Source organism: Variovorax sp. GW821-FHT09B01 (assembly GCF_059418345.1).
Genome location: NZ_JBWKPQ010000002.1, coordinates 492,939 through 548,363, shown reverse-complemented (window position 1 = coordinate 548,363; position 55,425 = coordinate 492,939). Strand labels below are relative to the sequence as shown.

The following is a 55,425-nucleotide window of genomic DNA, read 5'->3' as shown; positions in this document are numbered from 1 at the left end:
AGACGCTGCGCCATGGGAACAAGGTGGGGTCCTGGAACACCACGATGCGCGAGGGATCGGGCTGCTCGATGGTCTGGCCGTTCTGCGTGATGCGGCCGGTGGTCGCGGGCTCGAGGCCGGCCACCAGGCGCAGCAGCGTCGACTTGCCGCAGCCGCTCGGGCCGAGCAGCGCGACGAATTCGCCGGGCCGCACCTGCAGGTCGATGTTGTCGAGCACCTGCAGCACGCCCGTGGGCACCTCGAACCAATGGCTCACGCCGTGGATGTCGATCAGCGCGCCGGTGTGGGCGGCGGTGCCTGCCTCGACGGCGGGGGAGAGGACGGCTTCTACCATTTGACGGTTCCCTTCTGCCACGACAGCACGCGGTCGCGCACCTTGAACAGCAAGGTGATCAGGCCCGAGCACAGCGCGGCCATCACCAGCAGCGCCGCATACATGTTGGCGTACGAGGCCCAGCCCTGGGCCCACTGCAGGTACCAGCCGAGGCCGGCCTTCACGCCCATCATCTCGGCCGTGATCAGCACCGAGAACGAGGCGCCCAGGCCCATGAACAGGCCCACGAAGACCTGCGGCAGCGCGGCCGGGATGGCCACGCGCAGCACCAGGAAGCGCTCGGAGGCGCCCAGCGTGCGCGCCACGTCGTAGTAGCTCTTGCCGACCGAGGCCACGCCCGACCAGGTCAGCACCGCGACCGGGAAGAAGGTGGCGAGGCCGACCAGGAACACCGCGGCCACGTAGCTCGAGGGCGCGAAGAAGAAGGCCAGCGGCAGCAGCGCCGACGCGGGCACCGGGCCGAGGAAGCGCAGCAGCGGATGCACCCAGTAGCCCGCGATGCGCGACCAGCCGACCGCCACGCCGGTGACGAAGCCGACCAGCGCGCCGATCACGAAGCCGTTGGCCAGCAGGCGCAGCGAGTAGGCGGTCGACAGGCCCAGGCGCTGCCAGTCCTCGTGCAGCACATCGATCAGGCTCTGCGGCGGCGCGAAGAAGGGGGAGGGCAGCACGGCCAGCTTGGCGGTGGCGATCTCCCACAGCGCGAGCACCAGCGCCGAGGCCACCAGCCACTGGCCGGCGGGACGCAGCGTGCGCGCGACGCGGCCGGCGCGCGGGCCGAGCAGCGCGATGACGAGGAACACGGCGGCGATCACGAGCGTGGCGTAGCCGAATTCCTCGGTGAAGTTCCAATCGCTGAAGCCGATCGGCTTGTTGGGCCACAGCAGCGTGAGCAGGCCCAGCGCCAACCAGGCCGCGGCGGCCAGCACGCCGGTGCGCCAGAGGCCCGGCGGCAGCGCGTGGCGGCGCGCGAGCACGGTGGCGGCATCGGTGGCCACCGGCGCGGGCGGGCGCGGCGCGCGGGGCAGGGGGGCCGCGGTGGTGCCGCGGAACTCCGGCGCGTTCAGCACGCCGGACACGTCGAGTGCGTGATCGGCCGAGGTCATGCCTGGGCGCTCCCGGTGGCAGGTTGATCGTCGAAGAGGGTCATGGGAATTGCTCCGCCGGAGGATGAAGAAGGGAGGGGCGAGTGTTGGCGCTGCACCCGCCCCGGCCAACGAATGAATGCACGCATGGATATGCGGATTCGTCGGCTGCGGCAGGTCGCCGCCGGGGCCTTCAGGACGCGACGTTCGCGCCCACGGCCCAGTAGAAGGTGGGCCGGGCGCCGTTGAGCAGGTGGTCGCCGACCACGCGGCCCTTGTAGATGGTCGGGTTGTGCGAGGCCAGCGTGCGCGCGTTGCGCCAGTGGCGGTCGAGCCGGATGTCCTCCTGCAGCGCCGAGGCACCGCCGACGTCGAACAGCCGCGTGCCGGCCTGCAGCACCGCATCGACGATGCCGGCCTGGGCCTTGGCGGTCTCGAGTTCGACCTGGAACAGCAGCGGCTCGGGGATCGCTTCGCCGCGCTGGCGCAGGCGGTCGATCTCGCCCAGCGTGCGCGCCACCGCCTGCACCGTCGAACTCGCGACGAAGGCCGTGCTCGCGAGCTGGCCGACGACCTGCTGCACCAGGGGGTCCTCGCGCGGCATGCTGCCGCTGCCGTGGCTGTAGACACGCTTGCGCGGCTGCACGAAGTCGACCGCGTCGCGCACGATCGCGCGCGCGATGCCGGCCAGGGTGGCGAGGTGCGTGAGCTGGAACTGCGCGGTCAGCGGCGTGGGCTGGTCGCGCACGTAGAGCAGCACGTGCGCCGGATCGACGCGCACGTTGCGAAAGCGCGTGGTGCCCGAGGCGCTCAGTCGCTGGCCGAAACCGCGCCAGTCGTCGACGCGCTCCACGCCCGGCGCCCCGGAGGGCACCAGCGCGATCACGCGGTCGTTGCTGCCGTCGTCGTTGTGGCGCTGCGCCGAGACCGCGATCCATTCGGCATAGAGCGTGCCGGTGCTGTAGTACTTGTCGCCCTCGAGGCGCCAGCCGTCGCCGTCCCGGCGCAGCGTGGTCTGCATCTGGCCGAGCGGGCCTTCGCCGAGCTCGGTGGTGGCGTTGCCGAAGATCACGCCGTCGGCCGCGAGTCGCAGCCAGGGACCGTGCAGCGCGGGATCGATCTCGGCGAACAGGCGCTCGATGAAGCCGAAATGGGCGCGCAGGATCTGCGGCAGGTTGGAGTCGGCCTCGCCGAGCTCGATCAGCAGGTCGAAGAACTGCTCGACCGTGGCGCCGAGACCGCCTTGGGCGACCGGCACGCGCAGCGCGCCGAAGCCGGCCTGGGCCAGCCAGGCCACGGCGTCGTGGGCCAGCAGGCGTTCGTTCTCGCGCTGCACGGCGCCTTCGGCGATGCGCGCGAAGATCGGACGGAAGCGGTCGGCGAGCTGGTCGTAGGAGGGCGGTTGGGGTTGCGAGGCGCGCGGCGGCACGGCCACGGGCGATGGGTTGCCGGGCGCGGTGCGCGGCGGATGCGTGAGGGATTCCATGGGGCAGCGACTTTGCAGCCGCGCCCTTCGATTGGGAAATGCGCTTTTCGAGTTTTCTTATGCCGCGCGGCTCAGGCGCGCGGCCTCGGCATCGTCGGCCAGCGCTTGCCCGCCAGGCCCGGTATGCGGGCAGCGAGTTGCTGTGCCCCGAGTTCCAGCATCCACCAGGCAGCGCCGAGCAGGCCCGCCATGAGTGCGCCGAACATCAGTCCGACCGCGATGTCGAGCGGGAAATGCACGCCCACATGGATGCGCGCCCAGCCCGTGGCGGCCGCCACCGCGAACAGCGCGATGCCCGGTGCGCGCAGCGCCGGCCGCGCGAGGAAGGCGAAGGCCACCATGAACATCACCGAGGCATGCGTGCTCGGCAGCGCGGCGCTGGCGCCGTGCGGGATGTAGGCCGGCACCAGGCCCAGGATGAAGGGCCGCGGCATGTTGATGCGCGCCGCGATCTCCTGGCACAGCATGGCGGTGAGCCCGGCGCCCGCGAGCATGAAGAGCACATAGGCCCGATGGCCGGGCCGACGCCAGGCAGCGGTGCCGATCACGGCCGTGGAGAGCCAGGGGCCACCGAGCGCGAGCCCGACCGCGATCGCCAGCACCCAGGGCGTGGGATGGATGCCGGCGGCGAGCCATTGCAGCAGATCGAGATGGAATGCGTTCATGCAGCCTCCCGGAACGAACGGGAAGGGGCAAAGACAATGCGCGGGCAGGCACGAGCGGCGCGGCAAGGACGCGAACGGGCGAAGGACATGGAGGAAGCCTCGTGGGCGAAGTGAAGCGGCCCTGCCGCAGGGGCGTCAGGGAAGCGATGGATGCGGCGCGCTCGCGCCGCCGGAACGGATCAGGCGAAGGACGGTGGTGCCGTGGTCGGCGGCAGCCGCAGCCAGGGGCGGGGCAGGGGAGGCGCCCCACTCCGCGCGCCGATGCGCCGCGGCGGTTCGTGGCGCGCACCGGTCAGGCCGGTCGCCACGACGATGGTCAACGGCAGCAGCGCGAGCACGATGCCCATGAAGCCATCGAAGGCCGCGCTCAGGGCATTGACCATGACCGTGCAGCAGGACGCCTGCGCGAACATGGTGGTCTCGAGGCTTTTCGCATGGCCGGCGCGCTCGTCGGATTCGAAGCGCACGGTCTCGCCGGCATTGCGCACCTTGAGGCCGGGCTCATCCTCGAGGCCGTCGCTGTGGAAATGCGCCGAGATGAACGGGTGCAGCAGCACCAGCCAAAGACCGATCACGCACCCGATGCATCGGTGCGCGTCGATCCATCGGCGGAGCCTGGCCAGCAGCATGCGGCGGATGCTAGGTGGCAAATATGAACAGAATATGAGTACTCGCCGAATTCATGCGGATTCGAGGGCCTCCCGAAAGCCCCGAACTATCGGCGCCGTCCGACACGGACGTTCATCACGAAGACTCAGCATCCCGTTGTCCCGAGCGACTCCTCCTCCCTGGCTTGGGGCACCTACCGTGACAGCTGTAGGTTCTTGAGCGCCCGGCCTTGGTGCCGGGCGCCTTTTCTTTTGCGGGGTCGATCGGCTTTGTGGGGATGGGGCAGCGGTGGCCTCTTCAGGCCGCATTTCCGCAATCACGCGTCACAACGGTCTTGCCTCGCTTGGCCACCATTCGGCCAAACAACAAGATCATTGATTTTACATAATGCACATTGTGCTGATTATCTGGGGAGGCAGGCAGGCGGAGATTCGTGGCGCCCAGCCCAGGCCGCGCGCGAAACCTCAATCCCGCGTGTTCGCCCCGCCATCCGCAACCAGATCCGATTGCCGGCGCCGGCGCCGACGCAGCGCCTCGCTCATGCCATCGCGCACGCCCGCCTTGATGACCAGATACAGGAGCCAGCCCGCGAGCGTGCCGGCGATCAGAAGTGCTGCGAGCAACGACATCTGCCATGCCAGGGCGCCGCCGCCGAGCTGTTGGATGGTGACTTGCATGGATGTTTCGGGCGAAAAAAAGGGCTTCATCGAAGCCCTCATTCTGTTCGCGCCTGTTTCCAAAAAATACAAACCCCATCGGTTTCTCATCTGATGGAGCATGAAATAAGTCACGAATAACGATCGTCAACAGCAAAAACTAATACTTTATTAACCAATACCTACCATTTGCCGTCCTTCGGCACCGGCTTCGCCGCGGACGTCGCGGCGATCAGCGCCGCCGCTTCCGATCGATTGGCGCGGTTGGCGAAATCGACCGCGGTCATGCCCAGCTGGTTCTTCATCGTGACGTCCGCGCCCTCGGCCAGCAGCAGCTTGACCGCGTCGGTCGAACCGTACATCGCGGCCATCATCAGCGGCGTGGTGCCGTTCGGCGATTGCGCGTCGATGAAGGCGAAGTTGTCGAGCAGCTGCTTCATGATCGCCAGGTGCCCGCCGGTGGCCGCATAGTGCAGCGGCGTCCAGCCGGGCTTGTTGATGTCGGCATCGCGCTTGATGAGCTGGGTGACCAGGTCCTGCTGGCCTTTGATGGCGGCGAGCATCAACGGGCTCTCGTCCTTGGCGTTGCGCAGCTCGACGTTGGTCTGCGGCGACTCGAGCAGCACCTGGATCACCTTCGGCGAAGGCTCGCGCAGCGCGATCAGCAGGCCGGTCTGGCCGCGCTCATCGCGCGTGTTGGGATCGAAGCCGCGCTGCAGCAGGCTGCGGACACCGCTCGGATTGTCGGCGCGCACGGCCCGGAAGAAGTCCTCGAACGAACCTGCATGCGCGGAGAAAACTGCTGCAAAAGCAGACAGATAAACGAGTTTCTTGAAGTTTTTCTTCATCATTGTCGAACCCCCTTGAACAGTGTCTCGAAGTTGTCGCTGGTCGCCCGCGCCACGGCCTCGACCGGCAACTGCCGCAGCCCGGCGATCTGCCGTGCCACGTACGGCACGTAGGCCGGCGTGTTGGTCTTGCCCCGGTACGGCACCGGGGCCAGGTACGGGCTGTCGGTCTCGATCAGCATGCGCTCGAGCGGCACGAAGGCCGCCACGTCACGCAGATCCTGCGCCTTCTTGAAGGTCAGGATGCCCGAGAAGGATATGTAGAAGCCGAGGTCCAGCGCAGCGCGCGCCACCTCGGCGGTTTCGGTGAAGCAGTGGAACACGCCACCGGCCGCGCCCGCGGAGCCGTCCTCGCCCTCCTCCTTGAGGATCGCGATGGTGTCGGCCGAAGCCTCGCGCGTGTGGATCACGAGCGGCTTGCCGGTCTGCCGGGCGGCCCGGATATGCACGCGGAAGCGCTCGCGCTGCCATTCGAGGTCGGCGATGCTGCGGCCACCCTTGCGCTCTTCCATCTGGTAGTAGTCGAGGCCGGTCTCGCCGATCGCCACCACGCGCGGCCGCGCAGCCAGGCGCACGAGGTCGTCGACGCTGGGCTCGAGCGTGTGCTCGGTGTCCGGATGCACGCCCACGCTGGCCCAGAAGTTGTCGTAGCGCGCGGCCAGCGCCTGCACGTCGTCGAACTCCTCGAGCCGCGTGCAGATGCACAGGGCCCGGTCGACCTGGGCGGCGGCCATGGCGGCGCGCACCGTGTCCATCTGGTCGGCGAATTCGGGAAAGGTCAGGTGGCAGTGGGAGTCGGTGAACATCGCCAGGAATCTAAGGAAACGAAGGGAGCCGGAAAACTGGCGAGCGCAAGGGGCGGCCGGGCCGCACCGGATGTCAGATCGTCTGCGTCGGCCGGTCGGAAGCCATCGAGCCGCCCAGCGCGGCCTCGATGCGGGCCTTGAGCTGGCGCGATTTCTCGTCGGACGGAAAGCGGATGCCCACGCCGGGCGCCCGGCTGCCGGCCGCGCGCGCCGGCGTGATCCAGGCGACCTTGCCGGCCACCGGGTAGCGCTGCGGGTCTTCGGGCAGGGTCAGCAGCACGTAGACGTCGTCGCCGAGCCGGTATTCGCGCGAGGTCGGAATGAAGATGCCGCCCTCGGAGAACAGCGGAATGTAGGCCGCATAGAGCGCGCCCTTCTCCTTGATCGCGAGCTGGATGACGCTCGGCCGGTGCGGCGTGGCACCACCCGCAGCGGCGGCGGCGGCTGCAGCAGCGGTCGCTGCGGAATTGGCGGAGGGGGCTGCGGGTTGGTTCATGGTCGGCGAGCGGCTGAGTTGAGGGTGCTGCGCGCTTCGCTCACGAGCGCTTCCAGCATGAGTCCTGCATTGAACGGATGTTCCGCGGTCCGGGCCGACGCGGCCAACGATTTCGACCAGCGCGCCAGCGCGAGCCGCGATGGCGCGGCCGGCAGGTCGCCGGGTTCGAAGAAGCGCGGCGCGGCGCCATTGCCGATGGCCATCAGGTCGTGGCAGAGCTTCTGCAAGGCGCCGACCGCCTGGGCCGGCGCCTGATCGGACAGCGCGCCGACGTCGCCGCGCAGCACGGCCTTGGGCAGCAGCGCCCAGGCCTTGGGCGACTGGCCGGTGCGCGCGAGCCGCAAGGCGTCGCTCGGGCGTCCGCCGGCCGCGCGCAGCAGGGCGGCGGCATCCGCGGCGGGCACGTCCTGCGTTGCGAGCCAGGCCTCGGCCTGCTGCGTGTCGGGCCAGGGCAAGGTGAAGCCGAGGCAGCGGCTGCGGATGGTCGGCAGCAGTTGCCAGGCAGCCTCGCTCGCGAGCACGAAGCGCACGTCGCCCACCGGCTCCTCGAGCGTCTTGAGCAGCGCATTGGCGGCGATGGTGTTCATGCGCTCGGCCGGATAGACCAGCACCACCTTGCCGCGGCCGCGCGCGCTGGTGCGCTGCGCGAAACCGACCGCGTCGCGCATCGCCTCGACGCGGATCTCGCGGCTGGCCTTGCGCTTCTTGTCGTCGATGTCGGCCTGGGCCTTCTCGTCGAGCGGCCAGCCCAGGTCCAGCATCGCCACCTCGGGCATCAGCACGCAGAGGTCGGCATGGGTACGGACCTCGATGGCATGACAGCTCGGGCAATGGCCGCAGGCGGCGCCCTCCTCCGTCGGCTGCTCGCAAAGCCAGGCCGAGGCCAGCGCGAGCGCCAGGTCGTATTGCCCCAGGCCCGAGGGCCCCTGCAACAGCCAGGCATGGCCGCGCTGCCGCAGCAGCTCGACCAGCGGCTGGCGCAGCCAGGGCGACAGTTCCGCTGCGCTCATGCGCGCCCCTCCCCGGCCAGGCCGCGCGCCACCAGCGCCGCCTCGACCTGTTGCCAGACCTGGTCGCGGCTCTGGCTCGCATCGATGCGCACGAAGCGCGCTGCATCGGCGGCCGCGCGCTCGGCATAGCCCTGCGCGACCTTGCGGAAGAACTCGACCGGCTGGGCCTCGAACTTGTCGGGCACGCGCGCGCCGGCCAGGCGCTGGGCCGCGATCTCGGGTGCGAGGTCGAACCACAGCGTGATGTGCGGCTGCAGCAAGGTCGCCTCGGACTGCCCGCCGCGCCCGGCCTGCGCCCAGCGCTCGAGCGTGGACAGCACCTCGGCGTCGAAGCCGCGGCCGCCGCCCTGGTAGGCGAAGGTGGCGTCGGTGAAGCGGTCGCACAGCACCACGTCGCCGCGTGCCAGTGCCGGCTCGATCACCTGCACGATGTGGTCGCGCCGCGCGGCGAACACCAGCAGCGATTCGGTCAGCGGGTCCATCGGCTGTTCGAGGATCAGCGTGCGCAGCGTTTCGGCCAGCGGCGTGCCGCCCGGTTCCCGCGTGCGCGTGACCGTGCGGCCCCGGCCCTCGAAGAGCGCCTGCAAGGCATCGAGGTGGCTGGACTTGCCGGCCCCGTCGATGCCCTCGAGCGTGAGAAAGAGTCCGCCAGCGTTCATTGGGCCGCCTTCGTCGCAGGGGTGCCGCCGCCGCGCTGGTAGCGGTTGACGGCACGGTTGTGGTCGTCGAGCGAGCTGCTGAACTGGCTGGTGCCGTCGCCGCGCGAGACGAAATACAGCGATTTGCTCTGCGCCGGCTGCACGGCCGCCAGCAGCGCGGCCTTGCCGGGCATCGAGATCGGCGTGGGCGGCAGGCCGTTGCGCATGTAGGTGTTCCAGGGCGAGTCGGTCTGCAGGTCCTTCTTGCGCAGGTTGCCGTCGAAGGCAGTGCCCATGCCGTAGATCACGGTCGGGTCGGTCTGCAGCGGCATGCCGATGCGCAGTCGGTTGTTGAAGACAGCCGCGATCTCTGCCCGGTCGGCCGCCTTGCCGGTTTCCTTCTCGACGATGCTCGCGAGGATCAGCGCCTGCTCGGCCGATTGCAGCGGCAGGTTGCTGCCGCGCGCGGCCCAGGCGGCCTCTAGCTTCTTGTCCATGGCACGCATCGCGCGCTGCAGCAGCGCGATGTCGGTCGAGCCCTTCGAATAGGTGTAGGTGTCGGGGAAGAAGCGCCCTTCGGGGTGCTGGCCGGGCCGGCCGAGCTTTTCCATCAGTGCCTCGTCGCTCAGCCCCACGCTGTCGGGCTTGAGCTGCTCGGCCTTGGCGAGCGCGGCGCGCACCTGGCGGATGTTCCAGCCTTCCACCAGCACCAGGCTGCGCGTGGCTTCCTCGCCGCGCACCAGGATGTTGAGCAGCAGCTTGGGCGTCACGCCGCGGTCGAGCTCGTAGCTGCCGGCGCGCATCTGCCGGTCCTGGCCCGAGATGCGGAACCACAGGTAGAGCAGTTGCGGGTCTACCGCCACGCCGGCGTCGGCCACGGCTTGGGCGATGCCGCGCGGCGTGGTGCCGGGCTCGACCGACAGGTCGACATTGGGCGCCGGCAGCTTGAGCGGCTGGTGCACCCACCAGAGTCCGCCGGCACCGGCGGCCAGCGCGGCCAGGGCAGCGAGCAGGAAGATCGTGAGGAAGAAGCGGCGCACGGATCCGATGAAAGAGCGGAGGAGGATGAGGTGGCGGAACGGGCTGGACGGGGCTTTTCGCGGCAGCGTGGCAGCCGCTCGAGGCGGTGGCCCTGCAAGAAGAAAGGCTGCCGTCGCCGCGGTCCCGACGAATCAGGCCCGGCCATGATAATTCAGCGATGACCACAGTCGTTCTCAATGGCGTTGCGCCCCTCGCCCATCTGGGCGTGATCCGTGCCGAGGGCCCCGATGCCGCGGCCTTCCTGCATGGCCAGCTCACTCAGGATTTCTCCCTGCTCGGCGCCGCCGAGGCCCGCCTGGCGGCGCTGTGCACCGCCAAGGGCCGCGTGATCGCGAGCTTCATCGGCATCCGCCCGCAGCCCGAGCTGGTGCTGCTGGTCTGCAGCCGCGACATCCTGGCCGCCACGCTCAAGCGGCTGTCGATGTACGTGCTGCGCGCCAAGGCCAAGCTCAGCGACGCGACCGAGCAGTTCGCGCTGTTCGGCCTCGCGGGCACCGCGCTCGCGGCCAACGGCCTCGACGCCTCGGCCGCGCCCGGCCAGCGCCGCGCGATCGAAGGCATCGAGGGCGGCAGTGCCATCTCGCTCTACCCGGCCGACGGCGTGCCGCGCGCGCTCTGGCTCGCCCCGGCCGGCAGCGCCGCGCCGCAGGGCGCCGCGCTCGACGCGGCCCTGTGGTCGTGGAGCGAGGTGCGCAGCGGCATCGTCACGCTCACCACGCCGGTGGTCGAGGCCTTCGTGCCGCAGATGATCAATTACGAATCGGTGGGCGGCGTCAACTTCAAGAAGGGCTGCTACCCCGGCCAGGAAGTGGTGGCGCGCAGCCAGTTCCGCGGCACGCTCAAGCGCCGCACCTACCTCGTGAAGGCCGATGGCGAAGTCGCGGCCGGCCAGGAAGTCTTTGCCGCCAGCGATGCCGAACAGCCCGTGGGCACGGTCGCGCAGGCCGCGCCGGCGCCCGACGGCGGCTGGGCCGCGCTGATCTCGATGCAGATCGCCGCGCTCGAGGCCGGCGCCCTGCATGCGGCCTCGGCCAGTGGCCCGGCGCTCCAGGTGGAACCTTTGCCTTATCCGCTGCTCGAAGATATCTGAGTCTCCGAACAGCACCGGGCGCCGACCACCGGCACCGCGCTGCAGCTTGAAGCCCAATCAGTGAGGCGTTTTGGGCTTCCAACGCCCGTCGTTCGGGCGCAAGGCGCTATCTTTCAGATAGCGCCTTTTTTTGTGCGTCTTTCTTAACCCCGTTGCCGCCGGTGCGCCGTAGAAGCCTGCACCGATCACTTCCGGCAAGGAAAGAGAGACCTCCATGAACCGCAGATTCTTCTCCACCGCCCTCGCGCTGGCCGCGCTCTCGGCCTGCACCCAGACCCCGGCGCGCCCCTACCTGCCGCCCTCGCCCGTCGACCGCCTCGGCGGCTTGATGGAAGTCAGCGTGGTCGACCGCGCCACCGGCCGCGAGCTGCCGATCTACCGCGCCAACGGCGAGTACTGGGTGGCCGGGCGTCCCGGCGCGCGTTATGCGCTGCGGCTGCGCAACCGCATGGGCGAGCGGCTCATGACCGTGATGTCGGTCGACGGCGTCAACGTGCTGACCGGCGAAACCGCGGGCGTGCAGCAGAACGGCTACGTGCTCACAGGCGGCGAGCGCACCGACATCGCCGGCTGGCGCAAGAGCGATTCGCAGATCGCGGCCTTCGAGTTCACCGCCAACGGCAATTCCTATGCGAGCCGCACCGGCCGGCCCGACGAGGTGGGCGTGATCGGCGTCGCGGTGTTCCGCGAGCGCGCGGCACCGCCGCCGCCCGTGCCGATGCCCTTTCCGCGCCGCGACGGCTACAGCCGCGAGGAGTCGGCACCGCGCGGCGATTTCGAGGCCCGCAACAAGTCGATGGCGCCGGCGCCGGGAACCGCGCCCTCGGCCGACAGCGCGGCCCCCGCCGAATCCTCCGCCATGGCCCAGTCGCGCAGCCAGCCCGCGCCCAGCCTCGGCACCGGCCATGGCCGCCGCGAGACCTCGTACGTCGGCCACACCACCTTCGAGCGCCTGCGTTCCTCGCCCGACGAGGTGGTGCGCATCCGCTACGACAGCCGCGAGAACCTGGTCGCCGCGGGCGTGATCCCGGCCAGCCCGGCGCCGCGCTGGCCGCGTCCCGCGGGACCGTCGCCGTTCCCCGAATCCGAGGCGGGCTACGTGCCCGATCCGCCGCCGCGCTACTGAACGACGCTCAGCGCAGCGCGCGCCGCATCTCGATGTGCGGAATGTCGGCCTCGACGAAGGGCTCGCCGTGCACCGCATAGCCGAGCCGTTCGTAGAAGCGCTCGGCGCTGCGCTGCGCATGGAGCGCGATCTCCGCATCGCCGCGCGCCCGGGCCGCGGCCTCGAGCGCCTGCACCACCGCCACGCCGTGGCCGCCGCTGCGCAGCGCACGATGCACCGCGATGCGGCCGATCATCGAGCGGCCGTCCTGCGCCGGCAGCAGCCGGCCGGTGGCGATCGCCTGGCCCAGCCGGTTGCGCACCACCACGTGCGGCACGGCCGCGTCGTGGTCATCCCACTCCATCGCCTCGGGCACCTTCTGCTCCTCGATGAAGACCGCGCGCCGCAGCGCCGCCGCGCCCTCGCCGAGCGTGGCCCAGTCGCCGGTGTCGATCGCGCGCATCGTCTCGCCGGCCTCGAAGCCCTCGAGGATCGCGCGCAGCGAGGCCGGCACCGGCTTCGAGGTCTGGGTGGCCGGGTCGGCGAACACGTAGACCAGTTCGCAGCCGACCAGGAATTCGCCCTGGCGGAACAGCCCGCCCTCGAAGGTCATCGACGAGGTGCCGATGCGCGCGCAGCGCATGCCCACGTCGATCACGTCGTCCATGCGCGCCGAGCCGCGGAAATCGATGGTCGCCTTGCGCACGTAGAGATCGCCGCCCAGCGAATGCATCGCTTCCTCGTAGGGCAGCGCGAGCGCGCGCCAGTAGTCGGCGATGGCGGTGTCGAAGTACATCAGGTAGTGCGCGTTGAAGACGATCTTCTGCATGTCGACTTCGGCCCAGCGCACGCGCAGGCGGTGGAAGAAACGGAAATCACTGCGTTGCATTCTTCTTGTCTCCAGGGGAAATGAAATCGGGTCGTCAGGGCCGCAGCGCGTCGCGCAGCGCTTTCGCCGCATCGTCCTGCGCCTGCAGCGCCTCGGGCACCGCGCGGCCCATCTTGAGGAACTCGTGGATCACGCCGCGGTAGATCTCGAGGTCGACCGGCACGCCCGCGGCGCGCAGCTTGTCGGCATAGGCGATGCCCTCGTCGACCACCGGGTCGCACTCGGCCAGCGCGATCCAGGCCGGTGCCACGCCGTCCACGTCGTCGGCGATCAGCGGCGCGAAGCGCCAGTCGTCGCGGTCGGCCGGGCTGCGCACGTACTGGCCGAAGAAGTAGTCGATCAGCGCCTTGGTCAGCAGCGGGCCCTGGGCGTAGCGGCGGTGCGACTCGGTGTCCTGGTGGCCGGTGGTGCCGGGATAGATCAGCATCTGCAGCGACAGCGGCAGGCCCGCGTCGCGCGCGAGGATCGCGCAGACCGCGGCCAGCGTGCCGCCCGCGCTGTCGCCGCCGACCGCGAGCCGAGCGGGATCGAGGCCCAGGCTCGCGCCCTCGCGCGCTACGAACGAGAAGGCATCCCAGGCATCGTCGGAAGCGGTCGGGAACTTGTGCGCGGGCGCGAGCCGGTAGTCGACCGACACCACGGCGCAGCCGCTCTTCTTGCTGAGCACGCGGCACAGCGTGTCGTGGGTGCGGATGTTGCCGACCGTGAAGCCGCCGCCGTGGAAGTACACCAGCACCGGCAGCACCTCGGCCGAGGGCGCGTAGAGCCGCGCGGGAATCGCATGGCCGTCGCGCGCGGCGATCTCGAAGTCCTCGATGCGCGCGAGCTCGGGCTTGGGCACCTCGAGCACGCCCGCGCCGCGTTCGTACGAGGCCTTGGCCTCGTCGGGCGTGAGCTGGTCGAGCGAGGGGTGGCCGGCGCGCGCCATGCGCTCGACCACGCTGGCCATCTTGGCGGTCAGCGGATGGGGAAGTTGTGCGGTGGGATTCGTCGTCATGTCACTTGAAGGAAACGACCACGGGCTGGGCGCGCGCCAGGCCTTCGTAGGTCACGAGCACCGTCTGCCCCGCCTTGGGCGGCAGCAGCGGCGAGAAGGAACCGAGGCTGATGAGGTCGCCGGGCTTCATGGCGATGCCTTCCTTGGCGAGGGCGCCGGCCAGCCACACCACGGCATTGAGCGGATGCTCGAGGATGTCCGAGCCCTTGCCGCGCGCGAGTTCGTTGCCGGCGCCGTCCTTCATCACCACCGTCATGTCGCGCAGGCTCTGCAGCAGCACGGCCTGGCCCGCGCTGTCGGCGGGCACCTCGATCGCCACGCCCTTGACGCCCAGGCGCGCCGCCACGTTGATGGCCGCGAGGCCCGGGCCGCCGAGCTTGGGCGGGGTCTGCACCGCGAGATCGGGCAGCTCGATGAAGGGGATCACCTGGTCGATGGCGGCGAGCACTTCGGCCGGCGTCTTCGCGGCGTTGATGTCGACGCTCTTCACGCGCACCAGCATGTCGGCCTCGAACAGCGGACGCGCGCCGAAGGCAGCATCGACCACCGCGCCGGTGTCGAGCACCATGTCGCGGTAGAGCACGCCCCACACCGGCTGGTCATAGTTGAAGCGCTTCTGCACCGCGGGATTGGTGAGCCCGGCCTTGTAGCCGACCACCGGGCCGTGCTTGCGCGCATGCAGCGCATTGAGCTTCGCGCGCGTGCAGGAGGCATCGGTCTCGCCCATGTTCTCGATGTCGGCCGCGGGCCGGTGGGCCTCGAGCGCGGCCGCGAAATCAGCGACCTGTTCGTCGCTGAGGCAGGCGGCCAGCGCCGGGGCGGCGGACAGCGCGGCGATCGCTGTGCCGAGCGCGACAGCGGCAAGGGTTTTCTTCGTGTGCAAGGTGTCTCCCTCCTGATAGTTTCGGTAGATTCGATGGTCCGCCATCGTACTGCCCGCAAGCTCCGGAACCCCTCCCCCACCCCATGGCCCTCATCCAATACCTGACCCAGATCCAGTTCGAATTCGGCGCGGTGAAGCTGCTGTCGAGCGAGTGCGCGCGCATCGGCATCAACCGCCCGCTGATCGTGACCGACGCCGGCGTGCGCGCGGCCGGCATCCTGCAGAAGGCGATCGACGCCATCGCCGACCTCGAGGTGTCGATCTTCGACCAGACCCCGTCCAACCCGACCGAGGCCGCCGTGCGCGCGGCTGTCGAGCTCTACCGCAGCGGCCGCTGCGACGGCCTGATCGCCGTGGGCGGCGGCTCGGCCATCGACTGCGCCAAGGGCGTTGCGATCGCAGCCACGCACGAAGGTCCGCTCAAGACCTACGCCACCATCGAGGGCGGCTCGCCGAAGATCACAGACCGCGCGGTGCCGCTGATCGCGGTGCCCACCACCAGCGGCACCGGCAGCGAGGTCGCGCGCGGCGCGATCGTGATCGTCGACGACCACCGCAAGCTCGGCTTCCACAGCTGGTTCCTGATGCCCAAGGCCGCGATCTGCGACCCCGAGCTCACGCTCGGCCTGCCGCCGCGCCTGACCGCCGCCACCGGCATGGACGCGATCGCGCACTGCATGGAGACCTTCATGTCGGCCGCCTTCAACCCGCCGGCCGACGGCATCGGCCTCGATGGCCTCGAGCGCGCCTGGGGCCACATCGAGCGCGCCACCAAGGACGGCAGCGACCGCGAGGCGCGCCTCAACCTCATGAGCGCCTCGATGCAGGGCGCGATGGCGTTCCAGAAGGGCCTGGGCTGCGTGCACTCGCTGAGCCACAGCCTCGGCGGCGTCGATCCGCGCCTGCACCACGGCACGCTCAACGCGCTGTTCCTGCCCGCGGTGATCCACTTCAACGCCGGCGCCGAGTCGGTGCAGAAGGAACAGCGGCTGCAGCGCATGGCGCAGGCCATGCACCTCGATTCGGCCGGCGACCTCGGCGATGCGATCCGCGACATGAACGCGCGCCTGGGCCTGCCCAAGGGCCTGACCGAAGTGGGCGTGACGCCCGCGCTGTTCGAGCAGATCATCGACGGCGCGATGGCCGACCACTGCCACAAGACCAACCCGCGGCTGGCCACGCGCGACGACTACCGCGCGATGCTCGAAGCCTCGATGTGAGGCCGGGCCGGGGCGTCGACCCCGGCCTTATAAACAGTTCGTCTTAAGCGCGCGGTCTTAGCGCGCCGCATGCGCCATCGCGTCATGTCGATGACATGAGGGCTTCCTAGACTGGCCTCGACGACCCGCACCCGCCGGGTCCTTCGAGAACAGGGAACACCTTCGAATGACGCGAACCATCCGGGTCCACACCGCACTGAGCGCCGAGCAGTTGAAGTTTCGCGCGATGCGGGGACAGGAAGGCCTCTCCCGACTCTTCGAGTTCGAGGTCGACATGGTCAGCACCAGCTTCAACCTCGACCTGAAGACGCTGCTGGGCACCTCGCTGAGCATCGAGGTCTCGGACGATGCCGGCCCGCGCTTCCTCAACGGCACCGTGGTGCGCTTCGAACTGCTGGGCCGCGCCAACGAGACCGGCCGCCACTACGTCTACCGCGCGCTGGTGCAGCCCTGGCTCTGGTACCTCACGCGCACCACCGACAGCCGCATCTTCCAGAACCGCAGCGTGCCCGAGGTGCTCGACGAGGTGCTCGGCAAGTACGGCTTCGAGTACGAGAAGCGCCTGAGCGGCAGCTACCGCAGCTGGGAGAACTGCGTGCAGTACCAGGAGAGCGACTTCGCCTTCGCGAGCCGCCTCATGGAGCACGAAGGCATCTCCTACCACTTCGAGCACAGCAACGGCTCGCACCTGCTGGTGCTGGCCGACGATGCCGGCGCCTACCGGCCGCTGCCCGGCTACGCCAGCATCCCGTACCGGCCGCGCGACCGCGTGGTCGATGCGCTCGAGCCCTGCATCGACCGCTGGCGCGTGGCCGAGCAGATCACCTCGGGCCGTGTGATGCTCGACGATTTCGATTTCCGCAAGTCGCGCGCCTCGCTGCAGAGCGTGCAGCAGGACCCCAAGGGCCACGACCATGCCTCGTACGAGGTCTACGAATGGCTGGGCGGCTACAGCGAGCACCAGCAGGGCGACACCTATGCGCGCATCCGGCTGCAGGAGCTGCAGTGCGCGCACGAGCTGGCCGCGGGCCACACCAACGTGGCGGGCATGGCGCCCGGCTACCTGTTCTCGCTCACGCATTGCCCGCGCGAAGCCGACAACCGCGAGTACCTGGTCACCGAGACCCGCTACGACCTGCAGGAGCCCGAGTACTCGAGCGGCGGCAGCGCCGAATCGGTGTGCGAGTTCGACTTCAGCGTGCTGCCCTCCTCCGTGGTCTACCGGCCCGCGCGCAAGACGCCGCGCCCGCGCACCAACGGCCCGCAGACCGCCACCGTGGTCGGCCCGCAGGAGATCTGGACCGACCGCTTCGGCCGCGTGAAGCTGCAGTTCCGCTGGGACCGCTACGGCCAGGCCGACGAGAACAGCTCCTGCTGGGTGCGCGTGTCGAGCAGCTGGGCCGGCGCGAACTTCGGCACCATGCACATGCCGCGCGTGGGCCAGGAGGTCATCGTCGACTTCATCGGCGGCGAGCCTGATCGGCCGATCATCACCGGTCGCGTCTACAACAGCGACCAGATGCCGCCGTGGGAACTGCCGGCCAACGCCACGGCCAGCGGCATCCTCACGCGCTCGAGCGAAGGCGGCGCGGCCAACCAGGCGAACATGCTGCGCTTCGAGGACCGCACCGGCGCCGAGCAGATCCTGCTGCATGCCGAGCGCAACCTCGACGTGGAGGTCGAGGCCGACGAGACCCACACCACCGACGGCACCCGCACCACGCTGATCAAGGGCCACGAGTCGGCCACCTACCAGGACGGCGAGACGCGCGACATCACCGCGGGTGCCCAGGAAACCATCACCGGCGGCGACACCCGCGACGTGACCGGCGGCTTCAACGAGACCATCAGCGGCGGCGTGAACCAGCGCATCACCGGCGGCAAGAACCGCAACCTGGCCGGTGGCCTCAACGACACCATCACGGGCGGCGTGAACCTCGCGATCACCGGCGGCTTCCACGGCACCATCGATGGCCAGGAGATCCGCTTCGTGAGCGGCGGGCGCAACGACACCATCAACACCGTCAACAACGTGACGGTCAACGGTCCCTCGACCACCATCGTGACCGGCCCGACGGTGCACACCTCGCCCGACGTGACCTTCAACACCACCAACCACATCCACAACACGACGCAGCACGTCATCAACACCAACGTCTACAACACGACCTCGACCACCTACAACAACACGACCAACAACTACACCAACAACTCCACCGTCTACAACAACAACTACGCATCGAGCGGCGACTGGCGGCTCGCGCGCGTGGGCGGCGTGGGCTTCCGGCTGAGCCTGGTGGGGATGTCGCTGGACGTGTGGGGCGCGCGGCTGCAGTACTACGCGGCGCTCAATGCGCAGCTCGCGACGGTCAAGATCGACGTGGCCATCTTCTCGCTGAAGAACGCGCCGCTGAAGATCAGCACCACGGGCCTGAAGATCGCCCAGAAGGGCATGCTGATCGCGACCGGCGGCCTGGCGGCGAAGTTCAAGGTGCTGACCCTGGTGGTCTGACGAAGCGAACGAATGGAAATCCTGCTGTGGATCGTCTTCGCGGTGCTGATGGGCTCGATGCTGCTGGTGGCGGTGTCGGTCGTGGTCGTGGCCACGCGCGAGAACCGCGCCTATTCGGCCGAGGCCAAGACCTGGGAACGGCTGGCGCAGACCGGCATTCCCGCGCAGGCCGTTGTGGAGTCGCTCAAGCGTTCCGAGAATGAACTCTCGCGCGGTGGCTCGCAGGGCCAGACCGTGTATGCCGTGGAGCTCGCGCTGCGCGTGATCGGCACCGACGCCATCGTGGACGAGCGCCCCGCCATCGTGCGCACGCTGATCGACGAGGGGCTGCTGCCGCAGTTCGCGGTGCCCGGCAAGCCGGTGCACCTGCTGCGCGATCCGAACGACGCCTCCATCTTCGCCATCGACCGCGCGCGCACGCCGCTCGAGATTCCGCGCGCCTCGCACTGAGCGCGCGTCCCTCCGTGAAAACAGTCAAACCCCTGCGGCTGAGCGTCATCACGCGCCCGTTCCTGCGACAAGGCCACCAGCGCCTGGCGCTCACGGTGATGGGCATGGTGTCGATGGACGAGCAGCCGGTGCTGCTGCCCGAGACCGAATTCTGGAAGACGGTCTCCGAGGAGCTCGGCCCCACCGGCGCCATCGACCTCGGCATGCCCAAGGCCTGCGCCGAGTTCCTGGCCACCGGCCATGCCTACACCCATCACCAGCCCGAGAAGACAGCCTGCGCGGTCGAGCTGCGCGTGGGCGCGCTGGCGCGCCAGCTGGTGGTGTTCGGCGACCGCTACTGGGTCGACGGCGGCGCGAGCGCGCCGCAGCCCTTCGAATCGATGCGACTGGACTGGAGCCGTGCCTACGGCGGCCCGGCCTTCGCCGACAACCCGCTGGGCATCGGCCAGCAGCCCGAACTCGTGAACGGTTTGTGGGTGCAGCGGCTGCCCAACGTCGAGCATCCGCGGCGCCGCATCGATCATCCGGGCCGGGCGATGGAGCCGGCCTGCCTCGGCGCGATCGACGTGAGCTGGCCCGCGCGCATGCGGCTGATCGGCAGCGACTGCGGCGCGCACTGGCGCGAGCACCTGTTCCCCGGCTTCGCGCAGGACATGGACTGGCGGCTCTTCAATGCCGCCGCGCCCGAGCAGCGCTGGCCCCAGGCCGACCGCATCGCGGGCGGCACGCCCTACGAGATCTGGAACATGCACCCCGCGCAGCCCGTGCAGCGCGGTCGGCTGCCCGACTGGCGCGCGCGCGGCTTCGTGGCGCGCAAGACGCAGGCCGGCAGCGACGAGCCCGAACACTTCGACGAGCTCGAGCTGCGGCTCACCACGGCCTGGTTCTTCCCGCACCGCGAACAGATCGCGCTGATCTTCCATGGCGAGACCGCGATCGCCGAAGACGACGCCGCCGACATCACGCACCTCATGCCCGCGATCGAGCGCGCCGCCGATGCACCGCGCCCGCTGGCCCACTACCTCGAGATCCTGCAGCGCCGCAGCGACCCCGAGACCGGCGCGCTCCATACCTTCCGCGACGAGGAACTGCTGCCCGCCGAGACCATCGGTCCCTGGATCGACCAGCTCGAGGAAGAGGAATCGCCGCTGGTGCGCAACATGCGCGAACGCGCGCGCGTGCTGCGCGAGGACCTCGCCGACAAGGGCGTGGCCGCCGGCCACAAGCCGCGCCACTTCAAGGAACGCGCGGTGCCCGAGCCCTTCACCAGGCGGCCGAGCCTCAGCGAACTGCCCGCGTTCATGGAGCGCGCCAAGGCCTACGAGCGCGAACAGTTGCAGAAGCTCGAGGACGGCCGCCGCGACCTCGCGCGGCATGCGAAGGCCAACGCGCCCGAGTCGCGCAAGGTCGGCTTCGACACCGGCGAGATGGTCGACGGCGCACAGCGTACCGAGGTCAAGGGCCCGCCGGCCTTCGATGCGAAGACCGTGATGCAGGGCCTGCTGGGCATCGCGCCCGCCACGCGCAGCCCGCAGATGCCGCCCGAGCAGCAGCGCGCGCTCGAGCAGGCGGCCGAGAACGGCCGCCGCGGCCTGATCGACATGTACCGGCTCGGCGCCCAGCACCAGAGCGCGGCCGATGCGATGGACGATGTGCGCGCGGCCGAGGCGCGCGAACGCGTGCTGCAGCTCATGGCGACCACGCGCGATCTCTCGGGCCTGGACCTGACCGGCGCCGACCTTTCCGGCATCGACCTGCGCGGCGCGAGGCTGCACCGCACCCTGCTCGAGAGCGCCTCGCTCGCGGGCGCGCAGCTCGACGGCGCCGATGTCACCGAGGCGGTGCTGGTGCGCGCGAACCTCGCGCATGCCTCGCTGGCCCACTGCGTGCTCGACCGCGCCAACCTGAGCCTCGCGCGCTGCGAGCGCACCTCGTTCGCGCACGCCCGGCTGTCCGAAACCACGAGCGAGAAGAGTCGCTTCGAGCACTGCGATTTCGGCGGCGCGCGGCTCGCGCAGCTGAACCTGTTCGGCATGCACTTCGAGGGCTGCCGCTTCGACGATGCGCACTTCGACTACGTGACCGTGCTCGAAGGCAGCCGGCTCGTGGACTGCAGCTTTCGCGGCGCCACGCTGCACAAGTTCGGCCTCATTGCCTGCGAGGTCGAAGGCCTGGACTTCGCGGGCGCTTCGCTCGAAGCCTGCGCCTGGGCCCACACCGTGGCCGACCGGCGCGTGAGCTTTCGCGGCGCCACGCTGCGCACCACCTGCTTCGTCGGCACCAGCAGCCTGCGCACGGTCGATTTCGAAGGCGCCACGCTGGTCCATTGCAGCCTGCGCGAGATGCAGCTCGAGGGCGCGCGCTTCGTGCGCGCCACGCTCGACACCTGCGATCTCTCGGGCTGCGTGCTGACCGGCGCCGACCTGAGCGCCATCGATGCCCCCGACAGCCTGTTCATCCGCGCCGACTTCACGCAGGCCTCGCTGCGCGGCGCCAACCTCATGAATGCCCATCTGCAGAAATCCCGCCTGCTTTCCTGCGACCTGCGCGAAGCCAACCTGTTCCGTGCCGACGTCTCGCAGACCGTGATCGACACGGTGACCGACACCCACGGCGCCTACCTCGAACAGGCCAAGACGCTGCCGCGCCGCGCGGCGGACCCGGTGCAATGACGCCGGAAACCCTGGCCCTGAAACTGCGCGGCGGCGAATTCATCGAGCGGCAGGACTTCCAGGGGATGCGATTCGATGGCTTGGACCTCAGCGGCGGCGCCCTGCGCGACTGCGATTTCTCCAACGCCAGCCTGCGCGGCGCGAAGCTCGCCGAATCGGCCTTCGATGCCTGCCGCTTCGACGGCGCCGTGCTCGATGCGGCCGACCTGCAGCGCGCGGGCTTCCATCGCTGCAGCCTGGCACGCGCGAGCCTGCGCGGCGCCACGATGAGCCGCGCGGCCTTCAGCGACTGCGAGTTGCACGAGATGGATGCCGCCGAGGCCCGGGCCGATCTCGCGGCCTTTCACCAGAGCCGGCTCGATGGCGCGAGCTTCGCGGGGGCCGAACTCACGAAGGCCGTGTTCGGCGAATCGAGCCTGGCCGGCACCCGCTTCGACGCGGTGGCGCTGAACACCACCGTCTACTACCGGGCCGCGCTGCGCGGCGCGCGCTTCACGGGCGCCAGCTTCCACAACGTGATCTTCAGCGAGGCCGATCTCGCGGGCCAGGACTTCTCGGGCCAGCAGTTCCGGCTCTGCCAGTTCATCGATGCCGACCTCGGCGGCTGCAACTTCGACCGCGCGACGCTGGTCCAGTGCAACTTCAAGGGCGCGAAGCTCGCGCGCGCGGTGCTCACCGCGGTGCATGCGCCGCAGTGCCTGTTTCCCGAGGCCGACCTGCGCCACGCCGATGCGCGCGGCGGGCATTTCGACCAGAGCCTGTGGGTCGGTGCGCGGCTCGACGACGCCGACCTGTCCGATGCGCGGCTCGAGCAGTGCGTGTTCCACCGCGCGCAGTGCCGGCGCACCTCGTTCGCGCGCAGCCGGCTCGTGTATGCCGACTTCGCCTATGCCGACCTCGGCGAGGCCGACCTGCGCGGCGCCTTCTTCGAGCGCACGCAGATGCACCGCGCGTTGCAGTCCGGCACCCGATGGGGCGACCGCGGCGGCGTGCTCGACAGCGACCCGGCCCTGTTCGAGGCCGAACGCTTCTCGGCCGCGCGCCAGGACCGCCCGCAACGCGCGGGCCGCGACGGTTTCGGCCGGCCGCTGCCTTCCACTTCCGACGACCTCGAGGACCTCGCACCATGAGCCCCGCCGCCCTGCGCGAACGCGCCTCTTCCCCCGCATCTTTTCCCGCCGCGCACGACGCGCCCGACATGCAGACCTTGCTGCGCCGTCCGCTGCCCGCGCCCGCCGCCTGGACCGGCAACGCCCTCGGCACCGTGCTGCAGGCACTGCACGGCGATGCCTTCCTCGTCGAGGCACAGGCCGGCGGCGAACGCTGGCAGTGCCCGCGCGCCGCGAGCTGCCTGCTGCAGCCCTCGGTCGGCGACACGGTGCTGGTGGCCGGACCGCGGCGCGACCAGGCCTACCTGATCGCCGTGATCACGCAGGCCGATCCCGCACAGGCGCGGCTCGCGGTCGACGGCGTGCTCACGCTGCAGGCCGGCACCCGGCTCGAACTGGCCGCGCCCGAACTCGATCTGCAGGCACGCAAGGCGCAGCTCGAGGTCGGCGAGATGGACTACCGCGGCGGCGAAGTGCGCATCACCACGCTGATCGCGCGCTTCGTCGGCCGCACCTGCGAGACCGTGCTCGACCGGCTCAGCGTGCTCACGCGCTCGAGTTTCAGGCTCACCGAGGAGGTCGAGCAGGTGCGCGCGGGGCAGATCGACTACCAGGCGGAAGAGACCCTGCGGCTGCATGCGAAGAACACGCTCGTGAGCAGCAAGGGACTGGTCAAGGTGGATGCCGAGCAGATCCACATGGGCTGACCCGCGCCATCGACCATCGACGACAGCCAGAAAGGAACAGCCACCATGTTCGCCAACGCACAGATGATGGGCGTCGACCTCGCCTTCCCCGACGTCTGCAAGACGCCGCCGGCATTGCCCATCCCCTACCCCAACTTCGCGCTGGGCCCGACCGCGATTCCCAACGCCTGGAACATCCTCTACGGCGGCACGCCCGCCCACAACATGGCGACCGTCACGCCGATCACCAACGGCGACAACGCGGGCGTGCTGATGGGCGTGGTCTCGCAGACGGTGATGGGGCCTTCGCGCCACATCACGGGCGCCTTCACCGTGCTGCTCAAGGGCACGCCGTGCACGCGCATGACCAGCCTGTCGGTGCAGAACCGCTGCAACATCGTCGGCATGCGGATCGTGCCGAGCCAGTTCAAGGTGCTGGTGCTGGCGGCCTGAGCCGCTGACAAGGTGTGATGCCTCAATCCGCCGGGGCGGACGGCGCAGCGAACCAGTCCTCGGCCCAGGGCTGGCGCTTCACCGGCTGGAACTCGCTGAAGGCGAAGCGCGCGAGCTGTTCGCGGCTGAACGGGTCGTCGAGGAAGAAGGCCTGCAGCTGCTCGAGCGACTCCGCGCGCGCCAGCATGAAGCCGCCGGTGGCCGGCACTTTCGGGCCCGAGCACAACAGCAGGCCGACGTCGTAGCCCCGTTGAAGGTAGGCGCGGTGCGCGGGCACGGATTCCTGGATGCGTGCCAAGGGCACGAGGTAGTCGATCTCGACGATGAAGTGCTTCATGAACGGCGGGCAAGCACCCGCCGTGCCAGCGATGGCTACTCGGCCTTCACGCCCGCGGTGCGGATCACCGCGCCCCACTTCGCGGTCTCCGACGCGATGAAGGCATCGAACTCCTCGGGCGTGCCGCCGGCCGGAAAGGTGCCCATTGCATCGAGCTTCGCGCGCGTCTCGTCGCTCTTGATGATGCGCGCCACCTCGTCCGACATGCGCTTGACGATCTCGCGCGGCGTGCCGGCCGGCGCGAGCATGCCGGCCCAGGTGCTGCCGGTGAAGCCCGCGAAGCCCTGCTCGATGAAGGTCGGCACGTCCGGCACCGCGGGCAGCCGCTTGTCGCCGGCCACGCCGATCAGCCGGATCTTGCCGGCCTTGGCCTGGTTGATGAGCCCGGTGGGCGCATCGAAGAAGAGCTGGATCTGCCCGCCCATCAGATCGGTCAGCGCCGGCACCGCGCCCCGGTACGGGATGTGGATCATGTAGGTCTTGGTCAGCGACTTCCACAGCTCGGTCGTGAGGTGCGCGGCCGAGCCGTTGCCCGACGAGCCGAAGCTCACCTTGCCGGGATTGGCGCGCGCGTAGTCGATCAGTTCGCGCGCGGTCTTGAACGGCGCGTCGAGGTTGACCGCCGCGAGCAGCGGCGACACGCCCATCAGCGACACGCCCGCGAGGTCCTTGCGCGGGTCGTAGGGCAGCTTCGGATAAAGCGAGGTGTTGGCCGCGTAGGCCGCGATCACCACGCCGAAGGTGCTGCCATCGGGCGCGGCCTTGGCGACCGCATCGACGCCGATCAGGCTGTTGGCGCCGGGCTTGTTGTCGATCAGCACCGGCTGGCCCAGCCGCGTCTGCAGCCCGATCTGCACCAGCCGCGCCATCTGGTCGGTGAAGCCGCCGGGCGTGTAGGGCACGACGATGCGGATCGGCTTGCTGGGCCAGGCGCTCTGCGCGAGCACCGGCAGGCCGAGCGTGGCGGCCGCACCGGCGGCGGAGGTGGCGATGGCGAAGCGGCGGCGCGACATCAGGGCATGGGGCATCGGGAACGGTCTCCTGCTTGTTGTGGGCCGTCCGGGCCGGACGGCATGCGGGCCATTCTCGAAGCGCGGGCCGCGTGCCCGTTCAGGGTTTGCCCGGCGCCGCTCAGAGCGGAAGGATCTCGGCGGCGCTGCCGCGCGCCAGCCATTCCTGCAATTCGTCCGACAGCCGTTCGGCCTCGCGCGTGGCCCGCGTCCAGGCCGCGATGCGCGCCTGCGCGTCGTTCTGGAAATGGATGAAGTCCTTGCGATCGGGCAGCTTGCCGTTGGGCAGGGTCTTCACCCAGTCGGGATCGGGCGCGAGCACCACCATGCGGTCGAGGAAGCCCGTGGACTTGTGGCGCCAGCGCAGCCCCTTGTCGAGCCAGCCCGGCACCACCGCGCGCTGGAAGTGCGGGTACAGCACCAGGCCGTCGTCGACCGGCTGGTAGTCGAGGTGCAGGTGGTAGTCGGTGATGCCGCCGTCCCAGTAGGCGCCGCGCGGCGCGCCCGGGATGTCGTGCACCGCGGCCAGCAGGAACGGGATCGAGCACGAGGCCTGCAGCACCAGGTTGAAGTTGTCCTCGCGCAGCGCATGCTGCCGGGTGCGGAAGTCGCGCGTGCCGAAGGGCAGCTCGGCGCCGGGCGTGGAGAACACGCAGCGCTCGAGCCAGGCGCCCAGCGTCTTGCGGTGCACGCTGTTCGACGCGAAGGCGCCGAGGTAGCCGACCGGCGTGCGCGCCCTGCCCTCGCGCCCGAGGATGTGGCGCCCGCGCGAGGTCACCACGTGCAGCCGGTAGCGCGGATGCGCGAGCACCTCGCCGATGCGCCCGCCATAGAAGGCCTGCAGGCTCTCGGCGAAGCGTTCGCTCAGCTGGTGCGGGCTCAGCCGCTTCTGTCCCGGCGGCACCTCGAACTGCTGGCGCACGTAGTCGTGCTCGAAGCGCTCGAAGGCCGCGACCGGATCGCCGAGGCAGGCCGTGGCCAGTCGCCAGGCGCCGATCGATGCGCCCACCAGGTGCACCGGCTGGTCCGATTGCGCGAGCCACTCGCCGAAGACGAAGCGGTCGATCGGCCCGAGGATCAGCCCCTTGGGACCGCCGGCCGCGCCGGGGATGGTGCGCACATCCTGCGGCCGCAGGCCCTGGGCCTCGATATGCCGGCGCGCGGCGGGGCCGGCGTAGATGCGCAGGGCTTTCATGGCTTGCCGTGCTCGAAGGGGTTGAGCAGCGCGACGCCGAAGTTCGCGAAGTCGGCGACGTTGCGAGTCATGGCATCGATGCCGAACGGATTCATTTGCTCTCTTCGCTCAACGCGGCAATGGAGGAACCCGCCTGCGCGCGACTCCGCGCTCGGGAGTCAGAAACTCGGTGCGCGCATCGGGGGCAAGCAGCAGCGCTTTGAGCGACAGTCGGGCCGAAGCACGCGAACGCGACCACTGCATGGCAGGAACGAGCACGGCCACCGGGGTGCCACGCTCTGTCACTGTTTGCGGCCCCTCTGTCCGGCAGGCCTCGATGAGCTCGTCAAAACGTGCCTTCGCATCTCGCACTGACCAGGTTCTCACAGACACCCCTTCAGACTGGCTCGACGTTAGGCGCTTCGCGGCACCGCCTACTTGCGCAACCCCTGCAACTTCGCAAACGCATTCGCCATCTGCCCCGAAGGCTGCGGCGTGTTGTCGCGGCGCGGCTGCTGGCCGCGGCCGGCGCCTTCGAAGCGGTTGTCGCGCGGGCCGTCGCGGCGCGCGGGGGCGGCGTCGAGCTTCATCGACAGGCCGATGCGCTTGCGCGCCACGTCGACCTCCATCACCTTCACCTTGACGATGTCGCCGGTCTTCACGACCTCGCGCGCGTCGTTGACGAACTTGTGGCTCAGCTGGCTCACGTGGACCAGGCCGTCCTGGTGCACGCCGAGGTCGATGAAGGCGCCGAACTGGGCGACGTTGCTCACGGTGCCCTCGAGGATCATGCCCTCCTGCAGGTCGGCGATGTCCTCCACGCCGTCGTTGAAGCGCGCCACCTTGAAGTCGGGGCGCGGGTCGCGGCCGGGCTTCTCGAGTTCGCCGAGGATGTCCTTGACGGTGATGACGCCGAACTTCTCGTTGGCGAACAGCTCGGGCTTGAGCGTCTTGAGCATGTCGGCGCGGCCCATCAGCTCGGCAATGGGCTTGCCGGTCTTGACGATGATCTGCTCGACCAACGGATAGGTCTCGGGATGCACGCCGGTGACGTCGAGCGGATCGGTGCCGCCGCGGATGCGCAGGAAACCCGCGCTCTGCTCGAAGGCCTTGGGGCCGAAGCCCGTGACCTCGAGCAGCTGCTTGCGGGTGCCGAAGGCGCCGTTGGCATCGCGCCAGCGCACCACGGCCTTGGCCACTGCCGAGGACAGGCCCGAGACGCGGCTCAAGAGCGGCACGCTCGCCGTGTTGAGGTCCACGCCCACCGAGTTCACGCAGTCCTCGACCACGGCCTGCAGGGTGCGCGCGAGCTCGCTCTGGTTCACGTCGTGCTGGTACTGGCCCACGCCGATGCTCTTGGGGTCGATCTTCACGAGCTCGGCCAGCGGGTCCTGCAGCCGGCGCGCGATGGAAGCGGCGCCGCGCAGGCTCACGTCGACGTCGGGCATCTCGAGGGCCGCGAATTCGCTGGCCGAATAGACCGAGGCGCCGGCCTCGCTGACCACCACCTTGTCGACCTTCATCTCGGGCGCGCCGGCCTGGGCCGCCATCTTGGCGAGCAGCTTGATCAGGTCGGCGGCGAGCTTGTCGGTCTCGCGGCTGGCGGTGCCGTTGCCGATCGCGATCAGGTTCACGCCGTGCTTGGCGCTGAGCTTGCCGAGCGTGTGCAGCGAGCCTTCCCAGTCCTTGCGCGGCTCGTGCGGGAACACGGTCGCGGTCTCGACCAGCTTGCCGGTGGCATCGACCACCGCCACCTTCACGCCGGTGCGGATGCCGGGGTCCAGGCCCATCACCACGCGCGGGCCGGCCGGCGCGGCCAGCAGCAGGTCGCGCAGGTTGTCGGCGAAGACCTTGATCGCGACCTTCTCGGCGTCCTCGCGCAGGCGCGTGAACAGGTCGCGTTCGGTCGACAGCGCGAGCTTCACGCGCCAGGTCCAGGCCACGCACTTGCGCAGCAGGTCGTCGGCCGGGCGGCCGGCATGGCTCCAGCCCAGGTGCAGCGCGATGCGGCCTTCGGCGACGCTGGGCTTGCCCGGCTCGGGCTCCACCGGCAGCACCAGCTTGGCGTCGAGGATGTCGAGCGCGCGGCCGCGGAACACGGCCAGCGCGCGGTGCGAGGGCACGCGGCCGATCGGCTCGTCGTAGTCGAAGTAGTCGCGGAACTTGGCGACGTCGGCGTTGTTCTCGTCCTTGCCGCTCATCAGGCTGGACTTGAGCAGGCCCTCGTTCCAGAGCCATTCGCGCAGGCGCTGCACCAGCACGGCGTCCTCGGCCCAGCGTTCCGAGAGGATGTCGCGCACGCCGTCGAGCACGGCGGGCACGGTCGAGAAATCGGGGCCGGGCTTCCCGTCGTCGAGCGTGGTGGCGGGCTGCAGGAAGGCCTTGGCCTCCACGGCGGGATCGAGCGTGGGGTCGGCCAGCAGCTTGTCGGCCAGCGGCTCGATGCCGAATTCGCGCGCGATCTGGCCCTTGGTGCGGCGCTTCTGCTTGAACGGCAGGTACAGGTCTTCCAACTCCTGCTTGGTCGGCGCGAGTTCGATCGCGGCGCGCAGTTCGGGCGTGAGCTTGCCCTGTTCGTCGATGGCCTTGACCACCGCGGCGCGGCGGTCCTCGAGTTCGCGCAGGTAGCTCAGGCGCGCCTCAAGTTCGCGCAGCTGGGTGTCGTCGAGGCCGTCGGTGGCTTCCTTGCGGTAGCGCGCGATGAATGGAACCGTGGCGCCCCCGTCGAGCAGTTCGACGGCGGCCTTCACCTGATGCTCGCCCACCTTGATTTCGGCGGCGAGCTGGCGAATGATTTTCTGCATTGCTGAGTGGCGTCCCTGTCGCTGCGACCGGCCGGCCGGTCGCGTTGGTCGAATGAAGCGCGCGAGTTTGCCATAGTGAAAATGGCGTCCGGCCATCCGGCGCGGACACTTGTCCGACCGCTCCACGCCCCCACCTCCCCACCGTGCAACCACCCTCCTCCCCTGGCCCGCGCCGGCCGCCGTCCCGCTTCGGGAAGTTGTTACGGACGGTGTTCGCCGTGCTGCTGGTGCCCTTGCTGCTGTTCGAGGAATGGGGCTGGGAACCGCTGGCCGCGCTCGCGGCGCGGCTGGCCCGGCTGCCGCTGTGGGCGCGCGCCGAAGCCTGGCTGCGCGGCCTGCCGCCCTGGGGCGCGCTGCTGGCCTTCCTGTTGCCGGTGCTGCTGCTGTTGCCGGTCAAGGTGCTGGCGCTGTTCCTGTTCAGCCATGGCCACGCGGGCAGCGGCGTGGCGGTGCTGGTCGCGGCCAAGCTGGCCGGCACCGCGGTGGTGGCGCGGATCTTCCAGCTCGTCGAAGGCACGCTGATGCGCATCCCGCTGTTCGCGCGCTGGTATCCGCGCTGGAAGGCCTGGAAGGACCGGGTGCTGGACCTCGTGCGGCAGAGCCGGCCCTGGCGGCTGGTGCATGCCTTCAACCGGCGCGCGCTGCGGGCCTGGCGGCGCTTGCGCGGGGCTTGAGGCGCGCGCCTATTTTTACCCGGGTATATTGATGGATTCAATTTAACCCGGGTAAAATTGGCGCCATGACACTTTCCCAGGAATCACGGCGCGCCCTCACCCGGCAGTACAAGGACAGCACGCTCCCCGCCGGCGTGTTCGCGATCCGCAACCTGAAGACGGGCCGGGTGTTCGCCGCGGCCGCGCTCGACATCGTGGGCGCGATGAACCGCCAGCGTTTCGAGCTCAACCTGCGCAGCCACCGCAACAAGGCGCTGCAGCAGGACTGGATCGCGCTCGGCGCCGAGGCCTTCGCCTTCGAGGAGCTGGCACGCGTGAAGGAGCGCGACGACCCGGCCTTCGACCGCGCGGCCGAGCTCGACGCACTGTTCGAGCTCTGGGCCGAGGAATCCGGCTGCCACGGCGCGCAGGGCTACAACGGCCCGGCGCGGCCGCGCGCCTGAGCCTTCGCCGGTGCCTGCCGTTCCCTTCGCCTTCCTCCTTCGCCGGGCGCAAGAAAAGTCAGGCTTTCTTCATTGCGCCCGGGTAAATTACCGCTCCGCCTCCATGACCCTCGAGACTTCTTCCCTCCCGGCCTGCGCCGATCCCGCGTCCACCCTGACCGCCTTCGCCGGCTTCCACCGCATCGCACGCGGCTCGCGCGCCGAGCTGGTCGCCGCGCTGCGCGCGCGCACCGACGACACGTCGTACCTGGTGTTCGATGACCGCAGCGGCGCGCAGATCGACCTCGACTTGCGCGAACCACCGGCGCCGGCCGGCGAGCCGCCGCGCGGCGTCGGCCGCCCCAAGCTCGGCGTGGTGGCGCGCGAGGTCACGCTGCTGCCGCGCCAGTGGGAGTGGCTGGGCCGCCAGCCCGGCGGCGCCTCGGTCGCGCTGCGCCGGCTGATCGACGAGGCACGCCGCGTCAACGCAGGGCGCGATGCCGCACGCGCGGCGCGGGAAGCCACCTACGGCGTGATGACCGTGCTGGCCGGCAACCTGCCCGGTTTCGAGGAAGCCATGCGCGCCCTGTTCGCGCTCGAGCGCGATCGCTTCGAGCAACACATTTCGACCTGGCCCGATGACCTGCGGGCCCACCTCCAAGAACTCTCCGGCGCGAGCTGGACCCACGAATGAACGCCAAGACAGACACAGCCCCCAACCCGAGCGGCCTCCAGGGCACGCCCGTGGCACCCGTGGGCGCGCCGCGCGCCCTGTGGAAGATCTTCCTGTTCTTCCTCGCCCCCATGCTGCTGAGCAACATCCTGCAGTCGCTGTCGGGCACGCTCAACAACATCTACATCGGCCAGATGATCGGCGTGACCGCGCTGGCCGCGGTCTCGAGCTTCTTCCCGGTGTTCTTCTTCTTCATCGCCTTCGTGATCGGCCTGGGCGCCGGCGCCTCGGTGCTGATCGGCCAGGCCTGGGGCGCGCGCGACGTTGCCCGCGCCAAGGCGGTGGCCGGCACCACGCTGAGCGTGGGCATCCTGATGGGCCTGGTGATCGCGGTGTTCGGCGGCGCCTTCACCACGCCGCTGCTGGCGGCGCTGGGCACGCCGCCCGACGTGCTGGCCGAGGCCACGCGCTACGCGCGGATCATGCTGATCGCGATGCCCGGCGTGTTCGTGTTCCTGATCTCGACCGCGATGCTGCGCGGCGTGGGCGACACCGTCACGCCGCTGCTCACGCTCCTGATCTCCACCACCATCGGCATGCTCGTCACGCCGGCTTTGATCCGCGGCTGGGGCGGCCTGCCGCAGCTCGGCGTGACCAGCGGCGCCTGGGGTTCGGTGCTCTCGTTCCTGGTGGCGACCCTGTGGCTGGGCTGGCGGTTGCGCCAGCGCAACAGCCCGCTCGCGCCCGACGCGGCCTTCCTGCGCAGCATGCGCATCGATCCGCAGCTGCTCAAGACCGTGCTCAAGGTCGGCGTGCCCACGGGCGTGCAGATGATCGTGGTGGCGCTGGCCGAGGTGGTGCTGCTGTCGCTGGTCAACGGCTACGGCTCGAGCGCCACGGCCGCCTACGGCGCGGTCAACCAGGTGGTGGCCTACGTGCAGTTCCCGGCCATCTCGATCGCGATCACGGCCTCGATCCTTGGCGCGCAGGCCATCGGTGCCGGCCGCGCCGACCGCCTCGGCGCCATCGCGCGCACGGCGCTGATGATGAACCTGCTGCTCACCGGCGGCTTGGTCCTGCTGGGCTACCTGTTCTCGCGGCCGCTGATGGGCTTCTTCATTACCAGCGCGCCGGTGATCGAGATCGCGCAGGAACTGCTGCACATCATGCTGTGGAGCCTGGTGATCTTCGGCATGGCCTCGGCGCTGTCGGGGATCATGCGTGCCAGCGGCTCGGTGCTGGTGCCCACGCTGATCTCGATCGCCTGCCTGCTCGGGCTCGAGGTGCCGGTGGCCTGGTTCATGAGCCACCGCATCGGCCTGGACGGCATCTGGTATGCCTACCCGGTGACCTTCGGCGCGATGCTGCTGCTGCAGACCGCGTACTACCAGTTGGTGTGGCGCAAGAAGGCGATCAAGCGGCTGGTGTAGCGATCAAGCGCCGTCGAAGGCCTTCTTCACGGTGGCGATGTCGAGCTTGACCATCTTCATCATCGCCTCCATCGCGCGCTTGGCCTTGGCGGGATCCTTGTCCTGGAACATCCGGATGATCTCGTCGGGCGCGACCTGCCACGAGACGCCGAAGCGGTCGGTGAGCCAGCCGCACTGCACCGGCTGGCCGCCGCCCTCGAGCAGCTTGTCCCAGTAGTGGTCGACCTCGGCCTGGGTCTCGCACCTCACGTACATCGAGATGGCCGGGGTGAACTTGTACTCGGGGCCGCCGTTGAGCACCATGAACGCCTGGCCGTCGAGCTCGAAGGTGGCGGTGAGCAGCGAGCCCTTCTTGGCGGGATTCACGTCGCCCCACAGCAGGGTGTCGGTCACGCGCGAGTTCGGGAAGATCGCGCTGTAGAACTTCAATGCATCCTCGCCATTGCCGTCGAACCAGAGGCAGGGAACGATCCTTTGCATGGGTATCTCCTTGGAGTCTTGATCAATGAACCGATAGGTTCAGTATCGAATCTTCACGCGCCTGGTGTCAACCCGGGCCGGGCCTGTCAGTTCGTAAGCGTTCGCGCGGCGAGCATCGGCCGAAGTCGACCGATGCCCACGCGTGGGCTCAGCGTTCGATCAGCCCGATCTCCAGATACCCCGCGGCTCCCGGAACGCGCGGCCCGATGCGGGCAAAAAGCTGCGGGCTGCGCGCCGTGAAGTAGCTCGTGGGCGTCATCAACGCGTAGCCGAGGCCGCGCGGAAAGGAAATCGTCGACTCCGACACCGGCAAAAGGACATCGATCATCCCGACGAACGCGCTCAGCTCCAATGCCGTGCCATCGAGGCCGACTGCACTGCGGGTGTAGAGGCGCTCAAGACCATCATCACTGGTCGGTAGGCCCTGGAGCGCCGAACTCTGGCGCGCCAGCGGGTACTCGACCAGCACCGATCTGCCGGGCTTCGTCACCGAGCGGCCCCACGATCCGTCCGTGGCCGCTCCGTAGGCGGTCATCACAGAGGTGTACGTGCTGCTGTCGACCATCACACCGACGCGGAATCGGAAGCTATCGAACGACGGCTGCTCGGCTTCCAGGTAGACCCTGTCGTCGTCGAACTTCACCACGCTGAAGTTGCGGACGTCGCTGGAGTCGGCGTTATTGACGGCACGCCACACGCCGTCAGTCACGCCCTTGGTCACCGAATAGGTCTTGAGGGACCCGAGTGGGCAAAAATTCGTGTTGTAGATCCTGTCATCCGTGCAGTCATACAGCGTGGTGCCCCGGCCCGAGATCCTGAGGTTGTTGATCGAGGAGTCGGGAGTCGTCCCGACCATGCTGATTCCGAGGCCGTTGAAACTGCCGTCGAGGTCTGCGGGAGACTTGATCGGCGCGCGCGATGCGACGAAGGGACGCACCGCCGCCGTCCCGCCTGGCATCGCGAATGGATAGGCCCCCACGACGACGTAGTCGGGGGCCAGGGACACCCGGAAGCGCGCATTGTTGATCGAGCCACCGGTACGGGCACTGGAAAAGACGAAGGTGCCGCTCGCGGTCGCGTCCAAGCCGATCACGCCCGATTCCGCGACGCCGGCCGCGTCGGTCATCCTGTAGGTCTTGCGGTCGAAGTCCAGCTTCAGAGTCTGCCGCGTGCCGTTCGTGGCAAACACCTGGTAGTCGCCATTGCGGCGGTCCTGCGCATTGATCCGCAGTTCGAGGTTGATCTTGCTGGAGGCCGACGCGCCAACGAGCTTGGCGGTGATCGTGTAGCGGACTGAATCGTCGACCGTGCTCGATATCTGCCCCGACCACTTCCTGGGCGTGGTCTGCAGATCGGATACCGTGACGCTCGACGGCGTACTGCTGGCGCCGCTCCAGCTCACGTCCTGGCCGGCGGAAATCTCCACGGTATCGCCAGCCAACAGGACCACCGTCTGGCTCTGCGTCAGGGACGTCGGTCCTTGGCCGTTGATCCTGTATTCCAGCTTCAAGGACGACACGGGGGGCGGCGTGTCGCCTCCCGATGCCGGAGGCTGGGAGGGTGGCGCCACGGACACCGGCCCCAACGGAAAGCCCCCACCACCCCCGCCCCCGCCGCCACAGGCCGCCATACCTGCCAACAGGAACACGGACAGAAGCACCCGAGTGGCGTTCGACAACATCTCCATTGAATCCCCTTCCTCATGAAATCATCGATGCAGGCCCCGCCAGCGTCCAATACATCCACCGTTCTTCGAGAGTGTCTAGCGCCCGCCCTGCGACCTTACCAGCGATAGGCGACCGTCGCCACCGCCGTGCGCGGATAGCCGTAGTAGCAGTTGCCGTAGCCGCAGTTGGCGATGTAGGTCTTGTTGGTGAGGTTGCGCAGGTTCAGCGCCAGGGTCCAGCGATCGATGTCGTAGCCGAGCATGGCGTCGAGCACCGTGGACGCGGGCACCTTGCTCGGCCGCGCGGCCTCGCCGTCGCCGTAGTTCGTCCCGGTGTAGCGGGCACCGAGCCCGAGCTTCAAGCCATTGGCGAAGCGGTAGTCGGCCCACACGGAGAACCGGTGGCGCGGCACGGCCGTGGCCTGCTTGCCGATCTCGCTCGCGTTGCTGCTGGCCGTGACGATGGCGCGCGGCGTGTAGCTGTAGGAGGCCGTGAGGTTCATGCGCGGCGCGACCTCGGCCGTGGCCTCGAGCTCCAGGCCGCGCACCGAGATCTCGCCGGTCTGCCTGGGCATGGCATCGCCGTCGAAGCTGATGTAGTTCTTGCGCCGCAGGTCGAAGACGGCCGCGCTGTACATCGCCTTGCCGCCCGTGGGCTGGTAGCGCACGCCGGCCTCGAACTGCTTGCCGCTCTCGGGCTTGAACGGGTCGCCCGATACCGGGTCGATGGTGGCGGTCGGCGCGAACGACTCCGAGTAGCTCAGGTACGGCGCCCAGCCGCTCGGATGCAGATAGACCAGGCCGGCGCGGCTGGTGAACTTGTGGTCGCGGATGCGCTGGGTCGAGCCGTCGAGGCGGCTGAAGACCGTGCTGTCGGCCGTGTCGTAGCGACCGCCCAGGGTCAGCGACCAGCGCTCGCCCCACTTGATCTGGTCCTGCAGGTAGAGGCCGGTCTGCGTCAGCCGGGTGATGCCGTCGAAATACGGCGCGGGCAATTCGATCGGCCCGCCGTACACCGGCGCGTAGATGTTCAGCGGCGAGGCGCTGCCGCCGCTGAAGGTGATCTGGTCGATCCGGGTGCGCTGGTAATCGAGCCCGACCAGCACCTTGTGCTGCGCCTCGCCCGTGCGGAAGTCGGCCTGCGCCTGGTTGTCGAGCGCCACGGCGGCGATGTTCTCGCGGCTGCCGAACACGCTGCGCGCCATCTGCTGGAAGTTGACCGGATCGTTCGGCACATCGGGGTTCAGCGCGGTGAAGCCCCGCAGCTGCGTGCCCGTGTAATCGAGCTTCTGGTGCGCATAGCGTGCGTTCTGCCGCACCGTCCAGGTGTCGTCGATGCGGTGCTCGAACTGGTAGCCGACCATTTCCTGGTCCTGGTCGAAGCGGTCGAAGCCGGGCTCGCCAACGAACAGTCTGGAGGGGATGTAGGTGCCGATCGCGGTCGCATCGAGCGAGCCGACTTGCGGCCGCGCGCGCGTGTAGACACCGCTGCGCGTGCGGGTGAACTGGGACAGCAACGTGAGCGTGGTGTCGCTCGACGGCTTCCAGGTCAGCGACGGTGCGATGTAGCTGCGATCGTCGGCCTCCCTGGCCGCCGGCAGTTGCGCATCGCGCAGCAGTCCGGTGATGCGATAGAGCAGCTTGCCCTCGGCATCCAGCGCACCCGAGAAATCGCCCGCCACCTGCTTGCGGGCGTGGTCGCCCAGCTGCAATTGCAGCTCGTGCACCGGCTCCGCCGTCGGTCGCTTGCTGACCACGTTCACCACCCCGCCCGGCCCGCTCATGCCATAGAGCACCGACGAGGGACCGCGCAGCAGCTCGATGCGCTCGGCGCCGTAGTTCTCGGTGCGCCACACGCCCCAGGTGCTGTTGTTGCGCAGCGGCAGGCCGTCGAGGTAGAAGCCCGGCGAGTAGGCATCGAAGCCGCGCAGCGAGATCCAGTCGTAGCGCGAATCGGCCCCATAGGTGGTGGTCGACACGCCCGGCGTGTAGCCCAGCGCGTCCTTGAGGTTGGCGGCGCCCATGGCCTCGATGCGGTCGGCCGTGATCACCGAGATCGACTGCGGCGTCTCGATGATCGGCGTGTCGGTCTTGGTGCCGGTGGCGCTGCGCCGGGCCACGTAGCCCTGCACCCGGCTGGTGGCGCTCTGCTCGCCCTCGGCCTGCACGGTGACGGCCGGCAGCGAGGCGTTGGAAGCGCCCGGCACCAGCATGCGGATGACCACGGCGTTGCCCTCCACGCTGGCCGACAGGCCGCTGCCGGCCAGCAACTGGTCGAGCGCCTGGCGCGGCGCGAGCCGGCCCGCGACCGCCGGCGCGGTCTTGCCCGCCACCAGGCTCTGCTGCACCACGAGCTGCACGCCGGTCTGGCGCGCCCAGTCGTTGAGCGCCTGGGCCAGCGGCTGGGCCGCGATGCGGATCGGGACCGGGTCGGCCGGCAGCGCCTGGGCCGATGCGGTCAGGTGGGCCAGCGCGAGCGCCAGGGCCAGGGCCAGCGGTGCCGGCTTCGATGTCAAGCAGTTCATCTACGTTTCCAGATTTCGAATACAAATGGTTCTCATCTGGGTTGACGCACGATGGGCGGGAAATACCGTAGCCCCGCCGAAAATTTTTTCCGGCGCCGCTCTTGTCTCAGTGCGCGGCGACCAGCTCGGTGACCGCGCCGGCCTGCTTCAGCCGCACCGGCAAGGCGCTCGGCAGCGCGCGGCGCAGGGTGCGCGCATCGCGCGGATCGAAGGTGCCGGTCAGCCGCAGCGCCGCCACGGCCGGATCGTTCACCACCAGGCCGGTGCTGCCGTAGCGCTCGAGCTCGGCCAGCGCGCGCGCCAGCGGCGTGTCGACGAAGCTCAGCCGGTGCTCGCGCCAGGGCGCGATGCCCTCGCCCGGCACCGCCGCCACCGGGCCCAGCAGGCCTCGGGCATCACTCTCGAGCTGCTGGCCGGCGACCAGGAAGACCGCCTCGCGCAGGCTCGCCGCCGAGGGCGCGGCCCAGGCACCGTCCTGCGCGCGATCGCGCCGCGCCACGCGCACCCGGCCCTCCTCCACCGACACCCGCGTGCCGTCCGCGCCGTCGATCCCCGGCGTGTAGCGCACCGCGAAACGGGTGCCGACCACGCGCACCTCGAGCGGCCCGGCCAGCACCGAGAACGGCCGCTCTGCATCGGACTGCACGGCAAACACGGCCTGCCCCTCGAGCAGCCGCACCTCGCGCCGGTCGCGAAACAGCTGCACCTCGATGCGGGTCGCGGTGTCGAGCCGCAGGCGCGTGCCGTCGGGCAGCGGCAGGTCGAGCTGCTGGCCGCGCCGGGTGGCGAAGGCCTGCACGAACACCGGCTGCGCCTGCAGCTCGCGCCAGCCCAGGTAGCCGGCGCCGACGGCCATGCCGGTGGCGGCCAGCGCCAGTGCCGGTTTCATGAAGCCGCGCCGCGTGGGCGCGGCAGCGCGGCCCGCGAAGCCTTCGCGCCAGCCGGCCACGGTCGCGGCCGGGATCGCGTCGACGGCCCGCCAGCGTGACGCCCAGGCACGCCAGGCCTCGGCGCGATGCGGATCGGCCACCAGCCAACCCTGGAACTCGCGCTCCTCGCTGGCGCTCCAGCCCTCGCGCTGGCGGCGCACGAACCAGTCGAGCACCTCCTCTCGCAGGCGCGATGCGTCTTCCGGTGATGGCGTCGAATTCATGTGGCGAGGGCGTCCCTGGAGATGGAGACGCACGAGCGGGCGCCAACCCTGTAGGGCGCGGTCTCTCTTCGGTTCATCGTGGATCTCTTCATTTCCCGCCACGCTCCAGGCAGTCCCAGCAGGCCGCCATCGCGATGCGCAGCTGCATCTCGACCGTGCGCACCGAGATGCCCATGCGCTCGGCGACCTCGGCATACGAGAGCCCGTCGAACTTGTAGAGCACGAAGGCCTCGCGGCAGCGCGGCGGCAAGCCCTCGATCGCGGCGATCATCGCGGCCAGTCCCTGGCTCGAGGCCAGCGCCGCGTCGGGCTCGAAGCTCGCGGGGCCCATGCAGTCGTCGGGCTCGCCCAGGCCGTCCTCGGTCTCGGCGTCCGCAAGCCCGGCGCGCACGCTGCTGCGCCGGTGATGGTCGGTGACGAGGTTGCGCGCGACCCGGTAGAGCAGCGCGCGCGGATCGCGCACTACGCTGCCCGCGCGCTGCGCCTCGTAGACGCGCGCATAGCTCTCCTGCGCCAGGTCGGCCGCGGTGGCGCGGTCCGGCACCTTGCGGGACAGGAAGTTCAGCAGTTCGCGGTAATAGCGTTCGAACACGGGCGCGCCGGCACCGGCAAGGGTGGATCGAAGTCCAGGAGGCAGGTTGGCTTCGACGCGGCGTGGCTGACCTGAGGCGGTTCAAGAAGACGGGAGCGCCGATTATGGCGGGCTTCGGATCCGCCCTCCCCGGGCCCGCGTCAGGCCTTGAACCCGTACAGCGCGGCCGGGTTGTCGACCAGGATGCGCCGGCGCGTGTCCTCGCTCGTGGCCCACGAGAACAGCAGGTCGTACAGCGGCGCGCTCTCGGGGCGCGGATCGCGTCCCGGGTGCGGCCAGTTGCTGGCCCACAGGCAGCGTTCGGGAAAGGTCTCGGCCAGCGTGCGCGCGAGCAGGCTCACGTCGTCGTAGCCGGGCGCGCCGCTCTTCGAGGTCTCGTAGGGCGCCGAGAGCTTGATCCACACGCGGCCCGCGTCGATCACGCGCAGCAGCGACTGGAACGAGGGATGGCTGGGCGCCACCGGCTCGAGGAACTTGCCGTTGTGGTCGAGCACCAGCCGGCACGGCAGCTTCCGGAGCACATCCTCGTGCTCCGGCATGGTGCGGCCGTCGAGCTGCAGGTTGATCATCCAGTCGGCATCGGCCATGCGCGCGGCCATGCCCGGCAGCGACTCCCAGCCCAGCACGCCGCCGATCATCATGTAGCGCACGCCGCGCATGCCGCCCGCATGCAGGCGCGCGATCTCGGCGTCGGGCGCATCGGGCGCCAGCAGCGCGATGCCGCGCGCCGCCTCGCCGAACTGCGCGAGCGCATCGAGGGTGCAGCGGTTGTCGAAGCCGTAGCCCGTGGGCTGCACCACCACCGCGCGCTCGATGCCCAGCGGCTGCTGCACCTGCTCGCGGTAGGCCGACACCGGCGAGTGCGGCGGCACCCAGGCGACGTTCGGAATCAGCGGGAAGCGGTCTTCGTAGATGTGGACGTGGCAGTCGCAGGCGTCGGCGTAGCGCGCGTTCCGGGTCGGTTCCATGGTGGCTCTCGGTGGATGGGGAAAGGGATCAGGCCGGCACGCCGAAGGCCTGGCGCCAGCGACGGGCCTCGATGGCATTCACCGCGCCCTTCGGCATACGGCCCTGGAAGATCTCGGCCAGCTGCGACACGGTTTCCATCGCCTGGTGCTCGACCGCGGGCGGCGTGAGGCCGCCGATGTGCGGCGTGGCGATCGCGCGCGGATGGCGCGCCACCGCGGGCGACGGCATCTGGTCGGGCGCGCGGCCCACGTCGAGCGCGCAGCCCGCGATCGTGCCGGCGTCGAGCGCGGCGACCAGCGCGTCCTCGTCGACCAGGTTGCCGCGCGCGGCATTGATGAAGAAGGCACCCGGCTGCATGGCCGCGAAGGCGGCGGCGTTCATGAGGTTCTCGGTGTCTTCGGTGGCCGCCGCGAGGCAGACCACGAAGTCGGACTGGGCGAGCAGCTCGCCGAAGCCGGCCTGCGCGATGCCCGCCTGCGCCACCACCGCGAAGGGATCGTGCACCACCACGCGCATGCCGAGCGCCTGCGCCACGGTGCAGAGGTAGCGCGCGATCTGGCCGTAGCCGATCACGCCGAGCGTGGCGCCGCGCAGCTCTCGGCCCATGGCGGGCGGCACCGGCTGGCCCGCGTGGTAGAGCGCGGTCGAGGCGCTGATGCCGCGCGCGAGGTCGATCATCGCGCCCACGATCCATTCGGACACCGAGGCGATGAAGCCCGCGCTGGCCTGCGTCACCAGCACGCCGTGGCGGCTCGCGGCGGCCAGGTCGATGTTGCGGATGTCGATGGCGCAGCGCACAAAGGCCTGCAGCTTGGGCAGCGCGGCGAACAGCGCCTCGTCGCCCACGGTCTGGCGGTAGGAGACGATGGCGTCGCAGTCGCGCGCCAGTTCGGCGATCTCGTGCGACGAGAGATCGCGGTCCTCGGGGTTGAAGCGCACCTGCGCGAAGGCGCGCAACGCGGTGCTGGCGCGTTCGCCGAAGTAGTGGGCGAGCTTGCTCTGGGGATGGCTGACGAAAACCGTGGTCATGGACAAGGCAGGAAGAAGGAAGAAGTCGGCCTCAGCCGCGCGGCGGCGCCACCGAGTCGCGCGCCACCAGCGTGGGTGCGAACAGGAACTCGCCCGCGGGCAGCGCGCCGTCGGCCAGGCGGCTCATCACGCGCTCGACCATCACCTGCGCCATCTCGGGCACCGGCACGCGCACCGAGGTCATCGCGGGGTACATCAGGGTGGAGAGGAACACGTTGTCGATGCCGACCACCGACACGTCGTCGGGCACCGCGAGCCCGGCATCGCGAAAGCCCGCCATCAGGCCGTAGGCCAGCAGGTCGTTGACGCCGACCACGCCGGTGGGCCGTTCGGGCAATTGCGCGAGCTGGCTAGCCTGGGTGCGGCCCAGCTCGCTCATCATCGAGTCGCCGTACTCGTCGACCGGCAGCCCCTCGACCACGCGCGCGCTGGCCTCGAGGCCGGCTGCGCGCGCGGCCGCGAGAAAGCCCTGGATCTTCTCGTTGCGGCTCATGGTGCGGCCCGAGGGCGTGACGAAGGCCAGCCGCCGGTGGCCCCGTTCGATCAGGTGCGCGGTGGCGATGCGCGAGGACTCGAAGCTGTCGACCGTGACGTGGTCGATCACCGAGGCCTCGCCGGGCGTGGCGCGCCGGTCGTAGCTCACCACCACCAGGCCGCGCTCGGCCGCGGCCTCGACGTGCTGCTCGTCGATCAGCGACGAGATGATGATCACGCCGCGCACGCCGTGAGCCATCAGGTCCTCGAAGAAGCGCGCCTCGCGTTCCTTCTCGCGGTAGGTGTTGCCGATCATGATGCGGAAGCCGTAGCGCTCCTGCGCCAGCGTCTCGACCTCGCGCGCGATGAAGCCGTACATCGGGTTGGCCATCGACGGCACCAGCAGGCCGATCAGCGGCGTGTGGCCGGTCTTGAGCTGCCGCGCCGAGGTGTTGGGCCGGTACTTGAGGTCGCGGATCGCGTCCTGCACCCGCTCCAGCGTGGCGGCCGCCATGCGGTCCACGCGGCCATTCAACACGTTCGACACGGTGCTGGTCGAAACGCCCGCCCGCTGGGCGACATCGCTGATTCTGCTCACGGTTTTCGGGGTCCTTTCGGGTTCATCGCGGTCCTGCATTCGTGCGTCGTCACAGCCCCATGCGCGTGGGCAGCCAGACCGAGAAGGCCGGCACCAGCACCAGCAGCACGAGGGTGACGAACAGCACCGCGAGGTATTTCATCATCGGCCGCGCCACGTCCTTCACCTGGGTGCCGGTGATGGCGCAGGTGGCGAACAGCCCCAGCCCCACCGGCGGCGCGAACAGGCCGAAGCCCATGGCGATGACCATCACGGTGCCGAAGTGCAGCGGATTGACGCCCAGCTGCGCCGCGATCGGTGTCAGCAACGGCCCGAAGATGATGAGCGCGGGCGCGCCCTCGAGGATGGCGCCGAACACGATCATGATCAGCACCGAGAGCATCACGAACATGGTGCTGCCCCATGCGTGCGCGAACTCGATCATGAACGACGACAGGTACTGCGGGATCTGCTGGATTGTCAGTGCAAACGAGAGGCTGGACGCGGCCGCCACGATGAACAGGATGCTGCCCGCCATCGAGGCCGAGCGCACGAACAGGCGCGCCACCGACGACCAGGTGAGCTCGCGGAAGGCCAGCCAGCCCACCACCAGCGCATAGACCACGGCGAAGGACGAGACCTCGGTCGAGGTCGCGACGCCCGAGGTCACGCCCTTGCCGATCATCGCCACCATCACCAGCGCGACCAGCGCGCCGCCGAGCAGGCGGAACATGGGCGTGCGCACGTCGAAGGCCTGGTCGGGGTCGATGCGCGCGCCGACGTAGATGGTGACCGCGGCCAGCGAGAGCGCGAGCACCACGGCGGGCACGAGGCCGGCCATGAACAGCCCGGCGATCGAGATGTTGGCGACGAAGCCCATGATGATCATGTTGATGCACGGCGGGATGGTCTCGGCCATCACCGCGGTGCAGGCCAGCAGGCCGGCGGTCTCGTTCGGATCCTGCTTCGTCTTGCGCACGGCCGGCATGATGATGCCGCCGACCGCGGCGATGTCGGCCAGCTTGGAGCCCGAGACCCCCGAGAAGAAGGCGGTGGCCGTGATGGTGATCAGGCCCAGGCCGCCGCGCAGGCGGCCGAACATGCGCAGAAGCAGCTCGATCAGCCGCGAGGACATGCCGTTGGATTCCATCAGCAGGCCGGCCAGCACGAAGAAGGGAATGGCGAGCAGCACGTAGTGGTCGGTGCCGGCCATGACCTGCTGCGAATAGACCAGCATCGGCAGCGAGGGATCGGCCATGAAGAACACCAGCGACGAGAGCGCGAGCACGAAGGCAATCGGCACGCCGAGCATCAGGCCACCGAGGAAGCCCGCGGTCAGCAGCATCCAGGGCGCGATGGCGTGGCCGGGCACGAAGGTGTTCCAGCCCACGACGGCGGCGGTGAGCGCGATGCCCACGGCCAGGGTGCTCCAGACGCGCCGGGCCGGTCCGTTGACGGCGTTGGCGAGGCCGAACAAGGTCATGAACAGGCTGCCGATGACCACCGGGTAGACGTAGATCCACTGCGGCAGGCCGATCGGGGTGGTCATGTTGTAGGCGTCGAGCAGCAGCTCCCATGACGAGGCGAGCAGGCTGGCCGAGACGCCGACCACGATCCAGTTGCCGAACTGGATCAGCGCGGGCTGCCAGCGCGCGGGCAGCAGGCCGCGGAACAGGTCGACGCCCACATGCTGGCTGCGCGCGAGCACGGTGGCGGCGCCGAAAAAGACCTGGATCACCATCAGCGCGCGCGCGACCTCCTCGGCCCAGTCGAAGGGGTCGTGCAGGAAGTAGCGGAACACGACCGAGACGAAGACGATGAGCACATCGATCGCGAGCACGACGCCGGCCACGTTTTCCATGGCGCGCGTGAGCCAGGCGAGGCCGCGGCCCGCGGGGTGGGCGGTGCTGAAGCCCAGGGCGCGCGGATCGTGGCCGTGGCCCGCGGCCGGCAGCGGCGACAGGGGCGGCAGTACGGCGGGCGTGACCGGGGCCATCGGGGGCAGGACGCTGGACATGCGGTCAGGCGCGGGCGGCGTTGATGGCGGCGAACAGCGGCCCGGTCTCGGGATACTGCTTGGCGAAGGCCGACCAGAGCCTGGCCTCCATCTCCTTGCGCACCTGATCGCGTTCGTTCCTGGCCATGGGCGTGAAGCTCAGGCCCAGCTTCTTCAGTTCCTCGATGGCGCCCTGCCCTTTCTCGGCGCCGATCTGGCGCTGCTGCGCGGTCGATTCGGCCGCGGCCTTGAGGAAGGCCGGGCGCAGGTCGGCCGGAATGCGGTCCATGGCGCGGCGCCCGGCGATGCAGACCATGGGGCTGAACAGGTGCTCGGTCATCCAGCAGTGCTTGACGACCTCGTTGAGCTTGCTCGCGAGCACGGTGGCGGCATCGTGCTCGAAACCGTCGACGACGCCGGTCTGCGCGGCCATGTAGAGCTCGCCGAAGGAGATGGGCGTGGGGATGGCGCCCATGATCTTGAAGGTCTCGATGAAGGCGGGCGTGGGCAGCACGCGCAGCTTGACGTTCTTCACCTCGGCCAGCGACTTGACGGGCTGCTTGGTGTAGACGTTGCGCGCGCCGTAGTGCTGGCCCCAGGTGATGACCTGGCAGCCGGTGCTCTTGACGAGCATGTCGTTGAGCTTGGCGCCGACGCCGCCGTCGAGGGCCTTGGCGACATGCTCGTAGCTGTCGAACAGGTAGCCGAGGTCGAGCATGCCGAACTGCGGCGTGACGGTGGCCCAGATCGAGGAGCCGGTGAGCATCATGTCGATGGAGCCGACCTTGACCTGCTGCACGACGTCGCTTTCCTTGCCGAGCTGGTTGTTGGGAAAGTAGTCGATGCGGATGCGCTCGCCGACGGCCTTCTTGAGGTTGACCTGCATGAGCTGGTTCCACGCGAAGTGCGAGGAGTTGAGGTCGGCGACGTGCGAGGACGACAGGCGCAGCGCGACGGTCTTGTCCTGCGCGGCGACGAAGGGCGTGAATCCCGTGCCGGCGGCCGCCATCGCGAGCGGCAGGGCCGACGATGACTGGACGAAGCGGCGGCGTGAAATCGAGGTCATGGCTTGTCTCCTGTGGGTCGGAACGCCCGTTTGGTGGAACGATTTACTGTATCGATACACCAATTGGTCCGCAATGTCGTTTCGGTAGGTGTTTTCCTTCGTAAACGGCGGTTTTTTTGGGGCGCTGGGGGCGCGTGCACAGGACAGCGGGTACTTCCCTCCGCGAATGTCCCCCGCCCTTCGGGCTCCTCCTTGATTTCGCTGCGGGAAGCACCCGCTGCCCTGTGCACGGGAGCGCTGCGGTAGTGCCGGCCGATCAACTGCTGCGCGTCTGGCGCGCGTCGGCGGGGTACTCCCCGCAGCGAAATAAAGGAGGAGCCGAAGGCGGGGGACATTCGCGGAGGGGAGTACCCCGTCGGCGCGCGCCCGTCCCCGGCCTACGACAACACGGCCCCCACGCCATTGCCACCAAACACACGACCCGCTAGGGTTGTCCGCATGACCCCAGAGACCTCCCCCGACGCCGCACGAAGCTACGCCATCGAAATGCACGGCGACCAGAAATACGGCGTGCACCCCTACGTCCATCACCTCGATGCAGTGGTCGCACTGCTGCGGCCCTATGGGGAACAGGCGCAGGTCGTGGGCTACCTGCACGACGTGGTCGAGGACACCGAGGCCACCGTGGCCGACGTCGCCGAACGCTTCGGCACCCTGGTGGCCGGCTGCGTGGCATTGCTGAGCGACGCGCCCGGTGCCAACCGCAAGGAGCGCAAGGCGCGGACCTATGCGGCCATGTCGCATGTGAAGGGCGAACAGGAGCTCGCACTGACCGTGAAGGCCGCCGACCGACTGGCCAATGTGCGCGCCTGCGTGGCCGATGGCCATCGCGACCTGTGGGAGACCTACCGCGGCGAGCACGCCACCTTCAAGGCCGCCGCCTACCGGGCCGGCCAGTGCGATCCGCTCTGGGCCGAGCTCGACACCCTGCTCAGCGACGCCGCAGCGCCTGCGCGTAGGCCGACGGCGTGAGGCCCAGCTCGCGCCGGAACGCGCGCGAGAAACCAGAGGCGCTCGCGAACTGCAGGCGCCAAGCGATCGCCTCGATGCTCTCCTGGCCCGCCGCCAGCAACGACTTCGCGAGCTCGAGCCGCAGGCTGCCCAGATATTGATGCGGCGTGCGGCCCGTCGAGGCCTTGAACGCGCGCACGAAATGGAAACGGCTCAGGCAGGCTTCGCGCGCCATGTCCTCGAGCGACAGCGCGCGTTCCACATGGGCCTGCAGATAGGCCTGCACGCGCGCCAGCCGCGCGGGCGACAGGCCTCGGCCCGCCGTGGCGGGACCGGCCGCCGACGCGCCCGTGTGCCGCTGCCCGATGCGCGCCAGCAGCGCATGGCCCAGCGTGTCGAGCAGCAGTTCGCCGCCGCTGCTTTCCTGCCGCAGCTCCTGCGCCATCGCCAGCCCGATCTGCGCCACCAGCGGATCGGCCAGCCCGCCCGCATAGGGCCAGTCGGCCAGCGCCGTGCGTGCCGCGAAGTCCGGGTCGAGCCCGCCGTCGACGTAGAAGTGCAGCAGCTCCACGCCCTCCCCCTGCAGCCGCAGATGGTCGACCGGCACCCCGCCCGGGCAGATGCAGAAGCGGCCCGGCTGCGCCTCGAAGCGCTGCTCGGCCTCGCCGTCCGCGCGCCGCGACACCCGGCCATGGCCCGCGATGCCGATCGCCACCTCGGTCACCGGCTGCACGAAGCCGGGCGCGTCGACCGCCGCATGCCGGCGGAGCTCGGCGCCGAAACCGCGCCAGGGCCGCGCGAACGAGTCGGCGAGCGCGAGGCTGCCGGCCGCCGCGTACTTGGCGCCGTAGCTGGACGATGCGGCAGGAAGAGCGGTCGCGTGGTTCACTGAGCAATCCCGGACAAGAACAGAGCAAGCGCGGAATCCTACGAACGGCGGGCCGCCGGTACAACCTCGCAGACCCCGACGCGGCGTCGCGGCCCCATCCCATCGATCACCTCGGAGACATCCCCATGCCCTTCCTGTCCCTGCCCTTCCACCGCCTGCGCTACGAAGACACCGGCGGCCACAGGCCCGCGCTGGTGTTCTGCCACAGCTTCGGCATGCGCGCCGAGATGTTCGCGCCGCAGCTGCGCCACTTCGCGGCCACGCACCGCTGCATCGTCTGGGACCAGCGCGCCCATGGCGAGAGCGCGGCCGAGCATCCCTTCGGCTTCTGGGACTCGGCGCGCGACCTGATCGCGCTGCTCGACCACCTGGGCATCGACCGCGTCGCGGTGGCCGGCACCAGCCAGGGCGGCTTCGTCGCGCTGCGTGCCGCGCTGCTCGCGCCTTCGCGCATCGCCAGCGTGGCGGTGTTCGGCTCCTCAATCGATGCCGAATCCGAGGCCACGCGCGAGGCCTATCGCGCCCTGGTCGCCGAGGTGCAGGCATCGTCCTTCGAGGCGCCGCCGCTGCAGGCGATCGAGGCCATGGCCCATGTCTGCTTCGGTCCGGACTTCGACGCCGGTGCCTGGAAGCGTTCCTGGCAGTCGTGGAACCCGGTGCAGTGGCAGCTGGCCTTCGACGCGCTGGCGGGCCGCGATGCCATCGCGCCGCTGGTGGGCGCGCTGCGCATGCCGGTGCTGGTGATGCACGGCACGCGCGACAACGCCTACCCGATCGAGGTCGGCCGCCGCATCGCCGCGGCCATCGCGCAGGCACGCTGCGTCGAGGTCGAGGGCGGGCAGCACTTCCTGAGCATCACCGATCCCGACGTGGTGAACCGCACGCTGGCCGCCTTCCTCGCCGAGCACGCGCAGCGCGCGCCCGAGCGGCTTCAGTCGGCCTTGACGTCGTCCTGAACGTCGTCCTGAACGGCGCCCTTGCCGCCGATCATGCGCCACGCACTGGCCGCGCTGAGCAGCGCCAGCCCGGCGCTCAGAAGCATCACCCAGCGGAAGCCCGCCACGAAGGCTTCGGCCACCGCGCGCCGCAGGGCCTCGGCCGTGGCCGCATCCACGCCCGGCGGCATGGCGGCGCCGGCGAGCTTGGCGCGCTCGCCTTCGAAGAAGGCCGTCACCTGCGCCGAGGCGCCCGCGGCCTGCAGGTGCTCGGCCAGCGCGGCGTCGAAGGCCCAGGCCATGATCGCGCCGAAGACCGCGATGGCCAGCACCGCGGCCGCGCGCGAGACCGCGTTGTTCACGCCCGAGGCCACGCCCGCGAGCTCGGGACCGACCGCGTTCATCACGGTGGTGGTGAGCGGCGCCACGGTCACCGTCATGCCCAGGCCCAGCACCACCACGGCCGGCAGGAAGCCGCTCCAGTAGCTCGCGCCCACGCCGGGCAGCGCGAACAGCGCGAAGCCCACGGCCGCGATCGCGGGCCCGATCACCAGCGGCAGCCGCGGCCCGAAGCGGTCGACCAGCTGGCCGGCCCAGCCCGAGAGCGCGAACATGATGAGGATGAAGGGCAGCAGCGCCGCGCCCGCCGCCGTGGCCGACCAGCCCTGCACCTGAATCAGGTTGAGCGGGAAGAAATAGAGGCCGCCGCCGAGCGCGGCATAGAGCAGCAGGGTCAGCAGGTTGGCACCGCTGAAGTTGCCGATGCGCAGCAGCGAGAGCGGCAGCATCGGCGCGCGCACGCGCCGCTCGACGGCGACGAAGCCCGCGCTGCCCGCGAGGCCGATGGCCAGCGCCGCCAGCACGGCCGTCGAGGTCCAGCCCTGCGTGGGCGCCTCGATGAACGCATAGACGATGCCGCCGAGCCCGGCCGTGGCCAGCAGCGCGCCCCAGGGATCGAGGCCACCGCCGGCCGAGGCGCCGCGGCTCTCGGGCACGTGGCGCCAGCAGATCCACAGCACCAGCAGCGCCATCGGCACGTTGACCAGAAAGGCCCAGGTCCACGAGAAATGATCGACCAGGAAACCGCCGAGCACCGGCCCCACGGCGGCCGTGATGCCGCTGAAGCCCGACCAGGTGCCGATGGCCTTGCCGCGCTGCTTCTCGGGAAAGGCCGCGCTGATCAGCGCCAGGCTGCCCGGCACCAGCAGCGCGCCGCCGATGCCCTGCACCGCGCGCGCGGCGATCAGCTGCTGCACGCTGGCCGCGAGCGCGCAGGCCACCGACGAGAGCGCGAAGATCGCGACGCCGATCGCGAACACGCGACGCCGTCCGAAGTGGTCGCCGAGCGCGCCGCCCACCAACAGCAGCGCGGCCAGCAGCAAGGCATAGGACTCGACCACCCACTGCGCCTGGAAGGCGGTGGCGCGCAAGTCGGCCTGGATCGCGGGCAGCGCGACGTTGACCACGGTGCCGTCGATGAAGGCCATGCTCGAGCCGACGATGGCCGCGGCCAGCACCCAGGGCCTGGAGGCTTCGGGACAGCCGGTGTCGTCGACAGGGCCGGTGCCGTGCCGGATCAGCGTGTCGTCGCAGGGCGTCTTGCCGATCTGTGTCATCGCTGGTCTCCGCTTCTTCTTGGTCTCACCCAGTCCAGAGCTTCATCCCGCCGCACCGCCCTGCCCCGCAGTCATTGCGGGGCCGCCGCCCTCAGAGCGCGCAGGCGGTCGCCGACGGATTGGCGCGCGCCGCGGCCACGCTGCGTGCCATCGCCGCGGCCGCGGCCGCGGTCACGCGCTGGGCGCCCTGCGCCACCGCGTCCATGCCGGTGCCCACGGGTTCGCCGGCCTCGAAGCTGCACACCAGCGTGCGCGGCTCGTCGGCGCGCCGCAGGGTCCAGCTGAAGGCCGCTTCGACACGGCCGCCGTCGACCGCATCGAACTGCTTGAGCTGTGCCGCGATGCGCCACACCGGCTGCACGTTGGGGCGGCCGCCCTTGCTGACGTCGAGCGCGCCCAGGCGCGTGGCGATGCCGCTGGCCAGCGCATCGCGCAGCTCGTTCTCGAACGACGAGGCCCAGCGGTGCTGCTCGAGCACCTCGACCTGCACGCGGCCGCCGGGCTTGCGCACCACCATCTGCGGCCGCGCCAGCCGCTCGGGCACGGCCACGGGCGCGAGCTCGATGGCCAGCGGCACGGTGCCGCTGGCGGCGGGCGCGGCGATCTGGTCCGCGGGCACGCTGCTCGCGAGGGTGTAGTAGCTGTCGGGCTTGCTCGCGCAGCCCGCGGCGAGCGCGGCCAGCACGGCGATGCCGGCGAGAAGGGTTCGGCTGTGCGTCTTCGTCATTTCTTGTCGTCCGGTTTGCCGCGCAGCAGCGATTCGGGATGGCGTTCGAGGTAGTCGGTCAGCACGCGCACCGAACCGGCGGCGCGCGTGAGCTCCTGCAGCATCTGGCGCGTGTCCTGCTGCAGCGGCGAGTCGTCGGCCAGCGTGCGCTCGGCCGAGTTCACGGTCTTGCGCACGTCCTTCATGGCCGCGGCCAGCTCGGGCGTGACGTCGTTGTTGATGCGGCTCACCGTCTGCTCGGTGGCGGTCAGCGTCTTGTTGAGCGTGGCCAGCGTGGTGCGCAGGTCCTGCGCGATCTGCTCGTAGGGCACCTTGTTGAGCTTGCTCGCGATCTCCTGCACCTGCGACTGGATCTCGTCGAGGCTGTTGGCCATGGTGGGCAGCTCGATCGGGCTCTTGCTCAGGTCGATCTTCGCGGGCGGCGCCTTCGGGAAGAAGTCGAGCGCGACATAGACCGAGCCCGTGATCAGGTTGCCGTTGCGCAGCTGGGCGCGCAGGCCCTTCTCGGTGAGGAAGCGCAGGCGCTCCTGCTGCGAGAAGCGCGGCTCCTTTTCGTTCGTGCGATCGACGCTGCGGCGGCGCAGCCGGTCGGGATAGATCTGCACCAGCACCGGCATGCGGAACTCGCGCTCGGCGCGGTCGAACTCGACGCCGATCGACTTGACCTCGCCGATCACCACGCCGCGGAAGTCGACCGGCGCGCCCGGCACCAGGCCGCGCAGCGACTGGTTGAAGTACATCAGCAGGGTCTGCGAGGGGCCGTCGGGCTCCTTCATCGCCGTGACCTCGTCGGGCGCGAGCATGAAGGCGGTGTTCTCCTTCGCGAGCGGGCCCATGGCGTCTTCGGGCGCCTGGAACGCGATGCCGCCGAGCAGGATGGTCGCGAGCGACTGGGTGCGCAGCGTGAAGCCGCTGGCGCTGAGCTGGGCGTCGATGCCGCTGGCTTGCCAGAAGCGCGTGTTGACGCCCACGAACTTGTCGTAGGGCGCGTTGACGAACACGCGCAGCGTCACGCCGCGGCCGTCGCCGTCGAGTTCGTAGGCCGCCACCTGCCCCACCTTGATGCGGCGGAAGTACACGGGCGAACCGACGTCGAGCGAGCCGATGTCGGCGGCGCGCAGCAGGAACTGCTGGCCCGAGTCGTCGCGTGTGACGATGGGCGGCGCCTCCAGGCCCTTGAATTCGCCCGAGGTTTCCTTCGACACGCCGGCGTCGGCGCCGATGTAGGCGCCCGACAGCAGCGTGTTCAGGCCCGAGATGCCCGAGGTATCGAGCCGCGGCCGCACGACCCAGAAGCGCGAGTCCTCGGAGGTGAAGCCCTCGGCCTCCTTGTTGAGCTGCACCAGCACCCGCACGTGCGAGCGGTCGCGCGCCAGGCGCAGGCTCTGCACCAGGCCGATCTGCACGTCCTTGTACTTGACGGCGGTCTTGCCGGCCTCGAGGCCCTCGGCGGTCTTGAAGGTCAGCACGATCTCGGGGCCGCGCTCCATCAGGATGCGCGCCACCAGCATCACGCCGACCAGCGCGGCCACGATCGGGATCAGCCAGATCAGCGAGGGCAGCCACTCGCGGCGGCGCTTGACCTGCGGCCTCGGCAATGGCGGCGCGGACGGCGCCGGTCGGTCTTGCGGTTGTTCTTCTTCACTCATGCTGCTTGTTCTTCCCTGTTCTCGAAATTCTCTTGCACGGCCTGTGCCTGCTTGCTGTCCCAGGTGAGCTTCGGGTCGAAGCTCAGCGAGGCCAGCATGGTCAGCACCACCACCGAGCCGAAGGCCGCGATGCCCACGCCCGCGGTGATCACCGCGAAGCCCTGGATCTGCACCAGCCCGGTCAACAGCGACACCACGAACACGTCGAGCATCGACCAGCGGCCGATGATCTCGATGATGTGATAGAGCTTGGCCCGCTCGTGCTGCCGCCAGGTGCTGCCGCGCTGGGCCATCACCACGAGCAGGAACAGCACCGCCAGCTTGAACAGAGGCACCAGGAAGCTCGCGATGAAGACGATGGCCGCGAGCCCGTAGGCGCCCGAGACCCAGAAATAGATCACCCCGCTGAGGATGGTGTCGTACTGCGCGCCGAACAGCGTGCGCGTGATCATCACCGGCAGCAGGTTGGCCGGGATGTACATGATGCAGGCCGCGATCAGGAAGGCCCAGGTGCGCGTGAGGCTCTGCGGCTTGCGCGTGTGCAGGTGCGTGCCGCAGCGCCCGCAGGCGTCGCCCTCCTGCGCGTCCTGCCAGACGGCCGCGCAGTGCGGGCAGGCCAGCAGGCCCAGCGAGGCGGCGGTGACGACCGGCGCGTCGGGGTGCGGCCCGTGCCCGGCAGGCTCCGGCTCGGGCGGGCGCGCGCGGCGCAGCGAAGGGAACTTCATGCGGAAGCCCTCTCCTCGTCCTCGTCGCCGGCGGCGCGGAAGGTCATTTCCCAGAACGCGCCCGGGTTGAACGACAGCACCGCCGTCAGCGTGACCGTGAGCGCCACGAAGGCCCACAGCGCGGGCCCGGGCACCACCGTCGCCATGCTCGAGAGCTTGACCACGGCCACCAGCACGCCGAGCAGGAACACCTCGATCATTCCCCAGGGCCGCAGCGACTGCATCAGCCGCACCAGGATCGCGAAGCCCAGCGGCCGGTGCTCGCGCCGCAACGGGATCAGCAGGTAGACCAGGATGCACAGCTGCAGCAGCGGGAACAGGATGGTGGTGGCCAGCACCAGCAGCGCCACCACCGACATGCCCTCGGCGCCGAGCACCACCACCGCGCCGGCCAGCGTGGTCTGGCTGCGCAGGCCCTGCAGCTCGATCTCGACGATCGGGAACAGGTTGGCGATCGCGAACATGATGAGGCTGGTCACGGTCAGCGGCAGGATGCGGCTTTCCTGCGCGCCCGGATGGCGGCCGATCTCGGTGCCGCAGCGCGCGCAATGGGCGACCTCGCGCGGCTGCAGTTCGGCGCGGGCATAGACCGCGTCGCAGCCGGGGCATACCACCGTATCAGGTACTTCCTTCATGGGGCCGTACCCTAACCTATTCAGCCCGCGTGTCCCGTCGTCCTGAGCCGCAAGCTGCTGAAGATTGCGGCGATACCGGCACAACAGCCGGCCAGCACCAGCGCCACCACCGGCCCGTGGCCGCCATGCGGGCTCCAGATGCTGAAGACGCCGGCCAGCACCACCGCGCCCAGGGTCTGGCCCGTGAGCCGCGCCGTGCCGAGCATGCCGCTGGCTGCACCGCTTCGGTGCGCGGGCGGCGAGGTCACGATGGTGTGGTTGTTCGGCGACTGGAACAGCCCGAAGCCCAGCCCGCACAGCGCCATGCGCCAGGCGATGTCGGCATTGACCGGGTGCGCCGGCAACAGCGCCAGCGAGAACAGGCCGGCGGCCATCAGCCCCAGGCCGATGCCGCCGAGCAGCCCGTCGGGATAGCGGCCGATCAGGCGGCCGGCCAGCGGCGCCATCGCCACGATCGCCAGCGGCCAGGCCGTGATCAGCAGGCCGGCCTCGAAATGGCTGCGGCCGTAGACGTCGAGCAGCAGGAACGGCAGCGCGATGTAGGCCAGCATCTGGGCGCAGAAGGCCGCCACCGAGGTGCCCATGGAGAGCGCGAACACCGGAATGCGCAGCAGGTCGATCGGGAACAGCGGCACCGCCAGCGAGCGCTGCCGGCGCAGGTAGACGAAGCCCACCGCCACGCCGGCCAGCAGCGTGAGCCAGGCGCTCAGCGGCGGGCCGCCCGCCTCCACCCCGCCCTCGCGCACGCCCAGGCGGTCGACGCCGAGGAACACCAGCGAGAACATCAGCACGTTGAGCGTCACGTCGATCGGCGAGAAGCGCAAGCCCGCGGCCGGCGCCACGCGGTTGAAGGGCAGCGCCTTCATGCCGAGCGCGAAGGTGACGATGCCCAGCGGCACGTTGATGGCGAACAGCCACGGCCACGAGGCCACCGACAGGATCGCCGCCGCCACCGAGGGCCCGGCCACCGAGGAGGTGGCGACCACCAGCGAGTTGATGGCCATGCCCTTGCCGAGCTGCGAGGACGGATAGGTCAGCCGCACCAGCGCCGCGTTCACGCTCATGATGCCGGCCGCGCCCAGGCCCTGGAAGGCGCGCGCGGCGATCAGCGTGGTCAGCGAGTTGGCGAAGGTGGCGGCCGCCGAGGACAGCGTGAACACCGCCATGCCCACCAGGTAGACGCGGCGGTAGCCCACCAGGTCGCCCAGCGAGGCCAGCGGCAGCAGCATCACGAGGATGGCGATCTGGTAGGCGTTGACCACCCAGATCGACTGCGAGGCGCTGGCGTTGAGTTCGCGCGCGATGCCCGGCAGTGCGAGGTTGACGATGGTGCCGTCGAGCACCGAGACGATCAGCCCGAGGATGATGACCAGCATCGACCAGCGCCGCGCGGGCTGGTCGAGGCCGTCGATGACGCGCGCGCCGCCCTCGGTGCCCACGCTGGCCGCCACGCTGCTCATCAGGCCTCCTGCACCCGGCGCGCCGGTTGCGTGCCGCGGTCGCCGCCCAGCGTGAGCCAGGTCAGCAGGCCGGCGATCAGCGCGCCCGCGGCCATGCCGGTCACCATCGGCAGCGGGCCGCCGTCGGTGAAGGCACCCACCACCGCCATCGCCACCGCGCCGGTCAGCATCTGCAGCGTGCCCAGCAGCGCCGAGGCGGTGCCGGCGATCGCGCCGTGCATCTCGAGCGCCAGCACGCCGGTGGTCGGGATCACGAAGCCCATGAAGCCCGAGGCGATGAAGTACAGCACGATCATCACCCACAGGCTGTCGCCGCCCATCGCGTAGTAGGCGAACATGGCGACCATCGCCACGCCGCAGCCGGCCACGCCGAACTTCACCAGCCGCGCCAGGCCGAAGCGCTCGCCGAGCGCGCCGTTGAACTGCGAGGCGCCGAAGAAGGCGGCGGCGTTCACGCCGAAGGCCACGCTGTAGAGCGCGGGCGACAGGCCGTAGTGGTCGATCATCACGAACGAGGAGTTCGCGAGATAGGTGAAGAAGCCCGCCATCGCGAAGCTGCCGATGAACACCAGGCCCAGGTAGTGGCGGTCGCGCAGCAGCAGCCAGTAGGCCGCGAGCGCGCTGCCGATGCTGCTCTCGACGCGCTCCGAGGCCGGCCGGGTCTCGGCCAGCAGCGTGGCCATCATCGCGAGGCCGGCGACGGCCGCGATGGTCACGGCCCAGAAAACGCCGCGCCAGCCGGTGACCGCGATCACGCCGCTGCCCACCAGCGGCGCGAGGATCGGCGAGATGCTGAACACCAGCATCAGCAGCGACATCAGCCGCGCGGCATCGGTGCCGGTGTGCAGGTCGCGCACCACCGCGCGCGGGATCGCCATGCCGGCCGCGGCGCCCAGGCCCTGGATGAAGCGCAGCGCGATCAGGGTCTGGATGTCGGTGGCCAGCGCGCAGCCCACGCTGGCGATCGCGAACACCGCGAGGCCCGCGTACAGCGGCGGCTTGCGGCCCACCATGTCGGAGACCGGCCCGTACAGCAGCTGGCCCGCG

General features: G+C 69.9%; 54 protein-coding genes (2 of these 54 running past the window's edge). 15 read left to right on the top strand and 39 right to left on the bottom strand.

Going from position 1 to position 55,425, the window contains the following annotated elements; all coding sequences use genetic code 11:
• From AC07RV_RS09665 to mltG, 12 genes are all read right to left on the bottom strand, one after another.
• A protein-coding gene (locus tag AC07RV_RS09665; protein ID WP_296782599.1) for an ABC transporter ATP-binding protein crosses the window boundary here: on the bottom strand, nt 1-334 show its 5' portion. The gene continues 473 nt to the left of window position 1, outside the view; 334 of the gene's 807 nt are visible here — the first part of the coding sequence; it begins with the start codon at nt 332-334; the stop codon falls past the left edge of the window.
• Nucleotides 328-1,440, bottom strand: coding sequence for an ABC transporter permease (locus tag AC07RV_RS09660; RefSeq protein WP_296782601.1), 1,113 nt, complete (start codon nt 1,438-1,440; stop codon nt 328-330). The genes AC07RV_RS09665 and AC07RV_RS09660 overlap by 7 nt, the downstream gene beginning before the upstream one ends.
• Nucleotides 1,441-1,612: 172 nt before the next feature.
• Nucleotides 1,613-2,905 carry an acyl-CoA dehydrogenase family protein gene (locus AC07RV_RS09655; RefSeq protein ID WP_296782603.1) on the bottom strand — a complete coding sequence of 431 codons (1,293 nt, stop codon included), beginning with the start codon at nt 2,903-2,905 and terminating at the stop codon, nt 1,613-1,615.
• 71 nt (nt 2,906-2,976) lie between these two features.
• Nucleotides 2,977-3,570, bottom strand: coding sequence for a phosphatase PAP2 family protein (locus AC07RV_RS09650; protein WP_296782605.1), 594 nt, complete (start codon nt 3,568-3,570; stop codon nt 2,977-2,979).
• Nucleotides 3,571-3,749: 179 nt separating this feature from the next.
• Entirely contained in the window at nt 3,750-4,145 is a 396-nt protein-coding gene (locus AC07RV_RS09645) for a hypothetical protein (RefSeq protein WP_296782607.1), read from the bottom strand.
• A 498-nt stretch (nt 4,146-4,643) separates the two neighbouring features.
• The gene (locus AC07RV_RS09640) at nt 4,644-4,856 is read right to left on the bottom strand and encodes a hypothetical protein (protein WP_296782608.1); all 213 of its coding nucleotides are present in this window, start codon (nt 4,854-4,856) and stop codon (nt 4,644-4,646) included.
• Nucleotides 4,857-5,017: 161 nt separating this feature from the next.
• The gene (locus AC07RV_RS09635; protein WP_093341954.1) at nt 5,018-5,683 is read right to left on the bottom strand and encodes an ankyrin repeat domain-containing protein; all 666 of its coding nucleotides are present in this window, start codon (nt 5,681-5,683) and stop codon (nt 5,018-5,020) included.
• Nucleotides 5,683-6,489 (bottom strand): TatD family hydrolase, encoded by an 807-nt coding sequence (locus AC07RV_RS09630; RefSeq protein ID WP_296782610.1) that lies wholly within the window; start codon nt 6,487-6,489, stop codon nt 5,683-5,685. The genes AC07RV_RS09635 and AC07RV_RS09630 overlap by 1 nt, the downstream gene beginning before the upstream one ends.
• A gap of 73 nt (nt 6,490-6,562) precedes the next feature.
• A complete protein-coding gene (locus AC07RV_RS09625) occupies nt 6,563-6,985 on the bottom strand; it encodes a PilZ domain-containing protein (RefSeq protein WP_256222426.1) in 423 nt (140 codons plus the stop codon).
• Nucleotides 6,982-7,995, bottom strand: a complete 1,014-nt coding sequence (locus tag AC07RV_RS09620) for a DNA polymerase III delta subunit-related protein (protein WP_296782614.1) — start codon at nt 7,993-7,995, stop codon at nt 6,982-6,984. Before AC07RV_RS09620 ends, AC07RV_RS09625 begins: the two co-directional genes overlap by 4 nt.
• Nucleotides 7,992-8,654 carry a dTMP kinase gene (gene tmk / locus AC07RV_RS09615; RefSeq protein ID WP_296782616.1) on the bottom strand — a complete coding sequence of 221 codons (663 nt, stop codon included), beginning with the start codon at nt 8,652-8,654 and terminating at the stop codon, nt 7,992-7,994. Before tmk ends, AC07RV_RS09620 begins: the two co-directional genes overlap by 4 nt.
• Nucleotides 8,651-9,673: an endolytic transglycosylase MltG gene (gene mltG / locus AC07RV_RS09610; protein ID WP_296782618.1), complete on the bottom strand. Its 1,023-nt coding sequence runs from the start codon at nt 9,671-9,673 to the stop codon at nt 8,651-8,653. The genes tmk and mltG overlap by 4 nt, the downstream gene beginning before the upstream one ends.
• 158 nt (nt 9,674-9,831) lie before the next feature.
• Between mltG and ygfZ the strand changes: the two genes are divergently transcribed.
• A complete protein-coding gene (gene ygfZ / locus AC07RV_RS09605; RefSeq protein ID WP_296782620.1) occupies nt 9,832-10,764 on the top strand; it encodes a CAF17-like 4Fe-4S cluster assembly/insertion protein YgfZ in 933 nt (310 codons plus the stop codon).
• Between the two features lie 57 nt (nt 10,765-10,821).
• Here the strand turns inward: ygfZ and AC07RV_RS09600 are convergent, their stop codons facing one another.
• Nucleotides 10,822-10,980 carry a hypothetical protein gene (locus AC07RV_RS09600; RefSeq protein WP_296782622.1) on the bottom strand — a complete coding sequence of 53 codons (159 nt, stop codon included), beginning with the start codon at nt 10,978-10,980 and terminating at the stop codon, nt 10,822-10,824.
• On the opposite strand from AC07RV_RS09600, the gene AC07RV_RS09595 reads away from it, so the two are divergent.
• Complete coding sequence (locus tag AC07RV_RS09595; RefSeq protein WP_296782623.1) at nt 10,979-11,890, top strand: hypothetical protein; 912 nt, start codon at nt 10,979-10,981, stop codon at nt 11,888-11,890. The genes AC07RV_RS09600 and AC07RV_RS09595 overlap by 2 nt on opposite strands.
• A 7-nt stretch (nt 11,891-11,897) precedes the next feature.
• Here the strand turns inward: AC07RV_RS09595 and AC07RV_RS09590 are convergent, their stop codons facing one another.
• Genes AC07RV_RS09590 through AC07RV_RS09580 form a run of 3 tightly spaced genes read right to left on the bottom strand, consistent with a single transcriptional unit; the run spans nt 11,898 to nt 14,638 of the window.
• Nucleotides 11,898-12,758: a YbgC/FadM family acyl-CoA thioesterase gene (locus AC07RV_RS09590; RefSeq protein WP_296782624.1), complete on the bottom strand. Its 861-nt coding sequence runs from the start codon at nt 12,756-12,758 to the stop codon at nt 11,898-11,900.
• 34 nt (nt 12,759-12,792) lie between these two features.
• The gene (locus AC07RV_RS09585) at nt 12,793-13,755 is read right to left on the bottom strand and encodes an alpha/beta hydrolase (protein WP_296782625.1); all 963 of its coding nucleotides are present in this window, start codon (nt 13,753-13,755) and stop codon (nt 12,793-12,795) included.
• Between the two features lies 1 nt (nt 13,756).
• Nucleotides 13,757-14,638 carry a 2-keto-4-pentenoate hydratase gene (locus AC07RV_RS09580; RefSeq protein ID WP_296782626.1) on the bottom strand — a complete coding sequence of 294 codons (882 nt, stop codon included), beginning with the start codon at nt 14,636-14,638 and terminating at the stop codon, nt 13,757-13,759.
• Nucleotides 14,639-14,721: 83 nt separating this feature from the next.
• Between AC07RV_RS09580 and gbd the strand changes: the two genes are divergently transcribed.
• From gbd to AC07RV_RS09545, 7 genes are all read left to right on the top strand, one after another.
• The gene (gene gbd, locus AC07RV_RS09575; RefSeq protein WP_296782628.1) at nt 14,722-15,858 is read left to right on the top strand and encodes a 4-hydroxybutyrate dehydrogenase; all 1,137 of its coding nucleotides are present in this window, start codon (nt 14,722-14,724) and stop codon (nt 15,856-15,858) included.
• A gap of 166 nt (nt 15,859-16,024) precedes the next feature.
• Complete coding sequence (locus AC07RV_RS09570) at nt 16,025-18,370, top strand: type VI secretion system Vgr family protein (RefSeq protein WP_296782629.1); 2,346 nt, start codon at nt 16,025-16,027, stop codon at nt 18,368-18,370.
• Nucleotides 18,371-18,382: 12 nt separating this feature from the next.
• Nucleotides 18,383-18,820 carry a hypothetical protein gene (locus AC07RV_RS09565; protein ID WP_093341969.1) on the top strand — a complete coding sequence of 146 codons (438 nt, stop codon included), beginning with the start codon at nt 18,383-18,385 and terminating at the stop codon, nt 18,818-18,820.
• Nucleotides 18,821-18,834: 14 nt separating this feature from the next.
• Nucleotides 18,835-21,492 (top strand): DUF2169 family type VI secretion system accessory protein, encoded by a 2,658-nt coding sequence (locus AC07RV_RS09560; RefSeq protein WP_296782631.1) that lies wholly within the window; start codon nt 18,835-18,837, stop codon nt 21,490-21,492.
• Entirely contained in the window at nt 21,489-22,622 is a 1,134-nt protein-coding gene (locus tag AC07RV_RS09555) for a pentapeptide repeat-containing protein (protein WP_296782633.1), read from the top strand. Before AC07RV_RS09560 ends, AC07RV_RS09555 begins: the two co-directional genes overlap by 4 nt.
• Nucleotides 22,619-23,308, top strand: coding sequence for a DUF3540 domain-containing protein (locus AC07RV_RS09550; protein WP_296782635.1), 690 nt, complete (start codon nt 22,619-22,621; stop codon nt 23,306-23,308). Before AC07RV_RS09555 ends, AC07RV_RS09550 begins: the two co-directional genes overlap by 4 nt.
• Nucleotides 23,309-23,353: 45 nt before the next feature.
• A complete protein-coding gene (locus AC07RV_RS09545) occupies nt 23,354-23,740 on the top strand; it encodes a DUF4150 domain-containing protein (RefSeq protein WP_093341975.1) in 387 nt (128 codons plus the stop codon).
• Nucleotides 23,741-23,762: 22 nt separating this feature from the next.
• On the opposite strand, the gene AC07RV_RS09540 is transcribed toward AC07RV_RS09545, so the two are convergent.
• From AC07RV_RS09540 to AC07RV_RS09520, 5 genes are all read right to left on the bottom strand, one after another.
• Entirely contained in the window at nt 23,763-24,077 is a 315-nt protein-coding gene (locus AC07RV_RS09540) for a YciI family protein (protein WP_296782636.1), read from the bottom strand.
• A gap of 35 nt (nt 24,078-24,112) precedes the next feature.
• On the bottom strand, nt 24,113-25,105 hold the full coding sequence (locus AC07RV_RS09535; protein ID WP_296782638.1) for a tripartite tricarboxylate transporter substrate binding protein: 993 nt from the start codon (nt 25,103-25,105) through the stop codon (nt 24,113-24,115).
• A gap of 103 nt (nt 25,106-25,208) precedes the next feature.
• Nucleotides 25,209-26,282 (bottom strand): patatin-like phospholipase family protein, encoded by a 1,074-nt coding sequence (locus AC07RV_RS09530; protein WP_208508017.1) that lies wholly within the window; start codon nt 26,280-26,282, stop codon nt 25,209-25,211.
• Between the two features lie 108 nt (nt 26,283-26,390).
• Nucleotides 26,391-26,633, bottom strand: a complete 243-nt coding sequence (locus AC07RV_RS09525; RefSeq protein ID WP_444813814.1) for a type II toxin-antitoxin system prevent-host-death family antitoxin — start codon at nt 26,631-26,633, stop codon at nt 26,391-26,393.
• Nucleotides 26,634-26,695: 62 nt separating this feature from the next.
• On the bottom strand, nt 26,696-29,065 hold the full coding sequence (locus tag AC07RV_RS09520) for a Tex family protein (protein WP_093341985.1): 2,370 nt from the start codon (nt 29,063-29,065) through the stop codon (nt 26,696-26,698).
• Between the two features lie 143 nt (nt 29,066-29,208).
• On the opposite strand from AC07RV_RS09520, the gene AC07RV_RS09515 reads away from it, so the two are divergent.
• The 4 genes from AC07RV_RS09515 (at nt 29,209) to AC07RV_RS09500 (ending at nt 32,264) form a co-directional block, all read left to right on the top strand.
• Complete coding sequence (locus AC07RV_RS09515) at nt 29,209-29,739, top strand: hypothetical protein (RefSeq protein ID WP_093341986.1); 531 nt, start codon at nt 29,209-29,211, stop codon at nt 29,737-29,739.
• Between the two features lie 65 nt (nt 29,740-29,804).
• Nucleotides 29,805-30,182, top strand: coding sequence for a GIY-YIG nuclease family protein (locus tag AC07RV_RS09510; RefSeq protein WP_296782643.1), 378 nt, complete (start codon nt 29,805-29,807; stop codon nt 30,180-30,182).
• 103 nt (nt 30,183-30,285) lie between these two features.
• Nucleotides 30,286-30,855, top strand: coding sequence for a DUF2239 family protein (locus AC07RV_RS09505; protein ID WP_296782644.1), 570 nt, complete (start codon nt 30,286-30,288; stop codon nt 30,853-30,855).
• The gene (locus AC07RV_RS09500) at nt 30,852-32,264 is read left to right on the top strand and encodes an MATE family efflux transporter (protein WP_444813813.1); all 1,413 of its coding nucleotides are present in this window, start codon (nt 30,852-30,854) and stop codon (nt 32,262-32,264) included. The genes AC07RV_RS09505 and AC07RV_RS09500 overlap by 4 nt, the downstream gene beginning before the upstream one ends.
• Nucleotides 32,265-32,267: 3 nt before the next feature.
• On the opposite strand, the gene AC07RV_RS09495 is transcribed toward AC07RV_RS09500, so the two are convergent.
• From AC07RV_RS09495 to AC07RV_RS09450, 10 genes are all read right to left on the bottom strand, one after another.
• On the bottom strand, nt 32,268-32,744 hold the full coding sequence (locus AC07RV_RS09495; protein WP_296782645.1) for a VOC family protein: 477 nt from the start codon (nt 32,742-32,744) through the stop codon (nt 32,268-32,270).
• 148 nt (nt 32,745-32,892) lie between these two features.
• Nucleotides 32,893-34,254 carry a hypothetical protein gene (locus AC07RV_RS09490; protein ID WP_444813811.1) on the bottom strand — a complete coding sequence of 454 codons (1,362 nt, stop codon included), beginning with the start codon at nt 34,252-34,254 and terminating at the stop codon, nt 32,893-32,895.
• 272 nt (nt 34,255-34,526) lie between these two features.
• Entirely contained in the window at nt 34,527-36,935 is a 2,409-nt protein-coding gene (locus AC07RV_RS09485; RefSeq protein WP_296782649.1) for a TonB-dependent siderophore receptor, read from the bottom strand.
• 106 nt (nt 36,936-37,041) lie between these two features.
• Nucleotides 37,042-38,088 (bottom strand): FecR family protein, encoded by a 1,047-nt coding sequence (locus AC07RV_RS09480; RefSeq protein ID WP_296782651.1) that lies wholly within the window; start codon nt 38,086-38,088, stop codon nt 37,042-37,044.
• An 88-nt stretch (nt 38,089-38,176) separates the two neighbouring features.
• Nucleotides 38,177-38,680, bottom strand: a complete 504-nt coding sequence (locus AC07RV_RS09475; RefSeq protein WP_296782652.1) for an RNA polymerase sigma factor — start codon at nt 38,678-38,680, stop codon at nt 38,177-38,179.
• 140 nt (nt 38,681-38,820) lie between these two features.
• A complete protein-coding gene (locus AC07RV_RS09470) occupies nt 38,821-39,648 on the bottom strand; it encodes an amidohydrolase family protein (protein ID WP_296782653.1) in 828 nt (275 codons plus the stop codon).
• Nucleotides 39,649-39,676: 28 nt separating this feature from the next.
• On the bottom strand, nt 39,677-40,678 hold the full coding sequence (locus AC07RV_RS09465; RefSeq protein ID WP_296782654.1) for a hydroxyacid dehydrogenase: 1,002 nt from the start codon (nt 40,676-40,678) through the stop codon (nt 39,677-39,679).
• Between the two features lie 31 nt (nt 40,679-40,709).
• Complete coding sequence (locus AC07RV_RS09460) at nt 40,710-41,750, bottom strand: LacI family DNA-binding transcriptional regulator (RefSeq protein ID WP_296782655.1); 1,041 nt, start codon at nt 41,748-41,750, stop codon at nt 40,710-40,712.
• Nucleotides 41,751-41,799: 49 nt separating this feature from the next.
• On the bottom strand, nt 41,800-43,590 hold the full coding sequence (locus AC07RV_RS09455) for a TRAP transporter large permease (protein WP_444813824.1): 1,791 nt from the start codon (nt 43,588-43,590) through the stop codon (nt 41,800-41,802).
• Between the two features lie 160 nt (nt 43,591-43,750).
• Nucleotides 43,751-44,791 carry a TRAP transporter substrate-binding protein gene (locus AC07RV_RS09450; RefSeq protein ID WP_296782657.1) on the bottom strand — a complete coding sequence of 347 codons (1,041 nt, stop codon included), beginning with the start codon at nt 44,789-44,791 and terminating at the stop codon, nt 43,751-43,753.
• 438 nt (nt 44,792-45,229) lie between these two features.
• On the opposite strand from AC07RV_RS09450, the gene AC07RV_RS09445 reads away from it, so the two are divergent.
• Complete coding sequence (locus AC07RV_RS09445) at nt 45,230-45,763, top strand: HD domain-containing protein (protein ID WP_296782659.1); 534 nt, start codon at nt 45,230-45,232, stop codon at nt 45,761-45,763.
• On the opposite strand, the gene AC07RV_RS09440 is transcribed toward AC07RV_RS09445, so the two are convergent.
• On the bottom strand, nt 45,723-46,631 hold the full coding sequence (locus AC07RV_RS09440) for a helix-turn-helix domain-containing protein (protein WP_296782660.1): 909 nt from the start codon (nt 46,629-46,631) through the stop codon (nt 45,723-45,725). The two genes, AC07RV_RS09445 and AC07RV_RS09440, sit on opposite strands and share 41 nt — an antisense overlap.
• Before the next feature lie 125 nt (nt 46,632-46,756).
• On the opposite strand from AC07RV_RS09440, the gene AC07RV_RS09435 reads away from it, so the two are divergent.
• A complete protein-coding gene (locus AC07RV_RS09435) occupies nt 46,757-47,587 on the top strand; it encodes an alpha/beta fold hydrolase (protein ID WP_296782662.1) in 831 nt (276 codons plus the stop codon).
• Here the strand turns inward: AC07RV_RS09435 and AC07RV_RS09430 are convergent.
• The 7 genes from AC07RV_RS09430 to AC07RV_RS09400 form a co-directional block, all read right to left on the bottom strand.
• Nucleotides 47,563-49,182: an MFS transporter gene (locus AC07RV_RS09430; protein WP_296782663.1), complete on the bottom strand. Its 1,620-nt coding sequence runs from the start codon at nt 49,180-49,182 to the stop codon at nt 47,563-47,565. The genes AC07RV_RS09435 and AC07RV_RS09430 overlap by 25 nt on opposite strands.
• A gap of 91 nt (nt 49,183-49,273) precedes the next feature.
• Nucleotides 49,274-49,909, bottom strand: a complete 636-nt coding sequence (locus AC07RV_RS09425) for a PqiC family protein (RefSeq protein ID WP_296782665.1) — start codon at nt 49,907-49,909, stop codon at nt 49,274-49,276.
• Complete coding sequence (locus AC07RV_RS09420) at nt 49,906-51,558, bottom strand: PqiB family protein (protein WP_296782667.1); 1,653 nt, start codon at nt 51,556-51,558, stop codon at nt 49,906-49,908. The genes AC07RV_RS09425 and AC07RV_RS09420 overlap by 4 nt, the downstream gene beginning before the upstream one ends.
• On the bottom strand, nt 51,555-52,283 hold the full coding sequence (locus AC07RV_RS09415; RefSeq protein WP_296782669.1) for a paraquat-inducible protein A: 729 nt from the start codon (nt 52,281-52,283) through the stop codon (nt 51,555-51,557). The genes AC07RV_RS09420 and AC07RV_RS09415 overlap by 4 nt, the downstream gene beginning before the upstream one ends.
• Entirely contained in the window at nt 52,280-52,918 is a 639-nt protein-coding gene (locus AC07RV_RS09410) for a paraquat-inducible protein A (RefSeq protein WP_093342014.1), read from the bottom strand. The genes AC07RV_RS09415 and AC07RV_RS09410 overlap by 4 nt, the downstream gene beginning before the upstream one ends.
• A gap of 20 nt (nt 52,919-52,938) precedes the next feature.
• Nucleotides 52,939-54,378, bottom strand: coding sequence for an MFS transporter (locus tag AC07RV_RS09405; RefSeq protein ID WP_296782672.1), 1,440 nt, complete (start codon nt 54,376-54,378; stop codon nt 52,939-52,941).
• A protein-coding gene (locus tag AC07RV_RS09400; protein ID WP_203201039.1) for a multidrug effflux MFS transporter crosses the window boundary here: on the bottom strand, nt 54,378-55,425 show its 3' portion. It continues 170 nt past the right edge of the window; 1,048 of the gene's 1,218 nt are visible here — the last part of the coding sequence; the start codon falls outside the window, past its right edge; it ends in the stop codon at nt 54,378-54,380. Before AC07RV_RS09400 ends, AC07RV_RS09405 begins: the two co-directional genes overlap by 1 nt.

Excerpts from the sequence above, each read along its gene's own strand:
- AC07RV_RS09660 (WP_296782601.1), bottom strand. The coding sequence starts at position 1,440 with ATGACCTCGGCCGATCACGCACTCGACGTGTCCGGCGTGCTGAACGCG.
- AC07RV_RS09655 (WP_296782603.1), bottom strand. The coding sequence starts at position 2,905 with ATGGAATCCCTCACGCATCCGCCGCGCACCGCGCCCGGCAACCCATCG.
- AC07RV_RS09650 (WP_296782605.1), bottom strand. The coding sequence starts at position 3,570 with ATGAACGCATTCCATCTCGATCTGCTGCAATGGCTCGCCGCCGGCATC.
- AC07RV_RS09640 (WP_296782608.1), bottom strand. The coding sequence starts at position 4,856 with ATGCAAGTCACCATCCAACAGCTCGGCGGCGGCGCCCTGGCATGGCAG.
- AC07RV_RS09635 (WP_093341954.1), bottom strand. The coding sequence starts at position 5,683 with ATGAAGAAAAACTTCAAGAAACTCGTTTATCTGTCTGCTTTTGCAGCA.
- AC07RV_RS09630 (WP_296782610.1), bottom strand. The coding sequence starts at position 6,489 with ATGTTCACCGACTCCCACTGCCACCTGACCTTTCCCGAATTCGCCGAC.
- AC07RV_RS09625 (WP_256222426.1), bottom strand. The coding sequence starts at position 6,985 with ATGAACCAACCCGCAGCCCCCTCCGCCAATTCCGCAGCGACCGCTGCT.
- AC07RV_RS09620 (WP_296782614.1), bottom strand. The coding sequence starts at position 7,995 with ATGAGCGCAGCGGAACTGTCGCCCTGGCTGCGCCAGCCGCTGGTCGAG.
- tmk (WP_296782616.1), bottom strand. The coding sequence starts at position 8,654 with ATGAACGCTGGCGGACTCTTTCTCACGCTCGAGGGCATCGACGGGGCC.
- ygfZ (WP_296782620.1), top strand. The coding sequence starts at position 9,832 with ATGACCACAGTCGTTCTCAATGGCGTTGCGCCCCTCGCCCATCTGGGC.
- AC07RV_RS09595 (WP_296782623.1), top strand. The coding sequence starts at position 10,979 with ATGAACCGCAGATTCTTCTCCACCGCCCTCGCGCTGGCCGCGCTCTCG.
- AC07RV_RS09600 (WP_296782622.1), bottom strand. The coding sequence starts at position 10,980 with ATGGAGGTCTCTCTTTCCTTGCCGGAAGTGATCGGTGCAGGCTTCTAC.
- AC07RV_RS09590 (WP_296782624.1), bottom strand. The coding sequence starts at position 12,758 with ATGCAACGCAGTGATTTCCGTTTCTTCCACCGCCTGCGCGTGCGCTGG.
- AC07RV_RS09585 (WP_296782625.1), bottom strand. The coding sequence starts at position 13,755 with ATGACGACGAATCCCACCGCACAACTTCCCCATCCGCTGACCGCCAAG.
- gbd (WP_296782628.1), top strand. The coding sequence starts at position 14,722 with ATGGCCCTCATCCAATACCTGACCCAGATCCAGTTCGAATTCGGCGCG.
- AC07RV_RS09570 (WP_296782629.1), top strand. The coding sequence starts at position 16,025 with ATGACGCGAACCATCCGGGTCCACACCGCACTGAGCGCCGAGCAGTTG.
- AC07RV_RS09565 (WP_093341969.1), top strand. The coding sequence starts at position 18,383 with ATGGAAATCCTGCTGTGGATCGTCTTCGCGGTGCTGATGGGCTCGATG.
- AC07RV_RS09555 (WP_296782633.1), top strand. The coding sequence starts at position 21,489 with ATGACGCCGGAAACCCTGGCCCTGAAACTGCGCGGCGGCGAATTCATC.
- AC07RV_RS09550 (WP_296782635.1), top strand. The coding sequence starts at position 22,619 with ATGAGCCCCGCCGCCCTGCGCGAACGCGCCTCTTCCCCCGCATCTTTT.
- AC07RV_RS09545 (WP_093341975.1), top strand. The coding sequence starts at position 23,354 with ATGTTCGCCAACGCACAGATGATGGGCGTCGACCTCGCCTTCCCCGAC.
- AC07RV_RS09540 (WP_296782636.1), bottom strand. The coding sequence starts at position 24,077 with ATGAAGCACTTCATCGTCGAGATCGACTACCTCGTGCCCTTGGCACGC.
- AC07RV_RS09535 (WP_296782638.1), bottom strand. The coding sequence starts at position 25,105 with ATGCCCCATGCCCTGATGTCGCGCCGCCGCTTCGCCATCGCCACCTCC.
- AC07RV_RS09530 (WP_208508017.1), bottom strand. The coding sequence starts at position 26,282 with ATGAAAGCCCTGCGCATCTACGCCGGCCCCGCCGCGCGCCGGCATATC.
- AC07RV_RS09520 (WP_093341985.1), bottom strand. The coding sequence starts at position 29,065 with ATGCAGAAAATCATTCGCCAGCTCGCCGCCGAAATCAAGGTGGGCGAG.
- AC07RV_RS09510 (WP_296782643.1), top strand. The coding sequence starts at position 29,805 with ATGACACTTTCCCAGGAATCACGGCGCGCCCTCACCCGGCAGTACAAG.
- AC07RV_RS09505 (WP_296782644.1), top strand. The coding sequence starts at position 30,286 with ATGACCCTCGAGACTTCTTCCCTCCCGGCCTGCGCCGATCCCGCGTCC.
- AC07RV_RS09500 (WP_444813813.1), top strand. The coding sequence starts at position 30,852 with ATGAACGCCAAGACAGACACAGCCCCCAACCCGAGCGGCCTCCAGGGC.
- AC07RV_RS09495 (WP_296782645.1), bottom strand. The coding sequence starts at position 32,744 with ATGCAAAGGATCGTTCCCTGCCTCTGGTTCGACGGCAATGGCGAGGAT.
- AC07RV_RS09485 (WP_296782649.1), bottom strand. The coding sequence starts at position 36,935 with ATGAACTGCTTGACATCGAAGCCGGCACCGCTGGCCCTGGCCCTGGCG.
- AC07RV_RS09480 (WP_296782651.1), bottom strand. The coding sequence starts at position 38,088 with ATGAATTCGACGCCATCACCGGAAGACGCATCGCGCCTGCGAGAGGAG.
- AC07RV_RS09470 (WP_296782653.1), bottom strand. The coding sequence starts at position 39,648 with ATGGAACCGACCCGGAACGCGCGCTACGCCGACGCCTGCGACTGCCAC.
- AC07RV_RS09465 (WP_296782654.1), bottom strand. The coding sequence starts at position 40,678 with ATGACCACGGTTTTCGTCAGCCATCCCCAGAGCAAGCTCGCCCACTAC.
- AC07RV_RS09455 (WP_444813824.1), bottom strand. The coding sequence starts at position 43,590 with ATGGAAAACGTGGCCGGCGTCGTGCTCGCGATCGATGTGCTCATCGTC.
- AC07RV_RS09450 (WP_296782657.1), bottom strand. The coding sequence starts at position 44,791 with ATGACCTCGATTTCACGCCGCCGCTTCGTCCAGTCATCGTCGGCCCTG.
- AC07RV_RS09445 (WP_296782659.1), top strand. The coding sequence starts at position 45,230 with ATGACCCCAGAGACCTCCCCCGACGCCGCACGAAGCTACGCCATCGAA.
- AC07RV_RS09435 (WP_296782662.1), top strand. The coding sequence starts at position 46,757 with ATGCCCTTCCTGTCCCTGCCCTTCCACCGCCTGCGCTACGAAGACACC.
- AC07RV_RS09430 (WP_296782663.1), bottom strand. The coding sequence starts at position 49,182 with ATGACACAGATCGGCAAGACGCCCTGCGACGACACGCTGATCCGGCAC.
- AC07RV_RS09425 (WP_296782665.1), bottom strand. The coding sequence starts at position 49,909 with ATGACGAAGACGCACAGCCGAACCCTTCTCGCCGGCATCGCCGTGCTG.
- AC07RV_RS09420 (WP_296782667.1), bottom strand. The coding sequence starts at position 51,558 with ATGAGTGAAGAAGAACAACCGCAAGACCGACCGGCGCCGTCCGCGCCG.
- AC07RV_RS09415 (WP_296782669.1), bottom strand. The coding sequence starts at position 52,283 with ATGAAGTTCCCTTCGCTGCGCCGCGCGCGCCCGCCCGAGCCGGAGCCT.
- AC07RV_RS09410 (WP_093342014.1), bottom strand. The coding sequence starts at position 52,918 with ATGAAGGAAGTACCTGATACGGTGGTATGCCCCGGCTGCGACGCGGTC.
- AC07RV_RS09405 (WP_296782672.1), bottom strand. The coding sequence starts at position 54,378 with ATGAGCAGCGTGGCGGCCAGCGTGGGCACCGAGGGCGGCGCGCGCGTC.